This window comes from Mesorhizobium sp. B2-3-14 (assembly GCF_006442175.1).
Taxonomy (GTDB): Bacteria; Pseudomonadota; Alphaproteobacteria; order Rhizobiales; family Rhizobiaceae; genus Mesorhizobium; species Mesorhizobium australicum.
In genome coordinates this window covers 687,078-743,273 of sequence record NZ_VFVP01000001.1, presented here as the reverse complement: position 1 = coordinate 743,273, position 56,196 = coordinate 687,078, and the positions used below count along the sequence as shown (strand labels likewise).

Genomic DNA, 56,196 nt, shown 5'->3' with positions numbered 1-56,196 from the left:
TCATCCTCGCCGTCGCCGATCTTCCGGAAGCGGACGAAGGCGTGCATCTTGTGGCTGTCGCGCCGCACTGCCTTTTCCATGGTTTCAAGCCGTTTGGTGTCGGGATCCGATGCGATCGCCAGCAATTTGGGCTCGGTGCGCAGCCGCCACAGCAGCCTGTAGAGAAAGGCGAAACGTCCGGGATCGGAATGGCAGAAGGCGGTCTCGGCGTGGCCGATGAAATCGCGTGGCACAATGAGTTCAGCGCCCTGCGGCACGTCAGGCAAGTCGCTTGGCGGCCGGTCGAGACCGGCTACGACATGCCAGCTGATGTCCTCGGGGCTGACCTCATTCAACGCCAGCCGCCGAGCCGCGTCGCGCCAGCCGGCGAAATCGGTCTGGCTTTCAAGCCAAACGGTGTGGCGGGTGAGGTCGAGCTCGGCCGGCGGCATCGTCAAAACAGCGCCAGTTGTTCGCAGGATTGCACGATCTTGCCGCGCAGTCCGGCCTTGTCTGTGAGCGCGCCTGGCGACCAGCCTTCGGCGATGATGAAGGGCCTGAGCTTGGCGATCGAATGGCAGAGCCGGCCGACATCCTCGAGCCGCAGTCGCCGGTAGCGGCGGGTTTCGAGGATTTTCGCGACAACCTTGGTTCCCAGGCCAGGCACGCGCAGCAGCGCTTCGCGGTCGGCGCGGTTGACGTCGACGGGGAAGCGTCCCCGGTTGCGCAGCGCCCAGGCAAGTTTCGGATCGATGGCGAGATCGAGCATGCCATCGCTGCTGCCGGCCAGGATTTCAGGCTGCGAAAATCCGTAGAAGCGCATCAGCCAGTCGGCCTGGTAGAGCCGGTGTTCGCGCATCAGCGGCGGCTTCCGGAGCGGCAGCGATGACGAGGAATCGGGGATCGGACTGAAGGCCGAGTAATAGACGCGCCGCAAATGGTAGCTGCCATACAGCCGGGCGCTGGCGTGCAGGATTCCGTCGTCGGAGGTGTTGTCCGCGCCAATGATCATCTGCGTCGACTGGCCACCCGGGGCGAAGCGTTCTCGTTTTTTGGTCCGCAACGTCGGCTCGGCTTTTTCCTCCATCTTCCGGCGCAAATTGGCCATGGAAAGCCGGATTGTCTCCGGCCTCTTTTCCGGCGCCAGCTTCTTCACGCCCTCGTCGGTGGGCAATTCGACATTGATCGACAGGCGGTCGGCATAGAGCCCGGCCTTCTCGATCAGGTCCGCCGAACTCTCGGGGATGGTTTTGAGATGGATATAGCCGGAGAATTTTTCCTGCAGCCGCAGCCGCCGCGCCACCTCGACCATCTCGCCCATGGTCTCGTCAGGCGAACGGATGACGCCCGAGGACAGGAAAAGCCCTTCGACATAATTGCGCCGGTAGAAATCCATGGTCAGCTTCACCACCTCGTCGATGCCGAAGCGGGCGCGCCGGACATTCGAGGACGAGCGATTGATGCAATAGCTGCAGTCGTAGATGCAGAAATTGGTCAGCAGGATTTTCAGCAGCGAGATGCAGCGGCCGTCCGGTGCGTAGGAATGGCAGATGCCCATGCCTTCGGTGGAGCCGATGCCGCCGGATTTCAAAGAGTCCTTTTTCGCCGCGCCCGATGAGGCGCAGGAGGCGTCGTATTTGGCGGCGTCGGACAGGATTGCCAGTTTCTCACGAACAGGGAGTGCGCTCATTTGTTCATGATATGTTCTAATAGGCCAATGCGCCAGCTCATTTGATGGTGACGGCGAAAAAGTGATCGCCGCCGGTCTCCCGCATCAGACTTCGTGCAGATAGAGATGATAGTCCAGCTCGCTTACTGTGCGCGCCACGCGCAGGTACTCGGACTGCTTGATCGCCACAAAGGTGCGGTGCAGGTCCTCGCCGAGCGCGCCCTTCAGGAAGCTGGACGCCTTGGCCGCTTCGATGGCGGCCCGCCAATCGGCCGGCATCGTCGTGCGGGTGATTGCCGCCTCATAGCCATTGCCGGTCGTTTCGGGGCCGGGATCGAGCCCTTCGTCGAGGCCCTTGACGATGCCGGCAAGCACCGTCGCGGCAATCAGATACGGATTGGCGTCGACGCCTGATGGACGATGCTCGATGCGCCGGTTCTTTGCATCGCCGGCCGGCACGCGCAACGCTACCGAGCGGTTGTTGACGCCCCAGCTCGGTGCCACCGGCGCATAGGATTGCGAGACGAAGCGCCGCCAGGAATTGGCATGCGGCGCAAACACCAGCATTGATTCCGCCATGGTCTGGATCAGCCCGCCGAGGCCACGCAGCAGCGGCAGCGACCAGCTCTCGCCGGCGGCTTCCGCAAAGACGTTTCGGCCGTCCTTGTCCTGCAGCGAGACATGGAAATGCATACCGGAGCCGGCATATTTCTCGATCGGCTTGGCCATGAAGCAGGCGGTGACACCATGGCGGCGCGCCTGCGCCCGCACCAGCCGCTTCAGCATGACCAGATCGTCGGCCGCCCGCATCACGTCCTTGCGGTAATTCAGCGTCAGTTCGTACTGGCCGGGCGCATATTCGGAAATCACCGTCTCGGCCGGAATGCCTTGCGCTTTGGCGGCGGCGTAGATGTCGGAGAACAACGGCTCCATGCCGTGCAGATGGTCGACTGAATAAACTTCGGTCTTGCCCGAGACGCGGCCATCGAGCACCGCGCGCGCCGGCTGCACCTTGCCGTCGGCGTCGCGCTCATTGGCCAGCAGAAAAAACTCGAGCTCGAAGGCACCGGCGGGATAGAGTCCCTTGGCCGCCAATATGCCGACCTGCCGGGCAAGCGCCAGCCGCGGATCCGACGACATTGGCTGGCCGTCGAGATGATACATCGCCATCAGCAGTTGGCCGCGCGGTGGCTTCGTGCCGTAAAGCGGCACCAGCGTGCCCGGAATCGGCCAGGCCCTCAGATCGCCGTCGCCGCTGTCCCAGATCAGCCCGGTTTCGTGCACATCCTCGCCGGTGATGTCGAGGCCGAGAATGGAGATCGGCATATGCCGGCCGCCCTCGAAAATGCTTTTCAGCTCATGCCTGCGCACGATCTTGCCGCGCCCCACACCATTGGCGTCGGTCAGCACGATATCGAAGGCCTCGATCTCGGGATGGGCGTCGAGGAAGGCTTGCGCCTCGGTGGGCGTCGAGCCCGAAGGTGAGGTCATGATCGCACTCAAATTTGGCTTGGGCGCTTGTCTCACGCCGCAAGCTTTGCCGCAACCGCGCCGAACGCGGCGATCAGCCGGTTGACCTGGGTGCCTGACGTTGCCGGCGAGATCAGCATCATGTTGTGGAACGGTGCGATCAGCACGCCGCGATTGACCAACGCGACATGGAGGGCAGCCTCCAGTTCCGGCGCATGCGCAACTTCCGCCTCGGCACCATTGCGCAGCGGGCCGGGCGCGCAGATGAACTCGACGCGTGCCCCGACGCGGGAGACATGCCAGGGCAGATTGTAACGATCGATCACGCCGGTCAGCCCGGCATCGAGCCGCCGCGCCAGATGATCCATGCGGTCATAATTCTCCTGCGTCATCACCTCCTCGAGCGTGGCGCGCATGGCGGCGAACTGCAGCGGGTTGGCCGACAGCGTCGTGCCCATGCCGGAATATCCCGGCTCTTTCGTCCTGTTATAGTCGGCATAGCGCGAGGCGACCTCCTCGCTCATGCCCCAGACGCTCGCCGGAACGCCGCCGGCAATCGGCTTGCCCAGCACGAACAAGTCGGGCTCCAGCCCATATTTACTGGTGTAACCACCAGGACCGGTCGAGATCGTATGCGTCTCGTCGATCAAGAGCAGGGTGCCGGCTTCACGCGTCAATTTTCGCAGCGCATCATGGTAGCCAGGGTCGGCAAGGACCATGCAGGAATTGGTCAGCACCGGCTCGGCGATGACGCAGGCAACGTCCCTGTCCTTGAGCGCGGCTTCCAGTGCGGCAACGTCGTTGAACTCGATGACGTTGGCCGTGCGGGTCAGGTCGCGGAATTCGCCCGCCAGTCCCGGCCGGTTGACGGGCTTGCCGTCGATCAGCCGCACCATCGTCTCGTCCACCGAGCCGTGATAGCAGCCGTTGAAGACCAGGATCTTCTCCCTGGAGGTGACGGCGCGGGCGACGCGCAGCGCAAAGCGATTGGCGTCGGTCGCCGTGGTCGCGATCTGCCAGAACGGCAGGCCGAAGCGCTGCTGCAGCAGCGGCCCGATGGCCAGCGCATCCTCGGAAGGCAGCATATAGGTCAGGCCGCGCCCGGCCTGGCGGCGAATGGCGCGCGCCACCGGTGGAGGCGAGTGGCCAAACATCGAACCGGTGTCGCCGAGGCAGAAATCGTCGAGCTTGTTGCCGTCCATGTCGGTGATCGTGGCGCCTCGGGCGCTGTCGACCAGGATCGGAAACGGTGTCGGCCAATCGTTCATCCAGTGCATCGGCACGCCGCCGAAGAAGCCGGGCAGGCCGTTGCCGACCTTGGTTTGTGATCTCGGCCGCGCCTCGCGAAAGGCTGCCCCTTCCGTCTCGCGCAATTGCGCGATGCGGTCGCGGCTGATCCCGCCGATGGTCTTTGAACTATCGCTGCCGTGCATGAAAATCCCTCTGGCTCATTCCTACTTACCCAATCCACCTCCGCAACGGCAATTGGCCGTGCGTCCGTTCTGCATTGGCTCAGTCGCCTGCGGCGGGCGCTTGACCCCGCTTGCGAAGTCGGCGCCAATGCTGTCGGCAACGACAAGCGGGGGAAAGAATGCGGACGATCATCTGCGTGACCATGCTCTTCCTGTCGGCCGGTACGGCGTTCGCGACCGGCGGTATCTGGTGCACCGTCGATGATTCACAGGTCAAATTCCAGGTTGATGCCGGCGTCACCACGGGCATGGGCGGCCCGACTTTCAATTTCCGCGGCGACCTCGAAATCAAGGCAAGGCCCACGGGTGATCCATTGCGCAAGACGGTGTTAGAGGATGCGAACCTCACCCAGTATTGGCTCGACGACAAGGAACTGCGGCTAAACATCTACCACGAGCAGCAGGTCGCCAAGATCTACAGTTCGGTCGAATTGACGATCCTGACCAGGGCCAGCGACGAGGGCGTCTATGACGGGCATTACAAGCTCGCTGTCTATGACAGCACCGCCGACAAGGAAAGCGACGGCAAGCCCGTCGATCTGACCGGCAAGATCTCCTGCGGGGCCGAGTGATCGGCCATCCCGGCTAGGCCGTGATGTCGATGACGCCACAGTCGCCGGCGGCGCTGCCGAAGGCGACGCGGCGTTCTTCCCTGTCCCACATCATCGTGGTGATGGCGCCCTTGCCCGGTCGCCGCAAAAGCACTTCCTTGGCGTCGGAAAAGCGCACGGCCATCACCATGCCGTCGTCGTAACCGACTGCGACGACGTCCTGGCTCGGATGGCAGGCGACCGCCGTCACCATGGCATTGCCGCGCGTGCCGAGTTCCAGCGGCGCCTTGCCCATCGGGCCGTCCTTGCCCGAAAACGGCCAGACGATCGCCGCCGGCGCGCCGGAACTGGCCAGCCACTTGCCTTTCACGCTCCATGACAGGCTTTTGACCTTGCCGGGATAGCCGCTCATGCGCATGTGCTTGCCGTCGGCCAGCTTCCAGCCATGCAGGGCGTTTTCCTGCATGGTGGTGACCAGAAAGGCGCCGTCCGGCGAGAAGGTGATGCCGGTGTGTGCGCCCGCCCATTCCAGTTCCACCGGCTTGCCCTCGGCGGCGGGGAAATGCAGCGTCGCGCCATTGTAGCGGGCGACGCCGAAGCGCATGCCCTTGGGCGAGAAGGCCAGCCCCTCGACCGAGCGCGGATGGGCAAATTCCCGGGTCTTGCCATCGGCGAAGCGCACGAAGGCGGTCTTGCCCGTGGCATAGGCGATGGCTCCTTGCGGCCCGGCGGCAACGCTGGTGATCCATTTTTTTCCCGCGTTAGCCACCTCCTGGGTCTCGCCGCCGGCTTTCACGGCAAAAACCTTGCCGTCCTCGCCGCCGGTGATCAGCCGGTCGTTGGCCGCGTCATGGAAGGCGGCAAGCAGCCCGTCATTGGCCTGCACCGTCTTGTGGCCATTGTCGAGCCGATGGACAGCACCATCGGCCAGCGCGAAATGCGGCACGTCGCCGAGGAAGACGGCGGCGACGCAATGGCCTTCGAGATCAAGCGGGGCAACTGTGGGCATGGGTTATCTTTGTTCGACTGGATTAGAATTGTAGAGGCGGCTTACTCGACGTTTGCGGTTCCGACAACCATCGGGATTGGCAAGTGATGAAGGGGCAGGCGTCAAAGCAGCCCCTTGGCTCGTAGATCCGCAGCGAATGCTGCCAACGGCATCACCAGAGTCAAATCCGATCCTGTGAGACGCTCGGCGCCGTAGCTTGCATACCACTTTGCCGCCCGCTCGCTCTTGGCGTCGATGATGAGCAGAATGCCGCCCCCTTCTCCCGCAAGCCGCAGGCAGCGCAATGCCGCCGCGGCAAGCAACTGACCTCCGAGGCCTTGCCCGGCGACGGTGCGATCGGTGGCAAGACGGCCAAGCTTGAAGCCGGAAACTTCGTGTCGTGCCAAGCCTCTCGTCAGGGCTGCGGGAACGGCTTCATGAGCGACGGCGGACGGCGCGATCGTATAAAAACCGAGTACACGTTCCGAAGCTGTATCGCCGATCGCGCAGAAGGTCTTGGCCGCATTCTGATCATGACTCTGTCGCGCGAACCGCTGCAGAAATTCGTTCATCTGCAGGTCGCCACAATCGAAGGACGCTCGATCGTGGCGTTTTGCTATTGGCTCCTCGTGCCAGGACGGAAGAGTCACAAAGTGTCCGGCAAGGCCGCAATCGCCGCCTTGAGCCTGGCGTTGGGTTTTGGCGGGTGTTCCAGCAGGTCCAGGATGCGCTTAAAGTCGCGGTCGGACACCTTCGTCACTTCAGCCGCATCAATCACCGCCTGCGCCGCAGGCACGATCTTATCGAGGATGAAGTCTGCCATGTCTTTGTGCGAGAGCGCAGCGGCGCGCGCGATCATCGCCTTCTCCGAAGGGGGAATGCGGATTTGGTAGCGCTCGGTCTTGTTGTCCGCAGGTCTAGGCATGGTCATTCCTCATCGCGATACGTACACATGATATGTGTACGTATCGCACAATTCAAGCTTTGAATCGTGTGGCTGAACCTAGGCCTGGCAGGCGTCAAAGCTCTTCTTCAGCCGTTCAGCGTCGAGTTCGCGTCCGATGAACACCAGCCGGCTTTCGTGCTTTTCGCCGTCCTTCCAGGCGCGCTGGTGGTCGCCCTCGATGATCATGTGCACGCCTTGGATGACATAGCGCTCGTCATCGCCCTTGAGCGCGATGATGCCTTTCAGCCGCAGGATGTTGGGGCCTTCCATCTGGGTGACCTTCTCGATCCACGGGAAGAATTTCTTCGGGTCCATCTCGCCGCCGCGCAGCGACACCGACTGCACCGTCACATCATGGATGTCGGACGGATGAGCGTGATGGTGGTGGTCGTGCCCATCGTGGTCGTGGTGATCATGATCGTGGTGATCGTGTTCATCATGCGCTTCGAGGAAATGCGGATCGTTCTCCAGCGCCCTGGACAGGTCGAAGGCGCCACGGTCGAGCACTTCCGACAGGGCGACGCCGGCGCGCGTCGTGCGGTGAATTTTGGCGGCCGGGTTGATGGCGCGGATCGTCGCCTCGACCTTGGCGAGTTCTTCCGGGGTGACGAGGTCGGTCTTGTTGAGCACGACGACGTCGGCGAAGGCGATCTGGTCCTCGGCTTCCTTGGAATCCTTGAGCCTGAGCGGCAGGTGCTTGGCGTCGACCAGGGCCACCACGGCATCGAGCTTGGTCTTGGAGCGCACGTCGTCGTCCATGAAGAAGGTCTGCGCCACCGGCACAGGATCGGCGAGACCCGTGGTCTCGACAACGATGGCGTCGAAGCGGCCGGGCCGCCGCATCAGGCCCTCGACGACACGGATCAGGTCGCCGCGCACCGTGCAGCAGACGCAGCCATTATTCATCTCGTAGATCTCCTCGTCTGATTCCACGATCAGGTCGTTGTCGATGCCGATCTCGCCGAATTCGTTGACGATGACGGCGTAGCGCCTGCCGTGGTTTTCCGACAGGATGCGGTTGAGCAGCGTCGTCTTGCCGGCGCCGAGATAGCCGGTGAGGACGGTTACGGGAATCTGTGTCTGCGCTTCGCTCATGGCTTGCCTCGAAATGACTGGGCCCTGAAATTCAGGCCGCGAAAAGGGATTGTCGGTTCCATATAGGATGTGCGCCGGGCTTTTGCACGGGGCAAACCATGGGCCAAAGCTGCCGACCGGGATTGTCCCGGCATCATGGCCGCGGAAGCGGCCGCCGTCCCCGGCGACGGAATGATCAACGGGCCTCTTGCCAGGGCTGTCCGGTCGTCGGATCGCATTCACGCAGTGGTCGCTCCGAATTCCCTTCACCCGAAACTCGTTTGTCATCTAACTGAAATAAACATCTGGCATCACCACGGCGGACACCGCGAATGCTTGCCGGCAAAGCTGTTTCGGATGCCGGAATCTTTTTCGATCGTCGATTGCCAACCGGCCGGCTGCGTCTATGCTGTGCGCACCGGTACGGCCGAAGAGGGATGACCATGGCCAAGGCGGACAAGACTGCAACGATGAGCCGGCTGCATTCAGCGGCAAGGCTGGCAAGGACCGCGCTGGCCGCGCGGCTCCTGGCGCATGGCTTTTACGCCGGCCAGGACCAGATCATGCTGGCGCTGGACCGTGAGGACGGCCAGACGCCGGGCAATCTCGCCGGGCGTCTTGGCGTGCGTCCGCCGACCATCACCAAGACCATCAACCGGCTGCAGGCACAGGGTTTTCTGGAGAAACGCGCGTCGGACTCCGATGCCCGCCAGGCCCATATCTTCCTCACCGATACCGGCCGTGAAACCATCCGCGCCATTGAGAAGTCGGTGAAGAAGACCGAAAAGCAGGCGCTTAAGGGTCTCGATAAGAAGGACCAGAAGGCTCTGTTCAAGCTGCTCGCCCGCATCGAGGCCAACCTCTCCAACGAGGAGCTGGTGCTGATCGACGATGACGCCGAGTCGGACGACTGATCTCTCCGGCCGTCAGGCTGCCGCGGTATTTCCGTGGATCAAGGACGACCAACGGCCCGGCGTCATGCCGAACGCTTTCTTGAATTGCCTGTTGAAGTGGCTCTGGTCGCTGAAGCCGGCCTCGATCGCGATCTGTGCCAGGGGCACGCCGGCGGCGATCATCCTGCGCGCGCGCTGAAGCCGGCGCATTACCAGGAAACGATGCGGGCTGGTCGAGAAGGCCGCGCGGAAATGTCTCGATAGGGCATAGCGGTCGAGACCCGTGACGGCCTCCAACTCACCCGAACGCACGGGCCGGTCGAGGTTTTCCGTGAGATACTCACCCGCCAGCGTCGCCGCCCGCCACGCCGTCCCGGCTATTGGCTTTGCCGGCTTGCCGGCATGCCGGGTCAGACTTTGCATCAGCCGCGCCAGGAAGTCGTCGACGAACAGCTCGTCCAGTTCCTGCTCCAATGGCCCGAGCGCCGACAGCAGCGTCGCGCAGAAGGCCTCGTCCGTCACCACGCCGTCCCTGACGAAGGGCAGCGCCGTGCCGCCGAGACAGCCGAGCATCAGTGAGGGCTCCAGATAGAGCATCCTGTAGCGCAGGCCTTCTTCCGTGCCGGCGCCGCCATCGTGCAACTCGTCCGGATGCAGCACGATGACCTGGCCGGGCAGGCTCAGCCGTGCCGCGCCGCGATAGCGGAAGGTCTGCACGCCACGCAGCGTCACCCCGATCGCGTAGGTGTCGTGGCGATGCGGATCGAAGGCGCTGCCGTGAAACCGCGCCTCGATGCGCTCCATCCCCGCGGGGTCGCGAGCGGAGATGATGCAGTTTTCAGCGGCATCGGCGCACAAACGTCCAAGACCCTCGAAGGCCTGACGGTCTAGATCGAACGACATCGTCTCCTTCAGCCTCGCTACACGGGGCCCTACCTTGAATGGCTTGTTTTCTCATGTTCGATACGAAATTTGCAATCGTACTGCGGCAAGACCTGGCCGTCTGGCAGAAACTCAACGTCACCGCCTTCCTGACCAGCGGCATTGTCGCGCAATTCCCCGACATCATCGGCGAGCCCTATCGCGACCGCGCCGGCAATCTCTACAATCCCCTGTCGATCCAGCCGGTCATCGTGCTCTCGGCCGACCAGGCAACGATGAGTGCGATCCATCGGCGTGCGCTGGAACGCGGCGTCACCACCTCGCTCTATGTCGAGGAGATGTTCTCGACCGGCTTCGATGCCGCCAACCGCGCCGTCTTTGCCGAGTTCGCGCCCGAAGATGCCAAGGTGGTCGGCATAGCGCTGCGTGCCGAGAAGAAGGTGGTCGACAAGATAACCAAGGACGCCCGCATGCACGCGTAGCGCCCGAAGGCTAAGCCTGACGCCGACTGTTGTTGTACCAGCGAGCTTAGGCGCGGCTGCGGGCGACAATTGGCTTGCCGGCAAGCCGCAATTCCCGCAAAGGTGGGGTTCCAGCCCAGCTTTTCCCCGGCCTGCACGTGAATCCTTCCCAAAGACATGTCGAAAGCGCGACGCCGCCGGTGGCGATCCTGTGCATGCTGACCACCTATGTCTTCTTCACCTTCCTCGACACCAGCAGCAAATATCTCGTCCTGGCCGGCGTCTCCGTCCTGATCGTCGCCTGGGTGCGCTTTGCCGTGCATGTCGTGCTGGTTGGAGCGCTGCTGCGTGGCTGGCGCGAACCGAGGCGATTTCGGCCGGTCAACCTGCCGGCGCATGTGATGCGCGGCGCGTTCCTGTTCGGCTCGACCATGTTCAATGTCCTGGCGCTGCGCTCCCTGCAACTGGCCGAGACGACGTCGATCTATTTCTTCGGGCCGATGGTGATCACCGCCCTTGCCGGGCCGCTGCTCGGCGAATGGGCCGGATGGCGGCGCTGGCTGGCTATCCTGGCCGCTTTCGCCGGGGTCCTGATCATCACGCGGCCCGGTGTCGGCGTTTTCGGCATCGGACATCTCTTCGCGCTCGGCTCGATGCTGTCGAACTGCTTCTATGTCATCATGACGCGCCGCATGTCGGCGACCGAGACTCCGGAGAGCCTGATCTTGTTCTCGGCGTTGGCGCCGACGGTCCTGCTGCTGCCCTTGCTGCCGTTTTCATTTTCCCTGCCGCATGATGGCTGGCACTGGTCCGTGCTGCTCATGCTTGGCGTGTTCGGCGGTGTCGGCCACTGGTTGCTGGTCCAAGCCTATCGGCTGGCGACGACCACAGCGCTCGCGCCATATCCCTATTCGCAAATGGTGTGGATGATCATTTCGGGCTGGCTTGTCTTCAAGCAGTTCCCCGACCGCTGGACGCTGGTCGGCGCCGCCATCATCGTCGCCAGCGGCCTCTACATCGTCCATCGCGAACATCGGCTCAGGCTGCGCAGCCGTGCGGCCTCGGATGTCGAGGCCGAGGCGCTGGCAAAAAAACTTTGATTTGGCCCGGATCGATGGCATAAGGCCGCCCTTAAACAGTTTAAAAAACGACGGGGAGCGAAAGGCTGGCACAGAAGATCAAGCTGTCGACGATCGCGGATGCGCTCGGCGTGTCCACAGCCACCGTATCCTTGGCACTGCGCGACAGCCCGCTGGTTGCCGGCTCGACGCGCGACCGCATCAAGGAACATGCGCGCGCCATCGGCTATATCTACAACCGCCGCGCCGCCAGCCTGCGCACCTCGCGCTCGGGCATTGTCGGTGTCGTCGTCCACGACATCATGAACCCGTTCTTCGCCGAGATCCTGCGTTCGATCGAGAGTGAGCTCGACCGCAGCCGGCAGACCTTCATCCTGTCCAATCACTACGATCAGCTCGAAAAGCAGCGCACCTTCATCGATACATTGCTGCAGCTCGGCGCCGATGGCGTCATCATGTCGCCGGCTATCGGCACGCCGGCGTCCGATATCGTCATGGCCGAGGAGAATGGGCTGCCGGCGGTGCTGATCGCACGCACCGTCGAGGGCGCCGACGTACCGGTGTTTCGCGGCGACGATGCCTATGGCACGGGCCTCGCCACCAACCATCTGATCTCGCTCGGCCACAAGCGCATCGCCATGATCGGCGGCACCGACCAGACCTCGACCGGCCGCGATCGCTATCAGGGCTATGTGAACGCCATGGAGGCAGCCGGGCTTGAAGTCAGGCCGTCCTGGCGCATATCAGGCCCGCGCACCAAGCAGGCCGGTTTCGAGGCCGCTGGGCAGTTCCTGGCGCTGAAGGACAGGCCGACTGCGGCCTGCTGCTGGAACGACCTCGTCGCCATCGGCCTGATGAACGGCATTGCGCGTGCCGGCCTTGTGCCGGGCGTCGACATCTCCGTCACCGGCTATGACGACCTCGAAGAGGCGGCGATAGCCACGCCGGCGCTGACCACCGTCTGGAACGGCCAGCGCGAGGTTGGCCGCCGCGCCGCCAGCGCGCTGCTCGACAAGCTCAACGGACAGACGGTGCGGCCCTCGCAGGAATTGATCAAGCCGGAACTGCATGTGCGCCAGTCGACCGGCAAGCCGGTGGAGCGTGCATGACCAAGGCCGAACAATTGGGAGCCGTTGCCATTCTGGTGCCGGCCGATTTCAGCGACCACGCCGTCGCGCGTATCGACCGGACGTTCAATCGCATCGGCATCGAGCGCGCCGATCCCGCGCTGGTCACCGACGAGATGCGCCGCACGGTGCGCGGCATCGCATCCTTTGCCGGCATCAGTGCGGCGATGATGGACGCGTTGCCGAAGCTCGAACTCATCGCCTCGTTCGGCGTCGGCTATGATTCGGTCGATGTCGGCCATGCGGCGGCGAAAAACATCATGGTCACCAACACGCCCGACGTGCTGACCGAAGAGGTCGCCGACACCGCGATCGGGCTGCTGATCAACACGGTGCGCGACCTGCCGCGTGCCGAAACCTGGCTGCGTGACGGCAGCTGGGCGAAGAAGGGCAACTATCCGCTGAGCCGGCTGACCTTGCGCGCGCGCCGCGTCGGTATTTTCGGCATGGGCCGCATCGGACAAGCCATTGCACGGCGGCTGGAGGCCTTCGGCCTGCCGATCGCCTATCACAACCGACGCCGGGTCGAAGGCCTGTCCTATCAATACCACGACACGCTGAAGGGCTTGGCCGAGGCAGTCGACACGCTGATTTCGGTGGCGCCCGGCGGTGCTTCGACACAGAAAGCGGTCAATGCCGAGATCCTGTCGGCGCTCGGCGCGAACGGCGTCTTCGTCAACATCGGCCGCGGCAGCACCGTCGACGAGGCGGCGCTTGCGGCCGCTCTCGCCGACGGCACCATCGCCGCCGCCGGGCTCGATGTCTTCGCCGACGAGCCGAATGTCCCCAAGGCGTTGCTCGGCTTACCAAACGCCTCTCTGTTGCCGCATGTCGGCTCGGCCTCGGAGCACACACGCCGCGCCATGGCCGATCTATGCGTCGACAATCTGGTGTCGTGGTTCAGCGACCGCAGGCCGCTGACACCAGTGCCCGAGACGGCGCATGTGAAGGCTCGCCCTTGAGCGGTGGCACTGCCATATTTATTAACGTCGGCTTAACCCTTTGAAATCATTCTTCATCCTGTGTGCTGGATGAGGAATGATGAAAACGCTTTTTGCATTGATCGCCACCGCCGCGCTGTTTGGCGGCGTTCAGCTGTTTCATGACGGCAGCGGGGAAAGCGCTGCCAATGAGGCTACGCCTTCCAATGCCTACAGACTGGTTGCCAATGGCGACGAAGGCGCATGCGCGGTCACGCGCGGCGCCTCGGTCTCGGATGGCCTGTCGCTGCTGACGGTGGCGCCGAATTGCCGACGGCTCCTGCCGGGCCTCGAGCGGGCTAAATTCTGGCGCGAGCAAAACGACGGAACCGTTGCCTTCAGCGCCAACGGCATCGATCCGATCGTCACCTTTGCCGTGGCTGATGGCGATGGCTACGAATCCTACGCGCCGGCCCTGCCGTTGCTGTCGCTGGCATCAGACGGTGGCCTGAAACCTGGAAACTGACTACTCCGCCGCCGCCCGCGCGCCGGCTTTCGCGGCGGCATGCAGGCGCACCGCATCGCCGAAAGCGCGAAAAATCTTGGCGGAATTGCTGTCCGACTTGACCCAGTATTCGGGATGCCACTGGACGCCGACGGCGAAGGCGCGGGCACCCTTGACCGAAACCGCTTCGACCGTGCCGTCGGTGGCGACAGCCTCGATCTCGAGCTTCGATCCCAGCCGGTCAATCGCCTGGCGATGCAAGGAATTGACCTTGATGTCGCCGGCGCCGAACACGCCGGCCAGGCAACTGCCTGCCTTGATCGAAATGGTCTGGTGAATGGCGAAGCGCTCATCCTGTTTGTCGCTCACCGCCGCACGGTGGTCCAGCGACCCCTCGCGCTCCTGGATCTCGGTGCCCAGTGTGCCGCCGAGCGCCACGTTCAATTCCTGGATGCCGCGGCAGATGGCAAGCAGCGGCACGCCGCGCTCGATCGCCTTGCGGATCAGCGGCAGCGTCGTGGCGTCGCGCGCGGTGTCATAGGGGCCGTTCGCTTCGCTGGCATCGCCGCCATAGAGCGAGGGGTCGACGTTGGATTTCGAGCCCGTCAGCATGACGCCGTCGACCGACGACAGAAGTTCGTCGAAGTCCAGCCGGTCGCCGAACGATGGCACGAGCAGTGGGAAAACGCCGGCACCTACGATTGCTGCTTCCAGATATTGTTGAGGGGCGGCATGCCAGGTGTAGTTGTCGAACTGACGGACGTCGGTCGATATGGCGACGAGCGGCTGCTGCATTTTGGGTCTGTCTTCCATCTGGCAAGGGATATCCTGCCTTTAAAATAAGCGATCCCCGGCCATTTTTCCAGCCAAGTCTCAGCGTGTCGCATGGGCCACGAAACCGCCTGTTAGACTATAGTTGCAGGGTCGCATGGCTTCGCAATCAAATCCGGCCGCCGTGCTGGACTCGACTCCTTGCCCGTGTATTGTTTCGAGCGAACCGATGCGGGAGCCGAGGATTTCCCGAACGTCGGTTTGTTGGTCCAAAAGGGAGGAACTGCATGGATCGTCGTTCATTTATCCGCAAGGCCGGCGTCACCGGCGTCGGCGCAGCCGCGGCGGCGGCCACGCTCGCCGCACCGGCAATCGCCCAGTCCAACCCCAAGGTGACATGGCGATTGGCGTCGTCCTTCCCGAAGTCGCTCGACACCATCTATGGCGGGGCCGAAGTGTTCTCCAAGATGCTGTCGGAAGCCACCGACGGCAATTTCCAGATCCAGGTCTTTGCCGCGGGCGAGCTTGTTCCCGGCCTGCAGGCCGCCGATGCCACCACGGCCGGCACGGTCGAGGCCTGCCACACGGTGGCATATTATTACTGGGGCAAGGACCCGACATGGGCGCTGGGTGCGGCGGTGCCCTTTTCGCTCAACGCGCGCGGCATGAATGCATGGCACTACCATGGCGGCGGCATCGATCTGTTCAATGAGTTTCTCGCCACGCAAGGTCTGTTCGGCCTGCCGGGCGGCAACACCGGCGTGCAGATGGGCGGCTGGTTCCGCAAGGAGATCAACACCGTCGCCGACCTCTCCGGCCTCAAGATGCGCATTGGCGGCTTTGCCGGCAAAGTGGTGCAGAAGCTCGGCGTGGTGCCGCAGCAGATCGCCGGCGGCGACATCTACCCGGCGCTGGAAAAAGGCACCATCGACGCCGCCGAATGGGTCGGCCCCTATGACGACGAGAAGCTCGGCTTCTACAAGGTCGCGCCCTATTATTACTATCCCGGCTGGTGGGAAGGCGGCCCGACCGTCCACCTGATGTTCAACAAGGCGAAATACGACGAGCTTTCGCCGACCTACAAGTCGCTGCTGCGGACGTGCGCCCAGGCCGCGGACGCCAACATGCTGCAGAAATACGACTATGTGAACCCTCCGGCGGTGAAGCGACTGGTGGCCGGCGGCGCCAAACTGCGCCCATTCAGCCAGGAGATCATGGCCGCCTGCTTCGAGAAGGCCAACGAAGTCTACGCCGAAATGGAAGCCTCGAACGCGCCGTTCAAGAAGATCTGGGAATCGATCAAGGGCTTCCGCAAGGAGCACTATCTCTGGGCGCAGGTGGCCGAATACAATTACGACACCTTCATGATGGTCCAGCAGCGCAACGGCAAGCTGTAGGCGATCGCACTTTGCTTTTCGAAAGCCCCGGGGCATTTTTGTTCCCGGGGCTTTTCTTTGCTCGACGGCGACGGCAATTGCCAAATGCCGCGAAGCCTGAACCTCAGCCCATACCTGGCACCACCAGCACCTTCACTTCACCAGGAGCCGGCGGGTTGGCGATCACCCCTGGCGCCTCTTCGAGCGTGACTTGCCTGGAGATCAACCGATCGATCTCGATCACGCCCGACGCGATAAGCTCGGCGGCGCGGCGATGCGTGTAGGGATTGAGGAATGAGCCCACTACCTTGAGTTCGCGGAACAACAGGTCGAAGGGCTCGAATTCCACCTTCATGCCTTGCGGCGTCACGCCGACGATAACGACGGTGCCGCCCGCCCTTGCCAGCCGCATCGACTGCTCGACGGTCTCGCGCACACCGGCGCATTCGAACACCACGTCGGCGCCACCAGGCATCAGTCCGGCCGGACCGGCGATGGCCTCGATCACATCGGTGGCGGCGGGATCAACCGTCGCCGTCGCACCGAGTTCGCTGGCAAGCGCGCGCCGCGAGGCTTGCCGTGTCGACAGGATGATGGTGGTGGCCCCGGCCAGCCGCGCCAGTTGCACGGTGAGCAGGCCGATGACGCCGCCGCCGAGCACGACCACCGAGCTGCCTGGCTTGATCTCGGCAAGGTCGACGCCGTGCAGGCAGCAGCCGAGCGGTTCGCAGAAAGCACCATGTGTCGGCTTCAGATTCGCGGGAAGGACAAAGGCCTGTTTCTGCGGCATCACCACATAGTCGGCAAAGCCGCCGTCGCGGTGGATGCCGATGGCGGTGAGATTGCCGCACAAATTGACGCGGCCGGCATGGCAATGGCCGCAGCGCCCGCAGGCGATGTTGGGGTCGCCGGTGACGCGGTCGCCGACGGCAAAGCCGGAGACGGCGGTGCCGATTGCCTCGACGATGCCGGAGAATTCGTGCCCGGGTGTCACTGGCGGCCTGCAGGGGAACTCGCCGTGGAAAAGATGCCGGTCGGTGCCGCAGACACCGCAGGCTTCGATCCGCACCAGGAGGTCGTCCGGGCCCGGGACCGGTTTGGCGATCTCGCGCAACGAGATGCTGCCCACTGCCTCCAACCGCACGGCTTTCATGGCATCGTTTCCATCAATTGAAGCTCGGCGGTTGCGACAGGTCCGGCGCGGGTGCAGCCGGCTTGGCCGGCGGCGCATCGCCGAAATTCGGGGGCTGCGACAGATCGGGCGTGCCGGGCGCCGTCGGTGCGGCGCCGCCAGTGGCAGGCGCGCCGCCACCGTCCGGCGCGCCGAGCGGCGACAGGCTGGGCACCCCGGGCACCGTGTAGTCGATCGTGCCGGAATCGACGGCCGTGCCCTTGTAGCGCATCACCATTTGCGGGAAGGCGATGGTCAGGCCGATCATGATCACCTGGATGCAGACGAATGGCACCGCGCCCCAATAGATCTGGCCCGTTGTCACCGGCGCGATCTGCTTGCCGGTCAGGCGATCGAGATAGGGCACGCGGGCAGCGACCGAGCGCAGGTAGAATAGCGCGAAGCCGAATGGTGGATGCATGAAGCTGGTCTGCATGTTGACGCCCAGGAGCACGCCGAACCAGATCAGGTCGATGCCGAGCTTGTCGGCCGCCGGCGCCAGCAGCGGCACGATGATGAAGGCCAGTTCGAAGAAATCGAGGAAGAAGGCGAGGAAGAAGACGAGCATGTTGACGCCGATCAGGAAGCCGACTTCGCCGCCAGGCAGCGAGGTCAAGAGATGCTCGACCCAGATCTGGCCGTTGACGCCGTAGAAGGTCAGCGAGAACACCCGCGCGCCTATCAGGATGAACAGCACGAAGGACGACAGCCGCGTCGTCGAGGCCAGCGCCTGCTTGATCACGTCCATCGACAGCCGGCCCTTCATTGCCGCCATCGCCAGCGCACCGACCGCGCCCATAGCGCCGCCCTCGGTTGGGGTGGCGATGCCGAGGAAGATGGTGCCGAGCACCAGGAAGATCAGCGCCAGCGGCGGGATCAGCACGATAACGACCTGCTGCGCCAGCCGCGACATCATGTTGATGTTCAGGCTGCGGTCGAGGATCGCGACGATGTAGATGAAGACGACGCCGACCGTCGCGCCGAGAATATCGGCGTTGTCGCCATGAGCGGGCACCAGGTAACGGTAGGCGGCATAGGCGACCGCAATGGCCGCTATCAACGCGATCAGCAACGACACCACGCCATGGCCGAGCGTCCGCGCCTCAAGCGGCAGGGCAGGCATCGACTTTGGCCGGACGATCGATATGATCACGATGTAGAGCGTGTATAGGCCGGTCAGCACCAGGCCGGGGATCAGGGCGCCGGCATACATGTCGCCGACAGAGCGGCCGAGCTGGTCGGCGAGAACGATCAGCACCAGCGACGGCGGAATGATCTGGGCGAGCGTGCCCGAGGCAGCGATGACGCCGGATGCCACCCGGCGGTCATAACCATAGCGCAGCATGATCGGCAGCGAGATCAGCCCCATGGCGATAACGGACGCCGCCACCACGCCTGTGGTCGCCGCCAGCAATGCGCCGACGAAGATCACCGCGTAGGCGAGGCCTCCGCGGACGGGCCCGAACAACTGGCCGATCGTGTCGAGCAGGTCTTCCGCCATGCCCGATCGTTCGAGCACGATGCCCATGAAGGTGAAGAACGGGATCGCCAGCAGCGTGTCGTTCGACATCACCCGGCTGCCGTAGAAATTGTCCGGCAGCGCATAGAGCAGCGGCCAGGCGAGATTGATCGCGCCGCCCGAATAGGGTGTCAGAAGCACGCCGATGAAGAAGAACATCAAGCCGTTGGCGGCAAGCGAAAAGGCGACGGGATAGCCGATCAGCATGAACAGGATCAGCGAGGCGAACATGATCGGCGCCATGTTCTGGGCGATGAACTCCATCACGAACGCACCTCTTCGGCGAGCGCCTTGGCTTCGAGTTCAGCCTGTTCGTGCACGGAAATGAATGGGTTGGGATCCTCAATGACGCCGCGCATGATGGCGATCTTCTTGATGATCTCGGAAATGCCCTGCAGCGCGAGCAGGAAAAAGCCGACCAGCAGGATCGCCTTGGCCGGCCACACGATCAGGCCGCCGGCGTTGGTCGACATCTCGCCGCTGTGAAACGACAGCGACACGTAGGGCACGAAATAGAACACCATCAGCGTCACGAACGGCATCAGGAAAAAGACGTGGCCGAAGAGGTCGATCCAGTGCTGCACGCGGCGTGAAAACAGGCCGTAGACGATGTCGATGCGAATATGCTCGTTCTGTTTCAGCGTGTAGGCGGCGGCCAGCATGAAGGCGGCGCCGAACAGGTACCATTGCAGCTCCAGCCAGGCGTTGGACGAGGTGTCGAACACCTTGCGGATGACCGCGTTGGCCGCACTCACCAGGATCGCCAGCAGGATCAGCCAGGATACCGATTTGCCGATGAACTCGTTCATACGATCGATCGTTCTGGATAGAGCGAGAAGCCCTGCCATGCATTCCTCCCTGATGCGGTGACGCGCGATCGCCCCTTTCGTCGCGCCGCCTGGCCCAACCGTATGCAGTGCGTGGTCCGGTTGGTCAACAAGGGGAGGACGGATGCAGGCCATCGGCGCTCCCGGCACGGTGGAAAACCGCGCCCTGACGAAACGTCATGCAACCAAAGTCTGGCGGGATCAGACGACCTTGCCGGTGTCGCGACCGGCGCCGATCAGGATCAGCATGGCAACCAGGAACAGATACATCCAGGCATCTCGCCATTCGACCGGAAAATAGCCGGCCCACAGTGATTCGGCCATGCCGAAAGCGGCCGCGCCCAGCGCCGCCTTCGGCGGCGAGAGATAACCGCCGACCGCCGTCACGAACAGGATCTTCAGGCCGTAGACAAGGCCGGAACCGAAGCTGACATTGCCATAGTAGAGGCTGGCCATGACCCCGGCCAGCGCGGCGCAGAAGCCGCCGAACAGCACGGCACGCCGGAACACGCCACGCACGTCGACGCCGCACAGCGCGGCGGCCCTGGGGTCGTCGGAGACGGCGCGCCAGCACCGGCCGAAGCTTGAGCGGGCAAATACCCAGGTGGCGAGGGCGACCGCCGCCACGACCACGGCGCAGTCGAGCACCTGGATCAGCGTCAGCGTCGCCTTGAATCCGGAGGCTTCGGCGAAAACGACGGGCTCGGCCAGCATCGGCGGCAGCCACAGATCATGTGTGTCGGCGGCGATGCGGCTTGCTTCCGACAGGACGAGCAGGATGCCGAGCGTCGTCACCACGATGGCGTTGGGCGAGCGGTCGGCCAACGGCTCGAAGACGCTGCGCGACAGGACATGGCTGATGAGCGCCGCATAGAGGAACGCCGCGAGGACGCCGAACAGCACCGAAGCCAGCAGCGTCAGCCACAGCACTTGGTAGCCGAAGGCGACGCTCAGGATCATCGCCTGGCCGCAAAAGGCAAACAGCGCCCCATAGGCAAGGTTGGTGCGGTGCAGAATGCCGTTGGTCAGCACGTAGCCGAAGGCGAGCAACGCATAGAGCGCGCCCGAATGCAGCCCGTTCAGCACCTGCTGGAAGAAGTAAAGCATGCTCGACAACACCAGAAGCATCCCGCCCAAAAGGGAATAGGACAAGCGCGGAGCGGACAAAGGCGGCGATACCCTGCGCCGAGGTTTGCATCGTCAAATCTAACTTGTCAAACGCGATTTATCGGTTAGATTTCCGGAAATGACAGTTGCCTGGACTCCTCACCGCTTCACCGGCGGCCTGCTCGCGCTCGACACGGCGAACACCGTCGTGCTGCGCGGCGATCCGGAGCGCACATTCGACCGCTTCGACGATCCGGCCGAAATCGCCCGCTTCGCCGACGCGGCTAGCGGCTTTCGCGCCGCCGAGCTTGGCGACAGGCGGCTGGCGGTGTCCTCGCCGGCGGCAATCGCGCCTGTCGTGCTGTCGATCCGCGAGACGACCGATAGGCTGTTTCGAGGCGCTGTGTCGAAAGGCGCGGTCGCCACCGCCGATCTGCCCGAATTCCTGCGGTCCTGCGCCGACGGCCTGGCCGCCGGCGGGACCGAGATCGGGGCGCAGGGACGGCCGTTCGGCGATCCGGCGACGCCGATCGCCTTCGAGGCGGCACTGGCGGTTTCGGCGCTTTCCCTGCTGCGTGACGACACCGTCGCGAGGCTCAGGATCTGTCCCAATTGCACCTGGCTGTTCGTCGACAGAAGCCGCAATTCCAGCCGCCTTTGGTGCGACATGGCGGTGTGCGGCAACAGGCAGAAGGCAAGCCGTCACTATCGCCGCCGCATGGCGGCCAATGAGGTCAGGAATGCCTAGAATTCTTTCCCGCTCGACGGTTGCTGGCGCGGCGCTGATCGCGGCGATGACGCTTGGCGCTTGCCGGGATACCGGCGGTGAAGGCAAGCTGTTTGAAGTTTCCGGCAAGATATTCGTCTTCAACTACCGCCTCGCCAGGGCGACCTATGTCGTGACGCTGAGACCCTTGCGGCCGATGGGCGAGGGTCAGGTGGCGGTTGCCAGTTTCCAGAACCCCGCCGGTGGCGATCCCTTCGTGGTCGAGCAGAAGATCTGGCCGAAGCTCGACAAGGTGAGCCTGGAAAGCCCGGCGCTGACCTGCGTTGTCAGGAACAAGCCCTATGCCATCGCCATCAGCATCAAGGGCGCCGATGGCGCGGTCCTGCAGGAGATCGACACCACGCTGATGTCGACGGAAGACCAGTCCATCCTGCCCGATCGGCCGCTGGTCATCGACCAGCTCTACACGGCCAATCCCGACCTCGTCGGTCATCCCGACGGCAAGCTGCCGGGCGAGCCGAAGCCGGACTGCTCGAAAGCCGGCTGACACCTTCCGACGGCATCGATTTCGGCTGGAATTTTCGTATGCCATCGCGCTGTCGGCGCACCGTTTCATACGTGATCCAGCGCCCGCCGAACTGCTTGTCGCGCGTTGGCCGGTCCTTTCGATTTTGTTTGACCTGCCTTGCAAGGGGAGAAAGGATGCGTCATCCGATCCCGACGTTGGCTGCTGCCCCGCGCGGCCTTCGCAGAGGAAATGCCTGATGACGCTGCATGATGTCGCGCTCGACGACAAGTTCGATCTTGGAAAGGAGCGCATCTTCCTGTCCGGCGCGCAGGCGGTCATTCGCATGCTCCTGATGCAGCGCGAGCGCGACCGCCGCGTCGGCCTGAACACGGCAGGCTTCGTCTCTGGCTATCGCGGGTCGCCGCTCGGTGGCCTCGACATGCAGCTGTGGAAGGCGAAAAAGCAGCTCGCCGGGGCCGACATCGTTTTCCAGCCCGGCCTCAACGAAGAGTTGGCCGCCACCGCCTGCTGGGGCTCGCAGCAGACGGAACTGCTGGGCGAGGGCACCCATGATGGCGTTTTTTCGGTCTGGTACGGCAAGGGGCCGGGCGTCGATCGTTCGGGCGACGTGTTCCGCCACGCCAATCTCGCCGGCTCGTCCAGACATGGCGGCGTCCTTGCGCTCATGGGTGACGACCACATGGCCGAATCCTCGACCAATGCGCACGCCACGGAATTCCTCTTCGTCGACACCATGGTGCCGATCCTCAACCCGGCCGGTGTCCAGGAGATCATCGACTACGGCCTGTACGGCTTTGCCATGTCGCGCTTCGCCGGCACCTGGGCGGCGATCAAATGCGTCAAGGACAACATCGAATCGACGGCTTCGGTCGATGCCTCGCTCCAACGGTTGAACATCGTCGTCCCGGATTTCGACATGCCGCCGGGCGGCCTCAACATCCGCCACGAGATCGACATGCTCGGCCAGGAAGAACGGCTGCATGAGCACAAGCGTGCCGCTGCCTCCGCCTTCATCCATGCCAATGGGCTGAACAGGATCGTCTATTCGGGCGGCCACAATCCGAAACTCGGCATCATCACGCTGGGCAAGAGCTATCTCGATGTCCGCCAGGCGCTGGAGGATATCGGCATCGACGAGGCGGCCGCCAACCGCATCGGCGTGCGGCTGTTCAAGGTCGGCTGCCCCTGGCCGCTCGACCTGCAGCACATCGCCGACTTCGCGCGCGGTCTCGACACCATCGTCGTCGTCGAGGAGAAACGCTCGCTGATCGAGGTGCAACTGCGCGAAAGCCTTTATGGCACGGCCTCGCAGCCGGCCATCGTCGGCAAGAAGGACGAGCGCGGCGACTGGCTGTTTCCGGCCAAGGGGGCGCTCGACCCCAACGAGATCGCCATTGCGCTCGGCGAAAGAATCCTCAAGACCATCGGCCCATCCGAAGAGATTTCGGCCAGGGTAGCCAAGCTACGCCAGTTCCAGGCGATGCTGGCCGATGCCACCGACATCGGCTTGCGCACACCCTTCTTCTGTTCGGGCTGTCCGCACAATTCCTCGACCAAGGTGCCTGACGGCTCGATCGCCGCCGCCGGCATCGGCTGTCACTTCATGGCGCTGTGGATGGATCGCAACACCGTTGGCTTTACCGCCATGGGCGGCGAGGGGGCGCAATGGGTCGGCCAGGCGCCGTTCTCCAGGCGCGACCACATCTTCCAGAATCTCGGCGACGGCACCTACAACCATTCCGGCACGCTGGCGATCCGCTTCGCCCTCTCGAGCGAGGCCAACATCACCTACAAGATCCTCTACAACGACGCCGTCGCCATGACTGGGGGCCAGCCGCATGAGGGCGGGCTGACGGTGGACATGATTGCCAGGCAGGTGCGGGCAGAGGGCGTCGACCGCATCGCCATCGTCACCGACGAACCCGACAAATATGCGGGGAAGGCCGAATTCTCGGCCGGCGCCACTATCCACCACCGCGACGACCTCGACCTCGTCCAGCGCGAGCTGCGCGACGTCAAGGGCGTATCGATCCTGCTCTACGACCAGACCTGCGCCGCCGAAAAGCGCCGTCGTCGCAAGCGCGGCACCTTTCCCGATCCCGACAAGCGGGTATTTATCAACGAACTGGTCTGCGAAGGCTGCGGCGATTGCGGCGTGCAATCGAACTGCGTCTCGATCCAGCCGGTCGAGACCGAATTCGGCCGCAAGCGCAAGATCGACCAGTCGAGCTGCAACAAGGATTTCTCCTGCGTCAACGGCTTCTGCCCGTCCTTCGTCACCGTGCACGGTGCCAAGATCCGCAAGGCCGAGGGCCTGGCCGGCGGGACCGACCCGCTTGAAGGCGTGCCCATGCCAGCCGAATTCCCGCTCGGCGTCGAGGGCTGGGCGGCGATCATCGATGGCGTCGGCGGCACCGGCGTCGTCACCGTCGGCGCCGTGCTCGGCATGGCGGCGCATCTGGAGGACAAGGGCTGCGGCATGATCGACATGGCCGGCCTCGCCCAGAAGGGTGGCTCGGTGTTCACCCATGTCCGCATCGCCCGCACGCCGGAGGACATCAATGCCATTCGCGTTTCGGCGGGAAAGGCCGACCTCGTGCTCGGCTGCGATCTCGTCGTGTCGGGCGCCAAGAAAGTGCTGACGGCGGTGCGCGAGGGGCATACGATCTTCCTCGCCAACACCGCCGAGATCATGCCGGGCGAATTTGCTCGATCGGCCGATTTCTCGCTGCCGATCGAGCGCCTGAAGAAGGCGATCCGCTCAGCGGCCGGTGACGACAAGGCGCATTTCTTCGACGCCACCCGCACCGCCACAGCCCTGTTCGGCAATTCGCTGGGCGCCAACATGTTCATGCTCGGCTTTGCCTTCCAGTACGGCGGTCTGCCGCTCTCGGCCGAAGCCGTCGAAAAGGCCATCGAATTGAATGGTGAAGCGGTGGCGATGAACATCGCTGCTTTCCGCTGGGGCCGCCGCGCCGCGCATCAGCCGGATTTCGTGCGCGGCCTCATCGCCCAGCCCGGCCCGACGATCGCCGGGAAGGCTGCTCCGGCCGCCGAGACACTCGACGATATCATCGCCCGCCGTGCCGCCTTCCTCACGGCCTATCAGAACGCTGCTTACGCTAAGCGCTACGCCGACAGGATATCGACGCTGCGAGGGTCAGAAACGAAGGCCGTGCCGGGTTCGACCGCCGTGACCGAAGCCGCCGCCAAAAGCCTGTTCAAGCTGATGGCGATCAAGGACGAATACGAGGTTGCGCGGCTTTATACCGACGGCTCCTTCGCCGCCGCGCTTGGCAAGCAGTTCCAGAGCTACGAGAAACTTGAATTCCATCTCGCCCCGCCGATCATGGGACGTCGCGGCAATGACGGCAAACCTAGGAAATCGAGCTTCGGCCCTTGGATGATGAAAGGCTTTCGCCTGCTGGCCGCGATGAAGGGCCTGCGCGGCACGGCCTTCGACCTGTTCGGCTACACCGCCGAGCGGCGCATGGAGCGGCAATTGCTGGCGCAGTACGAGGCCGATCTACAGCTCGTGGCCAGCTCGCTGGCGCCGGGCAAGATCGAGGCCGCGGTAGCCCTGGTCTCGGTCCCGGCGCTGATCCGCGGCTATGGCCATGTCCGGCAGGCAAGCGCCGAAAAGGCGGCGGGCGAGCGCTCCAGACTGCTCCAGCGACTGACCCAAATCATGCCGGTACCGGTTCTCAGTGCCGCTGAGTGATTTCTCCACCCATGCCTGAAGCCTGCTGCAAGGTTCCTCTTGCCGAGGCGGGTCGGCCGAAGCTGTAGCTTAAGCCCTCTGTCTAAGCCTTTCTTAAGGCGGTTGTGGCATGACAAGGCTTAGCGTTGGGCCGATCATATGGGCAAAACAAAGACCGAAAGCATCCCCGCGGATGTCTATATCCAATTTGTGCGGTCGTTGTTCGACAACGCGCACATGTTGGTGATCGGTGGCGCGTGCTACTGGATCCTCGGATTCATGATTTATCTGCGCACGCAAAATCCGTTGTTTCTGGCCTTTTCTTTTATTCTACTGCCGATCAGCCTTCTGCGTTATTTCGGTATTCGCAGCTTCCTGAAGACGGGCGGCGTGATTGCCGACGTCGAACACGCACACCGATTGGAGCGCAGTTACATCCTCAAGGGCTGCTTGCAGGGCCTCGGATTGGGTGCGCTGTGCTTCGTGTCGATCTATGTGTATCCCGACCCATTCGCCGAACTGGCGGCAATGTCGCTGACCCTGGCGACCCTGGTCACGGTTGTCGCCCGCAATTACGGTTCTCCGCGCATGGTGCGGATTTTTTCTGTAACCTTCATCGGTCCGGCGGCGCTTGCGCTCCTGCTGCGTCTGGATGCCCCGTCCGTCGTCCTCGGTCTGATGATCTTCCCGATGACGTTCATTACCATCAACAGCGCCGACCATGTTCGCAATGTGCTGTTTTCGGCGGTCATCGGCCACAAGCAGGCGAAAAGCATAACGCGCAAGTTCGACCGCGCGCTCAACACCATGTCGCATGGCCTGGTCATGCTCGGCCCTGACGGACGCGTCGCGGTCGCCAATGCCGAGGCCGCCCACCTGATGTCGCTGAAATCGGCCGACGCGCTGCTCGGGCGATCCATCCACGGGCTTCTGATGCGCGGCGTCGCCGGCGGCATGCTGGCGCCGAAGGACTGCCGCTACGTCGAGGCGCAGCTGACGCGCGCGCTGCGCGAGGGCAGGGACCGCAAGGTGCTTGTTTCGCTCGCCAACGGCCAGCATTACGAATTCTCCGCGCGCGAAGGCAGCCAGGAACTCGGCGTGATCACCTTCGAGGATGTCACGGCGCGCGTCGAAGCGGAGGAAAAGATCCGCTTCATGGCGCGCTACGACAATCTCACCGGCCTTCCCAACCGCGCCTATTTCCACGAACTGGTCGGCGAGCTGATGGCCTCCGGCGACCGGGATCGCCTGTGCGGCCTCGCCGTGATCGACCTCGACGATTTCAAGAGCGTCAACGACACGCTCGGCCATCCCGTCGGCGACGGGCTGATCTACGCCGTGGCCGACCGGCTGGCGGCCATCGCCGGGCAAGGCCTTACCGTCAGCCGCTTCGGTGGCGACGAGTTCATGCTGTTCTTCGACCGCATCGATGACGAGAGCCATCTGGAGAGCCTGCTCGACCAGATTTTCGCCGAGCTGCAGGGCGAGGTCGACGTGGCGGGCCACGGGCTGCGGATCCAGGCCAGCGCCGGCGCGGTACTGTCCAAGGTCGGTGGAACCGATGTCGACGCCATGATCGTCAAGGCGGACCTGGCGCTCTACAAGGCCAAGGAACTCGGCAAGAACGGGTGGCGGCTGTTCGAGGCGGCAATGGATGCCGCATTCCGCAATCGCCAGCTGATGAAGGCGGATCTGCGCAGTGCCGTGGAAGGCAGGGAACTGCGGGTCGTCTACCAGCCCATCGTGGCGATGAACACCATGCGCATCGCCAGCTGCGAGGCGCTCTGCCGTTGGGACCATCCCGATCTCGGACCGATTTCGCCCGGCATCTTCATTCCGCTGGCCGAGGAGATGGGCATCATTTCCGAGATCAGCACCTTTGTGCTGCATGCAGCTTGCACCGAATGCGCCAAATGGCCTGACCAGACCAGCGTCTCGGTCAATCTCTCGGCGAGGGATTTCCGCAGCCGCGACGTCATCCAAAAGGTGCGCGATGCGTTGGCTAACTCCGGCCTCGATGCTAGCCGCCTGGAGATCGAAGTCACGGAAACCGCGCTGCTCGACGACAAATCCCTGACCCGCCAGTATATCGAGGAACTGAAGCAGCTTGGCGTCCGCATCGCCCTCGACGATTTCGGCACCGGCTATTCAAGCCTGAGCTATCTCCACAAGCTTCCGCTCGACAAGATCAAGATCGACCGGTCGTTCGTGATGGACGTCACCCACAATCCGCGCTCGCTCGAGCTGTTGAAGGGCGTCGTCGACCTGACCCGTGTCCTGGGGCTCACCGTCACCATCGAAGGCGTGGAAACATTCGAGCAGCTTAAGGTCCTCATGCATTCGGTGAAGCCGGATCTTGTCCAGGGCTTTCTGTTCGGAGCGGCGCTCAGCGCGTCGGGCATCGAGACGATGTCGAACGTCACCTGGCCGTTTGCTGCGGATCTGCGTCTCGCCGCCAAGCGCACAGTCGGCTAGCTTTCGTCCTCGCCGAGTTGATAATACGCGTTGCTTGGATCGTGCGGCAAGTACGAACCACAATATTCGGTTGATCGCGAAAAAACCCAAGCAATGCGTGCAGTAGCTTTGGCCGAATTTAAAGAAGCGAAAGCTTTGATCGGATCGACGCATCTTTCGAAGCGGAACGCTCCAGTGCTTTTCGCGCCCGAGTCTGCAGCCCGCCCTTCATAAGAATGAAGGCTTGGACTAGAACGTCCAAGCCGCCCTTTAGCAACCACTCCGGCAGCCAAGGATCTCCAGCTGTTAAGGTTAACAAGTGGTAAACCAGTGGGATCCAATTTTCGGCTTGTGTCTCATTTCAACCCGAATAGCCTGTTCACGGCGGATACGAGGACTTGAGAATGGATGCTGCGAGAAACGATGCGCGGGCTGGCGCCAGCTCCAATGCTGGGTCGGCGCTGAACCAGTCGATCATGCAATTGCTTGAGCATGTCGACTACCGTCTCATCACTGGAGGCGAGGATCTGGAGGCGATCTACCGCCTTCGCTATCAATCCTACCTGCAATCGGGCATGTGCGGCCCGATCGCCAGCGGGATGTTCGAGGATCGCTGGGACAATCTGCCGAATTCCTATCGGTTCGGCGTCTATTTCGATGGACAGCTGGTCAGCACGTTACGGCTTCACTACATTTCCAGAGAGCACCCTCATTCGCCGTCCGTTGATGCCTATCCCGAAATATTGGCCGAGCGGCTTGCCCGCGGAGAGACGTTCATCGACGGGACTCGTTTCGCAACCGATGCCGACAGTGCGCCCGCGCCCGGAGTTCTGCCTTTTCTGACGCTCAGGCTTGGCATGGTGGCCGCTTCTTACTTTGGGCTTACCGCAGTGCTAACGCCGGTCAAGATCGAGCACTCCGCTTACTATGCTCGTATCTTTCATGCCGTTCAGAGGACAGAGGGCAAGGTGTTCCCGGGAGTCCTCGCGCCGATCGCTCTGTTCGAAATCCCGTGCGGCGAAAACTTGCGCCAGACACTCGAACGGTTTCCGTTCTTTAAGTCGACAGCCGTGGAACAGCGGATGATGTTCGCCAATCCGGCCATCAACCGGCTGACGCCGCTGTCCATAGTGCCGACGGCGAAATACTACCGCGATGCTGCCTGAACGGGCGTCGTCCTTGCATCTGAACCTTCCCGCGGCTTCGCCGTTATAGGTAGCGGCATCGCCATCGAGGATCGCCGCGATCCTGCCCAACGGGCATTTCGCCCCGGGCTCCTGTCGCATTGTTCGTGGGAAGGAATACGGTCATGACCATCCACTCGCTCGCGCTCACACCGCTTATCTCGCTGATCGCCGGCGTGCTGATCCTGATCATGCCGCGGCTCCTGAACTACATCGTCGCGCTCTATCTGATTGTCGTTGGGCTGCTCGGGCTTTTTCCTCACCTTGCTGGCTGAGACGCTGGGCAGGGCTCGCGCAAAAGCCATCCCCGCGGGCATCGGCCGCCAGTTTCAATTTTCCCTTGAGGGAGTTGTCGGCTGCGATGCGGCAATAGCGCCATTGCCCTGCGCCCAGCTTTTCGGTATGTGCCTGAAAGATGTCTTCGAAGGGGTATTCCTATGGCTGAGCACACGCCGAGCGGTCCTGTAGAACTGGGCGCGAAGATGGACTATGCCGAGCATGACCGCACCTACGCGGGCTTCCTGGCGCTGGCCAAATATGGCTCGCTCTTCTGCGGCGCGCTTCTCCTGGCGATGGCTTTCGGCTTCTTCGCGGGCGGCTTCTTCTCTGCGCTGATCCTGTTCGTGCTTATTCTGGCAGTCGGCGCCTTCATTCTGCGATAGACCTTCCAAAACGCTCTTGCGGTTGACGTCGCCGGATATCCCGGTCGACACTTCGCGCAGACAGGTTCCGGCCGAAAGGATCATGCGGTGGGACAGACGGTTTTCATCCCTCGTGAGCTCGACGCGAACGAGCCGCGTGTCGCGGCTTCGCCCGATACGGTGAAGCGGCTGACGGCCCTGGGTTTCGACGTGATCGTCGAAGCCGGAGCCGGCACCCGCTCGCGTATCCCCGACGAAGAGTTTGCCAAGACGGGTGCTGTCATCGGCAAGGCCTCGGATGTCGCCAATGCCGATGTCGTGCTGAAGGTTCGCCGGCCAACGGATGCCGAGCTGAAGATTTACAAATCCGGCGCCGCGGTGATCGCCATCATGGATCCCTACGGCAACGATGCGGCTGTCGCGGCCTTGGCCAAAGCCGGCGTCACCGCCTTCTCGATGGAGTTCATGCCGCGCATCACCCGCGCGCAATCGATGGACGTCCTGTCCAGCCAGGCCAATCTTGCCGGCTACCAGGCGGTGATCGACGGAGCCGCCGAATACGACCGGGCGCTGCCGATGATGATGACGGCGGCTGGCACGGTGCCGGCGGCCAAGGTCTTCATCATGGGCGTCGGCGTTGCCGGCCTGCAGGCGATCGCCACCGCGCGCCGTCTCGGTGCCGTCGTCACCGCCACCGACGTTCGGCCCGCCGCCAAGGAACAAGTCGCCTCGCTCGGCGCGAAGTTCCTCGCAGTCGAGGACGAGGAGTTCAAGGCCGCCGAGACGGCCGGCGGCTACGCCAAGGAAATGTCGAAGGAGTACCAGGCCAAGCAGGCGGCGCTGACCGCCGAACACATCGCCAAGCAGGACATCGTCATCACCACGGCGCTGATCCCCGGCCGGCCTGCGCCGAAGCTGGTGTCGGCGGCGATGGTCGCCTCGATGAAGCCGGGCTCGGTGATCATCGACCTCGCCGTCGAGCGTGGCGGCAATGTCGAGGGCGCCGAGGCCGGCAAGATCGTCACCACGGTCAACAATGTAAAGATCGTCGGTCATCTCAACGTGCCGGGTCGCATCGCGGCATCCGCCTCGCTCCTTTATGCCAGGAACCTGTTCGCCTTCGTCGAGACGCTCGTCGACAAGACGACCAAGACGCTTGCCATCAATCGCGACGACGATCTGGTCAAGGCAACCATGCTGACCGACGGCGGCAAGGTCGTTCATCCGGCCTTCGCCAAGGCCGACCAGCAGCCTTATGTCGAGCCGGCCGCGATCCCGGCCACGACCATGGTCGCCGATGCCACGGCCGCGCCCAGGAAGGCGGCGTCAGGGAAGGCCGCATCCAAGTCACCCTCGCCGAAGCCGAAAGGGACCGCGTGATGGACCAGACCTTGCAGAAAGCCCTGGATCAGCTCGACCAGGCAAGCGCTGCCGTTCGGCTCGCGGTGCAGAACCTGGCCAATGCCCCAGGCGGTGCAGAGGCGGCCGGTGATGCCGCGCATGCGCTCTCGGGCGGGGCCATCGATCCCTTCGTCTTCCGTTTCGCCATCTTCATCCTGGCGATCTTCGTCGGCTATTACGTCGTCTGGTCGGTGACCCCGGCACTGCACACGCCGCTGATGGCCGTCACCAACGCCATCTCGTCCGTCATCGTCGTCGGTGCGCTGCTCGCCGTCGGCATCGCGGCCTCCGGCGTCGCCGCCGGCTTCGGTTTCGTCGCGCTGATGCTGGTCTCGGTCAACATCTTCGGCGGCTTTCTCGTCACCCAGCGCATGCTGGCCATGTACAAGAAGAAGGACAAGTGACGTGACCGTCAATCTCGCCTCCTTCCTCTATCTGGTATCCGGCGTCCTGTTCATCATGGCGTTGCGCGGCCTCTCGCATCCGACCACCAGCCGGCAGGGCAATCTCTACGGCATGATCGGCATGGGCATCGCCATTGCCACCACGCTGGCGCTGGCAACCCCGTCCGCCGGTCGCTTCGGCCTGATCGTGCTTGGCCTCGCCATTGGCGGTGGCGTCGGCGCCGTCACCGCGCGCCGCATCGCCATGACCTCGATGCCGCAACTGGTCGCCGCCTTCCACTCGCTCGTCGGCCTTGCCGCCGTCATGGTGGCGGCCGCGGCCATCTATGCGCCGGAAAGCTTCGGCATCGGCACGGATGGCGACATCCATGCCCAGGCGCTGGTCGAGATGAGCCTTGGCGTCGCCATCGGTGCCATCACCTTCACCGGCTCAGTCATTGCCTTCCTGAAGCTCGACGGCCGCATGTCGGGCAAGCCGATCATGATCGGCGGCCGTCACGTCATCAACGCTGCCCTTGGCGTGGCCCTGATCGTGCTGATCGTGCTGCTGGTCACCACGGAATCGAAACTGGTGTTCTGGCTGATCGTTGCCGCCTCGCTGGTGCTCGGCGTGCTCCTGATCATCCCGATCGGTGGCGCCGACATGCCGGTGGTCGTGTCGATGCTGAATTCCTATTCCGGCTGGGCGGCCGCCGCCCTTGGCTTCACGCTCGGCAATCTGGCGCTGATCATCACCGGCGCGCTGGTCGGCTCGTCGGGCGCGATCCTGTCCTACATCATGTGCAAGGGCATGAACCGAAGCTTCATCTCGGTCATCCTCGGCGGCTTCGGCGGCGAGACCGCCGCTGCGGCCGATGACGGCATCGAGCGCACCGTCAAGCAGGGTTCGGCCGACGATGCCGCCTACCTGATGATGAACGCGCAGAAGGTCATCATCGTGCCGGGTTACGGCATGGCGGTCGCCCAGGCGCAGCATGCCCTGCGTGAAATGGCCGACAAGCTCAAGGCCAATGGCGTCGACGTCAAATACGCCATCCACCCCGTCGCCGGCCGCATGCCCGGTCACATGAATGTGCTGCTCGCCGAAGCCAACGTGCCGTACGACGAAGTGTTCGAGCTCGAGGACATCAACTCGGAATTCGCGCAGGCCGACGTCGCCTATGTCATCGGCGCCAACGACGTCACCAACCCGTCCGCGCGCGACGACAAGTCGTCGCCGATCTACGGCATGCCGATCCTCGACGTCGACAAGGCCCGCACCTGCCTGTTCGTCAAGCGCTCGCTCGGCTCCGGCTATGCTGGCATCGACAACACGCTGTTCTACAAGGACGGCACCATGATGCTGCTCGGCGACGCCAAGAAGATGACCGAGGAAATCGTCAAGGCCATGGATCACTGACCGGCCGGTCTTGACCGTCGAATAGAAAGAGCCCGGTCGATGCCGGGCTCTGTAATTTTGGCGTGATGCTGCCTTCAGCCGTTGGTCAGGAACACCGCTTCCTCTTCATCGCGCTGCCTGCCGCCGAGCGCTGCGGCCGCACTGGCGATGAAGGCGCCGATGACCAGCGACAAGGCGCCGAGAAGCGCGAAAGTGGCGCTTGCTTTCCTTGCCGTGTCGGCCGCCTGCTTCGCCTTGACCTTTGCGTCCTGCGCCTTCGCCAGCACCGTATCGACACGCGTCTTGGCATCAGCCTCGGAAAGGCCGGTGCGCGCGGCGACCAATTGCGCAAGATAGGTCTTGTCTTCCGCCGAAACCTCGCCGGCGACGGCGCCGGCGATCAGGATCCGCGAGGCCTGCCCGGCCGCGGCGGCTTCGTCGGCAGGATTGGCGGTGGCCAGCTTGGCCGGATCGGCCGGGCGGAACAGGGAATCCACCAGATAGGAGGTCGCATTGTCGGTCGATGCACCGCTGGCATTCGCCGAGGCCCCGGCCGACGCACCCATGGCGGCTCCCGAGGCCACGGTGGACGCGGCCTGTACACCTGAACCAATCGCGGCGGAAAGTGCCGAGCCAAGCACGCCGGCGACCAGCAAGGTGGCCAGCGCCCAGGCGAGAAAGCCGTGCGCGGTGTCACGGAAATACACTTCGTCGGTGTGGATGCCGACCCATTTGGTCCGCAACCGGCCCGCAAGGTAGCCGCCTACACCGGCGGACAGCCACTGCACGATCACCAGCCAGACGGCGGTGGAAACCGCGAAGGTGGTGATCGACGCGCCAGAGCCCGACCATGGTGAAACCATGCTGAGCCCAAGGCCTGAGCCGAGCAACGTGAGGATGAACGTCAACGTCGAGGCCGCGAAAGCGCCGGCGATGATCGGTCCCCAGCTGACGGCGGTGGAGGACGATTCCGTGGAAGCGGATACGTCGACAGCCGATAGGGTGGACTGCATCGACGCCCCCTACCGTACGAACAGCATGATGAGAATGATGATCGGAATCGGAATGCCGAGCAACCAGAGTAGAATGCCGCGTCCCATGAAAAGCCTCCTGCAAGAAATTGTGATGGACTCTGTCACAATGTCTTCGAAGGCCTTCTGTTCCGGCGCATCCTCATTATTGGCGCGCGCACGGGCCATGCCAATCTGTCGAAAGGCTGGGCGAAACCTCAAATATCCAGGTTGGCGACCGACAGTGCGTTGTCCTGGATGAATTCGCGCCGCGGCTCCACCTCGTCACCCATCAGCCGCGAGAACAGGCTGTCGGCATCGGTCGCATCGTTGACCTTGACCTGCAGCAGCGAACGCACATTCGGATCGAGCGTGGTTTCCCAGAGCTGCTCGGCATTCATCTCGCCGAGACCCTTGTAGCGCTGCATGGTCAGCCCCTTGCGGCCGGTCGCAAAGACCGCGTTGAGCAGCGCCAGCGGTCCCGAGACTGTTTCGGACACCTCCTTGCGGCGCAGCACCGGCGGCGCCCCGTAGACTTCGCTGAGGCGCTGCGCGTAGCGATCGAGCTGGCGTGCGTCGGCGGAATTGATCAACGCCATGTCGAGATGGGCGTATTCCTTGACGCTGCGCACGGTGCGTTCGAAGACATAGCCGCCGATGCCCTCGTTCGAGGTCGACATGCGGCCGGTCCAACCGCGCTCGGTGTCCTCGGCAATGATGTCAAGGCGTTGCGCGATCCGCTCCGCCATCGCGTTGGCGCGGCCAAGATCGGCGAAGATTTCGGGATTGAGCCCGCCGGCGATCGCAGCCTGCTCGACGACGTCGCGGTTATAGCGCGTGTGCAAGCCGTTGATGAGCTGGCGCACGGCAAGCGCATCGGCGACGGCGCCGTGCAGATCCTGTCCGGTCCGCACTTCCCCTGAGCCGAGCGTAAGGGACGCTTCCTCCAACCCCGAATCGATCAGGAATTCTTCGAAGGCGCTCTCATTCTTGATGTATTGCGAGCTCTTGCCGCGCGTCACCTTGTAGAGCGGCGGCTGGGCGATGTAGAGGTGGCCGCGCTCGATCAGCTCCGGCATCTGCCGGAAGAAGAAAGTGAGCAGCAAGGTCCTGATATGGGCGCCGTCGACGTCCGCGTCGGTCATCAGGATGATCTTGTGGTAGCGCAGCTTGTCGGCGTTGAATTCGTCCTTACCGATCGAGGTGCCGAGCGCGGTGATCAGCGTGCCGATCATGTCGGACGAGAGCATGCGGTCGAAGCGGGCCCGCTCGACATTGAGGATCTTGCCGCGCAGGGGAAGGATTGCCTGGTTTTGGCGCGAACGGCCGCCCTTGGCGGAGCCGCCGGCCGAGTCACCCTCGACGATGAAGATTTCGGACTTCGCCGGGTCGCGTTCCTGGCAATCGGCCAGCTTGCCGGGCAGCGAGGTGACGCCGAGCGAGGTCTTGCGGGTGATGTCACGAGCCTTGCGCGCCGCTTCACGCGCCGCCGCGGCCTGGATCACCTTGTCGACGACCACCTTGCCCTCGGTCGGATGCTCTTCGAGCCACGTGCCGAGCGCTTCGTTGACCAGTCCCTCGACCACGGGACGAACCTCCGACGAGACCAGCTTGTCCTTGGTCTGCGACGAGAATTTCGGATCGGGAACCTTAACCGACAGCACCGCCGTCAGGCCCTCGCGGCAATCGTCGCCGATCAGCGAGACCTTTTCCTTCTTGGTCAGCCCCGAAGATTCGCCATAGCCGGTGATCTGGCGGGTCAGTGCGCCGCGAAAACCGGCCAGATGGGTGCCGCCATCGCGCTGCGGGATGTTGTTGGTGAAGGCCAGCACATTCTCGTGGTAACTGTCGTTCCACCACATCGCCACTTCCACGGTGATGCCGTCACGCTCGGCCCTGATGGAGATGGGCTTTCCGATCAGCGGTTTCTTGACCCGGTCGAGATATTTGACGAACTCTTCCAGGCCGCCATCATAGTGCAGTTCATGCTTCACGACGTCGGCATGACGGGCGTCTGTCAGAACGATGCGCACGCCGGAGTTCAGGAAGGCGAGTTCGCGCAGCCGGTGCTCCAGCGTGCCGAAATCGAATTCGACCATGGTAAAGGTCTCGGACGACGGAAAGAAGGTGACCTCGGTGCCGCTGCGGCCCTCATTGGTGCCTGGGCGCTTGTCCTGCTCGTAGCTGCCGATCGCCTTCAGCGGCGCATCGGCATTGCCGTGGGTAAAGCTCATCTCGAAGACCTGGCCGTTGCGGCGGATCTTGAGCTTCAGCCAGGCCGACAGCGCGTTGACCACCGAGACGCCGACGCCATGCAGACCGCCAGACACCTTGTAGGAGTTCTGGTCGAACTTTCCGCCGGCATGCAGCTGCGTCATGATCACTTCGGCCGCCGAAATGCCTTCGCTGGGGTGAATGTCGGTTGGAATGCCACGGCCATTGTCGATAACCGTCACCGAACCGTCGGGATTGAGCGTCACCGAAACCAGGTCGGCATGGCCGGCCAGCGCCTCGTCGATGGCGTTGTCGACCACCTCATAGACCATGTGATGCAGGCCCGAGCCGTCATCGGTATCGCCGATATACATGCCCGGCCGCTTGCGGACGGCGTCCAACCCCTTCAAAACCTTGATGGAATCGGCGCCGTATTCGGCTTCAGCGCCGTTTGTGTTCTCGGTCTGGTCGCTCATGAAAACCTGTTGTCTAGATGCCGCTTTTACAGCGCGAAAAATCGGCCCCGAATCGCGCTTCTGATATGGGGTAGATATAGGCGCTAAAGGCGGTTTTTCCAAGGTTTGCAGGTATTTCCGGCGCAAATGCCGAGCCGGCAGCCGGCTATTTTTTTCGGGCGTTGAATTTAGCCAGAAGGCCGCGCAAATATTTGACCGGGGATTTGTCCCTGGGCGCCAGCCGGCCCGTACGGTCGAGCTCCAGCGGAACCAAGTTTCTTCAGCGCCGCTTCCATCGCTTCGCCGCCATGGGCGGGGTTGGCAAGCGGCCGGACCAGCCGGTAGTCATCATTGGCCATCACCAATGCCACGCGCCGCTCGGCCGCCGCGATAGCGGTGGTCGCAAGCATCAGCAGCATGGCAAACAGCAAACGCAAGTCGAACCGCCCCCGGCTCAGTCGTTTGCCGACCATTCCACCTCTTTATGGCGCAAGCAAGCCGCGCTGAGGCGGCTCTCTCAGGCGGCGCGCATCGGTTTCAACGCCTCGCTCCAGCGCAACAGTTCGTCCAGCATGGTCCTGGTCCCGCCCCGCACTTGCTCGCTGGCATCGAAGGCGCCGTTCTCGTCGAGCAGTTTCTGGTACAGCGGCAGCGCGACACCTTCCGGGATAGGCATGATCCCGACCGAGGTCAGCAGCGGCTTCAGCGCCTGCGCCGCGCGCAGGCCGCCGGAGACACCGCCATAGCTGAAGATCGCAGCGGGCTTGTATTTCCATTCGCGGGCGAGATAGTCGATCGCGTTGATGATCGCGGGTGCGGCGAAGTAATTGTATTCCGGCGCCACGAACACGAAGGCGTCAGCGGCATCCATCGCCTTCGACCAGGCCTTGGTGTGGTCGTTCTGATAATTGCCGAGCCTTGGATGATGTGGTTCATCCAGGACCGGCAGGTTGAACGCGGCTATGTCGGTCAGCACTGGCTCGAATTTTCCGTATTCGCGCACGAACGTCTCCAGCCATTCGGCGAAAACCGGGCCAGCGCGGCCGGGCCGCGTGCTCCCGATGATGATGTTCAACTGGTGCTTCAAGGCAGGCTCCTTTGTCGGGGGGTATCCGTCGGTGACTGCCACTACGGCAGAGCGTTCCAACGGGCAAGGTTGGACCCGTGACGGAATGGTCACGATCGGATGAACAGACTGTCCGCCCTGGCGTTCCCGCCGTCATCGGTCCGGTTTGCCGTTCGGTCACATGGACGCCGGAGGTGCCAGCCACTACATTGATAGGAACAGCGGAGCACTTCATGGACACGCAGCCCGCCCCATTCGTTCCTCCCGCCCCGAAGCCGCGCACGTCGCCGCCTTCGACGCTGGAAATGATCCGCATCGTCTATCGCAACCCGCTCGAACTCTGGGGCGAGCCGACCTACAACGAACCCTGGATTTCTGCCAAGGGCGCTGGTGGGCCGCTGGTCATCGCCAATGATCCGGGCCTGATCCGCCATGTGCTGGTCGACAACGCCAAGAACTACAAGATGGCGACGGTGCGCCAGAAGATACTGAGGCCGATCCTGCGCGACGGCCTGCTGACGGCCGAGGGCGAGGTGTGGAAGCGGTCGCGCAAGGCAATGGCGCCGGTGTTCACGCCACGCCACATTTTCGGCTTCGCCCAGCCGATGCTGAAACGGACGCTGGAGTTTGTCACCCGTTACGAGGCCGGCGGCACGTCCGATATCGCCCATGACATGACGCTGCTCACCTATGACATCCTGGCCGAGACGCTGTTTTCCGGCGAGATCGCGGGCGAGCCCGGCAGTTTCGCCAACGAGATCGACCGCCTGTTCGAAACCATGGGCCGCGTGGATCCGCTCGACCTGCTGCGGGCACCCGACTGGCTGCCGCGGCTGACCCGTATCCGCGGCCGCAAGACCATGGCCTATTTCCGCAAGATCGTGACCGACACGGTCAAGATGCGCGAAGAGAAGTTCAGGCGCGACCCCGATGCCGTGCCGCAGGATTTCCTGACGCTGCTGCTCAAGGCCGAAGGCCCCGACGGACTGACGCGCCCGGAAGTCGAGGACAACATCATCACCTTCATCGGCGCCGGCCACGAGACCACGGCGCGCGCGCTCGGCTGGACGCTCTATTGCCTGGCCGAATCGCCCTGGGAGCGCGACCCGGTCGAACAGGAGATCGACCGGGTGCTGGCGCGCGAGCCCGATCCGGCGAAGTGGCTCGACGCCATGCCGCTGACACGCGCCGCTTTCGACGAGGCGCTTCGGCTCTACCCGCCGGCGCCATCGATCAATCGCGAGCCGATCGTTCCGGAAATGTGGAAGGATCTTTATATCCCCAAGCACGCCGCCGTGCTGGTGATGCCATGGGTCGTTCACCGCCACAGGAAGCTGTGGGACCGGCCCGACGCCTTCCTGCCCGAACGCTTCCATCCGGGAAACCGTGAAAAGATCGACCGCTTCCAATATCTGCCCTTCGGCGCCGGCCCGCGCGTCTGCATCGGCGCCAGCTTCGCCATGCAGGAGGCGATCATCGCGCTCGCCATCCTCTTGTCACGCTTCCGCTTCGACGCGACCGCTGAAACAAAACCCTGGCCGGTGCAGAAATTGACCACGCAGCCGCAAGGCGGTCTGCCGATGCGGGTCACGCCTCGCCCTCGCTGAGGGCCGACGCTTCTTATACCGCGGGCTTACGCTGCTGGAACTGGCCGGCGGCGCGGAAGCGCCAGAGGTAGCTCGGCAGGATCGTCGCGATCGATTGCGGCTGGATGCCGAGTCCCGCCAGTGTCCGGTTGGCCTTGGCGGCTTCGTCCGAAACGATGTTGTGCTCGCGCAACTGCATCACCTGGTCCTTGGTCAGCAGCGGATTGGGCAACAGGCCGAGGATCGAGGCCTGGATGTTTGCCATCCACCACGGCACCGGCACCAGCAGGCGCTTGCGCTCGATCACCGTGAGCAGTTCCTGCATGCACTCCTTGAAGGTTAGCACGTTGGGGCCGCCGAGCTCGTAAACCCGGCCGCCATCGATCTTGCCGTCGACCGAACGCGCGACAGCCTCCGCCACGTCACCGACATAGACCGGCTGGAACTTGGTCTGGCCGCCGCCGATCAGCGGCAGCACCGGCGAATAACGCGCCATATTCGCGAACCGGTTGAAGAAGCTGTCCTCCGGCCCGAAATTGATCGACGGCCGCAAGATCACGGCATCGGCGATCGTCTCCAGCACGGCCTTTTCACCGAGCGCCTTGGTACGTGCATAATCCGATTCGGAATCCGGATCGGCGCCGAGCGCCGAAATATGGGTGAGCCCGGCGCCGACGGAGCGCGCCGCCTCGGCGACGGCGCGAGCACCGAATTCGTGCACGGCGGAGAATTTCTGCCGGCCGCTCTCATGCAGGATGGCGACGAGATTGACGACATGGTCGGCACCTTGCACGGCGCGGTCGACCGACCAGCGCACGCGCACATTGGCCTGCACCGGCTGGATCTGGCCGACATTGCCGAGCGGCTGCAAATGGCCGGCAAGGTCGGGCCGCCGGCAGGCGACCCTGATGCGATAACCGCGCTTGGCCAGCGCCCGCACGACATGACGGCCGACAAAGCCTGACCCGCCAAAGACGACGACGAGCTTTGGGGTCTGCAGGATTTCGGTCATGGCGGGCTCCGGCGCGCGTTCCAGATGGCTTGGCTGAGCCGTTTCATAGTCCGTTTTGCGCCAAAGGCAAAGGGTGACGCGTCGTCGCGTCATCCTTGTTTTTTGCGCGATTCCAAGAAAAAGCAAGGCCCGGTATTCCTGCGACAAGCGCATCGATCATGTCTTGGCCCTGCGAGCGACAGAAGCAGGAAACCCCGCCGAAGCGGGGTTTCCCGGATGACATCCATGAGGTGTCAGGGGCCGACGAGCGGCCTGACCTGAGACGGTATCAGGAGGGCGTGAAGCAAGTACGCCCACCCCAGCCCTGAACATCCGACATGGTGCCACCAACCTTCTTGCATGCGGCGACGAAATCGGCGCTGCAGTTGGCGAATTTCGCATGGCCGTTCTTGCAGTAGTGGTCCTCGGTGGCGCCGCCACCCGGCGCGGTAATGACGCCCGGGTTGGCCGGCTTGACCGGTGCGGCCTTCAAATTGGCAGCCTGCGTGGCGCCCATGAAGGAACCGAGCAGGAGGACGGCGGTCAGCATGGTGGTCTTGGTGTTGGTCATGATGATTTCCTTTGATTTGAGGTTGGGTTTCCGGGACGCGAAGGGCGATGCCTTTCACGCGAAGCAGACTTTCGGTTTCGATTTTGCTGTTCCCCGGTCTGGATCGGGCAAGCTCACCTCGCCCTGGACAAACGTTGGTCGCCCGGGCGCTCAAAAAGGTTCAGGACGCGCGCGAAAAAAAACGCGCACAACCGCGCGTCAGGCGGGGGCGGCCAAGTAATCGTCTGCAAAGAAAGGAGAAGAAATCAGGCCGAGTAGCGTTCGGCGAATTCGGAGATGCGCTGGATCACTGCCTTGGGCGCGGTGATGCCGCGCGCCTGCGCCTTTTCGGCCGCTTCGGCGCGGGCGCGGCCTGGCACATGAACGCCGAAGCGCCGCCGCAGCCGGTCAAGCTGGTCTTTCATGCGCTGCTCGAAACCCGGGTCGAGCAGCTTGGGCTCGACGGCAAGCACGAACAGGCCGGTCCCGGGGCTGTCCGGGCCGCCGCTGAACCATGGCGCGTCGAGTGACCAGTTGGCGCCCGACAGGCCGGCCGCCAGCACTTCGACCATCAGCGCGATGTTGGCGCCGCGCTGGCCGCCGAAGGCGAGCATGGCGCCCTTCATGGCCGCCGCCGGATCGGTGGTCGGGTTGCCGCTGGCGTCCAGCGCCCAGCCTTCGGGGATCTTCTTGCCGTCCTCGGCGGCCTTGCGGATATTGACGAAGGCGGTGGCGCTCGACGACTGGTCGATGACCAGCGGCGCGCCGTCGGCGGCGGGGGCGGCGAAAGACATCGGGTTGGTGCAAAAGACCGGCTTGACCGAGCCTGAGCCGGCCAGGACGGCCGGACCGTTGGTTGCGGCGAAGGACACCAGCCCCTGCGCGGCCAGCCGGCCGGTGAAGTAGCCGAGCGCCCCGCAGGTGTAGGCGTTCTTCTGCGAGAAGATGGCGACGCCGAACAGTCTTGCCGCCTTGGCGAGGTCGTCGATGGTGCGGTCGAAGCCGGTATGCGCCAGCCCGCCGCGTGCGTCCGAGAGATAGATGGCCAGCGCCGGCCGGGTGATCACAGGATCGGCATTGCCGTCGATGCGTCCGGCCTCGAGCGCTTCGAGGTAGTCGATGAAATGTGTGAGCCCGACGGCTGCAAGTCCCTCTGCCTCGGCCGCGATGATCGAGGCGGTGAGCGATTGCGCTGCTTCCTCGTTGGCGCCGGCGCCAAGTGCCGCCATCCGGCACAGCCCTTTTGCCTGGTCGAGACTGAGTTGCATGGCGATTGCCCTTAGTGAGTAGTGAGTAGGGGTTGGTGAGTGGTGAGTTGTGGAGTGCGCGGCAGCCACTTCCTACTTACCAATCCCTACCCACCACTCACTTGAACCTAGCCGATCTTGACCGGGATTCGTGCCTCGATCCGGCTGAAGGCGAAGACCAGAATGCCGGTGATCGCCATATAGATCAACGCCAGGAGCAGCAAGGGCTCATAGGTGAGATAGGTGTCCTGCCGCACCTTGGACGAGACGGCGAAGATGTCGATCACGCTGATGGTTGCCACCAGCGGCGTCGATTTCAGCTGCAGCACGGTCTCGCCGGTCAGCGTCGGCAGCGCCCGGTAGAAGGCTTGCGGCAGCCAGACGCGGCGGAAGATCTTCCAGCGGCTCATGCCGAAGGCGCGGGCGGCTTCCAGCTGCCCCTTGGGCACGCCGGCAAAGGCGCCGCGCATCACTTCGCCCTCGTAGCCGGCGAAGGACAAGGTCAGCGCCAGCACGCCGTACGGCCAGGCCTGCCTGAGATAGGGCCACATCCAGGATTCGCGGATCCATGGATATTGCGGGAAAAGCGAGCCCAGCCCGTAATAGAGCAGCCATAGCTGCAGAAGCAGCGGCGTGCCGCGGATGATGGTGCAGAAGACTTTCGCGGGTGCCGCGACCCAGATCGAGCCGGCCGCCTGCGCCAGCCCCACGGGCACGGCGATCATGAAGCCGAGCGTACAGGTGACGGCCAGGATCCACAGGGCACGCCACATCCCCATCAGGCCCATTTCCCAATATTGCGGCAGCCAGTCCCAGCGCATGAAGAAGGCGGCTGACGCCACCAGCCCCAGCGCGATCAGGATCAGCACGATGCGATGCGGCTGCAGCCAGAGCGATGCGCGCGCCGCCGTGTCGATGATGACCGTTTCGCTGGTCATCAGCGTGCCTCCTTGATCGAAGGCATGCCGCGCCGCGCCCATTTCTCCGCGCGGCCAAGCAGGAGGTTCGAAACCAGTGTCACGCAGAGATAGAGCACGCCGGCGGCGAGGAAGAAAACCAGATATGCCTTGGTGACGCCCGCCGCCTGTCGTGTCGCCAGTGTCAGTTCGAAGAAGCCGACGACGGCCAGCAGCGCGGTGTCCTTGGTGGCGATCAACCACAGATTGGCGAGGCCCGGAATGGCGAAAGGCAGCATCGCCGGCAGCGTGATGCGCCGCAACAGAAGGCCGGGAGACATGCCGAAGGCGCGGGCGGCTTCGATCTGGCCCTGCGGGATGGCGAGGATCGCGCCGCGGATGACTTCCGTCGAATAGGCGCCCTGGACGAAGCCGAGCACGGCGATGCCGGCCACCAGCCCGCTGATGTCGACACGCTGGTAACCCATCGCCGTCAGCACCTGGTTTATCAGGTCGGTGCCGGCATAGTAGAGCAGCAGGATCAGCACCAGTTCCGGCACGGCGCGCACCACGGTGGTGTAGACCGCGAACAGGTCGCGCACCACGGGTCCGCCGTAAAGCTTGCCACAGGCACCGCAGGTTCCAATCAGCAGGCCGACGATGGTCGCGCCGACGGCGATCTCTAGCGAATGCAGGAGCCCGAGCAAGAGCGTCCCGCCCCAGCCGACGGGAGCCGGCGAGAGCAGTTCGACGATGCCGGCCGCGGAGGCCGGAAGAAAGGATTCGATCAGCTTCGCCCCCGGATTGCTGGCTCTGTCCGCCGGCACCAGCAGCCGGCGGCAAGCATGCGTGGACAGGCCGGCTGGAGGACAAGGGCGTCAGCGCCCTGTCCTCCAGCCGATTCGAGGGTCTCAGTTCGACTGCGTGGCGCCGCCGTAAATGTCGAAATCGAAATATTTCTTCGAGATCTCGTCATATTTGCCGTTGGCGCGGATCGCCTTGATGCCGGCGTTGATCTTCTCTTTCAGGGCGGTGTCTTCCTTGCGCACGCCGGCGCCGACGCCCGGTCCGAGCACCTCGTCGTCAGGGGCCACCATGCCCTTGAGATCGCAGCAGGCCTTGCCCTGGTCGGTCTTGAGGAACTCCTTGAGCGCGATGGAATCGGCCTGCACCGCGTCGAGGCGGCCCGCGGCGAGGTCGTTGTTGGCTTCGTCCTGCGTCTGGTATTCCTTGATCTCGGATGCGGTGGGGCCGAAATGCTTCTTGGCATAGACGGCATGCACCGTCGACACCTGGACGCCGAGGACCTTGCCCTTGAGATCGTCGGGCGTGGCGCCGAACTTCTGGTCCTTGGGGCCGATGATCGCGGTCGGGGTGTTATAGTACTTGTCGGAGAAGTCGATGGTCTTCTTGCGTTCGTCGGTGATCGACATCGACGAGACAATGAGGTCGATCTTCTTGGTGGTCAGTGCCGGGATGATGCCGTCCCAGGCGACAGGGGTGATGACGCAGTCGAGCTTCTCTTCGGCGCAGACGGCGTCGATGAAGTCGATCTCCCAGCCGACCCATTTGCCCGAAGCATCTGGCGAGGTGAAGGGCGCGTAGGGTTCGGCGGCGACGCCGATCTTGACCGGATCGGCCTTGGCCACGCCCATGGCGGCGACGCCGAGCAGCAGCGCCGCGGCGAATGTCTTCAGAACAGTCTTCATTTCAGAACTCCCAGTTTGTTGTTGGTTCCCGGTTTTCTTCCGTCCCGGCCTGTCCCTAGCCGATGTTGCGGATGAACTGCTTTAGCCTTTCGGACTTGGGCGCGCCGAAGATCTGCTCCGGCGGGCCTTCCTCCTCGACCAACCCGTTGTAGAGGTAGACGACGTGGGTCGCGACCTCGCGGGCGAATTTCATTTCGTGGGTAACCAGCACCATGGTGCGGCCTTCACGGGCCAGATCGCCAATCACCTTCAGCACTTCGCCGACCAGTTCGGGATCGAGCGCCGAGGTCGGTTCGTCGAACAGCATGACGCGCGGATTGATGGCCAAGGCGCGAGCGATCGCGGCGCGCTGCTGCTGGCCGCCGGAGAGATAGGCCGGATAGACGTCGCGCTTCTCGGCCAGACCGACGCGCACCAGCAGCTTTTCGGCCTGGGCGACAGCCTGGTCGCGCTTGACGCCCAGCACATGAACGGGAACCTCGATGACGTTTTCGATCAGCGTCATATGGCTCCACAGGTTGAAGTTCTGGAACACCATGCCGAGCTTGGAGCGGATGCGTTCGATCTGCCTGCGGTCGGCCGGAATGGTATGGCCATGGCTGTCCGCCTTGAGCTTGATCTCCTCGCCATTGACCCGGATGATGCCGCTGGTCGGGTTTTCCAGGCAGTTGATGCAGCGCAGCAGCGTCGATTTGCCTGAGCCCGAGCCGCCGATGATGGCGATGACCTCGCCGTCGCGCGCCGACAGCGATACGCCCTTCAGCACATGCAGTTGACCGAATTTCTTGTGCAGGTTCTCGACATGGATGGCTTCTGCGGCGCCGTCCTGCGCCTCGCCGGATGGGACTTTGGCAGCTGCCACAGCGCTCACCAAATGACCTCCATATCGCCGCCGGCGGTTCGTCGAACGTCTATCCGGCTAATCAACATACGCTGTACTGCCTCGCTACAGACCTCAAGCATGGACCCAACAGAGCGAGCCCGTCAATCCCGCTCATTACGGCACTTGCGGCCTTGTTGTGCAAGTGTATAAATAACCCCTCATGAAATTTTCTCGGTTTTTTTCAGCTTAAAAAAGGGCATCGATGAGCGCTTTCGGATCTCAGTCCATGGCGGCGCCGCTGCGGCGCGTGCTGATGCGGTCGGCGGCCAACGCCATGCGCGACGCCGACCGGGCTGCCTGGCACTATGGTCCGGGATTCAACCCGGCGAAAGCGGCCTCGCAGCACGCAGTCCTTGCTGAACTGGTGGCGGCGTCCGGCGCCGAGATCGAATGGATCGAGGACAAGGCCGACGGACTTTCGGATTCGGTGTTCACGCACGACCCTTCGCTGATGACCGACCGCGGTGCGCTAATCCTGTCCATGGGCAAGCCGCTGCGCGCCAGGGAGCCTTCGCTGCATGAAGAAACCTACAGAAGGCTGGGCATTCCGATCCTTGGTCGCGTCGAGGCTCCTGGCCAGGTCGAAGGTGGCGACTGTGTATGGGTTGATGCCCGCACGCTGGCGATCGGGCGCGGTGTCCGTTCCAACCAGGAAGGCATCCAGCAGGTTTCCAACCTGCTGTCGCCGCTGGGGATTTCCGTCTACGGCTTTGATCTGCCGCTGTGGCAGGGCGAAGAGGCGTGCCTGCACCTGATGTCGGTTATCAGCCCGCTGGCCGACGACCTGGCGCTGGTCTATTCACCGCTTTTACCGGCCCCTTTCTATCAGACGCTGAAGGCACGCGGCATCCGGCTGGTCGAAGGCGACGCCGAGGAGTTCGCGGCTTCCAACGGACTCAGCCTCAACGTACTGCCGACCAGCCCGCTCAAGGTCATTGCCGTTGCGGGCTTTCCCAGGACCAAGGCCGCCATGGAAGCCGCCGGATGCACGGTTGAAATCTTCGAGGCGGACGCGCTCTGCATCGCCTGCGAAGGCGGGCCGACATGCCTGACGCGCCCGATCCTGCGCCAATGAATGGGCGCCGTAAGTTCCGTCGCGAGGGCGAGGAGCGGCGGCGGCAGGATCTGATCGAGGCGACTCTGGACAGCGTGGCGGAATATGGCCTGCAAGGCGCCAGCCTGCGCACCATCGCATTGCGTGCCGGCGTCACCGCCGGGCTGATCCGGCATTATTTCCCGGGCAAGGAAGAATTGCTGCAGGAAGCCTATACGGCGCTGGTCGATCGCATGACCGAGCAGGCGAAGGCGGCATTGGTCATGGATGATGCCTCGCCGCGCCAGCGTCTTGCGGCTTTCATCACCGCCAATCTCAATGCGCCGATCATCGACGCGCGGGTGTTTTCGCTCTGGGCAACCTTCATCGGCCGCGCCAGTGCGGATTCCGCCCTGGCCCGTGCCCACCGCGAAGGCTACCTTGGCTTTCGCAACGAGGTGGAAGCAGTTGTGGCCGACGTGCTCGCCGCCGAACAGCACAAGCCGGACGCAACCCAGTTGCGCCACCATGCCATCGCGATCAATGCGATCATCGACGGGCTCTGGATCGAAGGCTGCCTGGCCGGCGAGATGTTCTCGCCCGGCGAATTGGCGGCGATTGGCATCAAGGCTGTCGAGTCCGAACTCGGCCTCGCGCCGCTGGAGCAATTCCTGGAAAAATGAGAAGCGGTTTTCCAGGAAAAGCGCGCAGCGCTTCCCCCTTGGGAATTGCGTAGAAACAAAGAGATAGGGGAGAAAACCAATGACCACTGTGGGCGAAGCGCTCATTTCGCTGCTCGAGGCGCATGGCGTCGACACCGTGTTCGGCATTCCCGGCGTCCACACGGTCGAACTCTATCGCGGTCTTGCGCGCTCGAAGATTCGCCACATCACGCCGCGCCACGAACAGGGCGCCGGCTTCATGGCCGACGGCTATGCGCGCGCCGGCGGCAGGCCGGGCGTCGCCTTCGTCATCACCGGGCCGGGGCTGACCAACACCATCACCGCCATGGGCCAGGCGCGCGCCGATTCGGTGCCGATGCTGGTGATCTCCGGCGTCAACGCCACCGACACGCTCGGCAAGGGGCTCGGCTTCCTGCACGAATTGCCCGATCAGCGCGGCATGATGGAGAAGGTAGCGCTGTTGTCGCTACACGTGACCGGGGCCAGCGAATTGCCCGGTGCGCTGGCGCGGGCTTTCGCCCTGTTTTCCTCGTCTCGGCCCGGCCCTGTGCATATAGAGATCCCGACCGATATCATGGTCAAGCCGGCGGACGGATTGTCGGCAGCCTTGAGCAATGCCGGGCCGCCGGCGCCAGAGCGTGCCGCCATTGCCAGGGCTGCCGAACTCGTCGCCACCGCACGCCGCCCGCTCATCCTTGCAGGCGGCGGCGCCAAGAAAGCCGATGCGGCGCTGCGGCGCCTTGCCGAAAGGCTGGGCGCGCCGGTTGTCGAGACCACCAACGCGCGCGGTCTCATGCATGGCCATCCGCTTTGCGTGCCGGCAAGCCCAAGCCTCAAGGCGGTTCGCGCGCTGATGGCCGGGGCTGATCTGGTGATCGCCGCCGGTACCGAATTCGGCCCGACCGACTATGACGGCTATGGCGACGGCGGCTTCGTACTGCCTTCGAACCTGATCCGTATCGACATCGGCGCCGACCAGCTTGCGCGGCGTCCGGTGACGGTCGCCATCCAGGCCGATTGCGCCGAGGCGATCGAGGCGCTGCTTGCGGCGATCGATCCCGCCCACAGCGCTGGCGAAGATGGCCATGGCCGCGCCGCGGCGGCGCGAAAGGCCGCTTTTGCCGAGTTGAGTCCGGCCTATGCGGCGCAGGTGCGTGCCGTGGAAATGATCCGCGACGCTTTGCCCGGTGCCATCATCGTTGGCGACTCGACCCAGCCGATTTACGCCGCCAACCTCTATTACGACCACGACCGGCCCGGCGGCTGGTTCAATGCCGCGACCGGCTTTGGCGCGCTTGGCTACGGTCCGCCGGCGGCGATCGGTGCGGCACTTGCCGTGCCCGATGCGCCGGTTGTCTGCCTGACCGGCGACGGGGGCTTCCAGTTCACCTTGCCGGAGATAGCGGTGGCGCTCGATTCTGGAGCGCCCGTCATCTTCGTGGTCTGGAACAACAGAGGCTATCGCGAGATCGAGACCTCGATGCTCGATGTCGGCGTGGAACCTGTCGGCGTGTCGCCGGCGCCGCCGGATTTCTGCAAGCTTGCCGAAGCCTATGGCATTGGTGCCGAAAGGCTGGCCGATATCGACGCCTTGCCACAGGCGCTCAGGCACGCCCGGGCAACGGGGCTGCCGCGCGTCATCGAAGTCACGGTCGTCTGAAACATCCGGGCCGTCCTTGCCGACAGGAAGCGGACCATTTGCCGGCTTGGTTTTTGCAAGACCTGATCCGCTTCCGGGCGGCTTCGTTATTCGGCGATGCCCTGACGCATGCAAAGACGTGACGGCTGCCATGTCGAGATATCGGTTGAGTGATCGACTGAAAGGGGCGACGCTTCGCGTCGGCGCGGCAAACCAACGACAAAAGTCATAAAAATGACAGGAGCGGTCCAGGATGACGGAAACACTTGAAGGCAGGCACATCGTTGTGACCGGGGGAACCGGCGCGCTCGGTGGGGCGGTGGTCGGCAGACTGCTGGAGCAGGGCGCGATCTGCCACGTGCCGAACGCGCATGCCGCGGCACCTCAGCACTTCCCCTTCACCACGCACGACAATGTCAAACTGGCGCACAATGTCGATCTCTCGGACCCCGCCAAGGTCGAGGCGTTCTACAGCCAGGTTCCTGCCTTGTGGGGATCGATCCATCTGGCCGGCGGCTTTGCCATGGCGCCGGTGGAGAAGATCGAATCGGCGTCGTTTGCCGAGATGATGGACACCAACGCCCGCACCGCCTTCCTGTGCAGCCGCGCCGCCATCCGCTCGATGCTGGCGTCGGATACCGCCGGTCGCATCGTCAATGTCACGGCACGCGCCGGGCTCGACCCGCGCCGCGGCGCCGGCATGGTCGCCTATACGGCCAGCAAGGCGGCGGTCGCTGCCATGACGGTGGCGATGGCGGAAGAATTGAAGGCCCAGGGCATCCTGGTCAACGCGGTGGCCCCATCGACGCTCGACACGCCGGCCAACCGCGCCGACATGCCGGATGCCGATTTCACCAAATGGGTCAGCCTCGAAGCAGCAGCCGAGGCAATCGCCTATCTCGCCTCGCCGGCCAACCAGGCAATGAGCGGAACGCTGGTGCCGCTCTACGGCAGGGCCTGAGCGGAGAGCGTCGAAGCCGGGCAGCCGGCGTCGGATCCATCGGCGTTGCGGTAGCTGTAGATACGCAGCGGCGATGAAGCGTCCGTGGGACACTCCCTCAACCAAGCCGGCGGCTTGCCTTCCATCAGGGCCGCCGCGAAAGGGTAGGCGGCTTCGAGACCTGGCGACGGCGCGCCTCGCCAGGCACAGATCGCGACATGTGTCGCCTTCGACGCGTCGAGAATCGCACGCGGGTCGGCGGTCATGGGGTCGAGAAAGCGGTAGCTCCGTTCGATGCCTTTGGCCGAAGGGTGGTTTGGGATCGTCACCACCTTGGGGCCGTCGGCCAGCGCGACGAAATGCGATCCGATGAGCGGTGGCGAAAAGACGATGGCGCCCGACGGCCAATCCCGTTGCGCTCCGAAATGATCGAGGTCGCAACTGTCGGCGAATTCAGCGGCGGGTATCGCCGCTTGGGAGGGTCTGACCGCCAGATGGTACAGCGCCATGGCCCCGGACAAAACCAGACCGGGCAGGATCAATGCGTATTTGCGCGATGGCGCCGGCACGGGAGATTTCAAGTAGCGCCGCAGCCCCGAACCTTGCGGCAGCAGGCTCTCCAGCACGAAGATCAGGCCGATGCCGGAGAAAATCGGGAGATAGCGGAAGTAGCGGAGATAGTCGATCGCCAGCACCAATCCGAGCAGCGAAAACAGGGCCAGTATGACCAGAGGCCGGCTGCGGCCATGCGACCCGGTGCAGATGACGACCGGCGCGAGCGCGCCGACGAACAGCAGCAACATGCTGGGAAAGCCTGACGACAGAACGAAATCGGGGCGCCGAAACAGGCTCAATTCCTGAAGAATTCTGTTGAGCATGTTGTCGCGGACATAGGCGTCCATCGACGCGTAAGGGCCGTCCAGGCATTGCGGAAACAGTTTCACCAGCGCCACCAGGCTGATGGCGGCGAACACCAGCAGAAGCGAGGCCCGAATTGCCCAGCCGCCACGCGTGCCGACAAGCCGAGGTACGACGGCGAATGAGAGCCCGGCGGCGGTCAGCGCCAGCACATGCGGCGCGGAATAGGTATCGCATTTGACCGCGGCATAGGCCGAGGGCGCGACGGTAGCGGCGAACAGGCCGATCGCGCCGATCGCCAGGGCCACTCCAAAGCCGGTGATCCCTGTCGCACTCTCGTCGCGGCCGGCGATCCAGTCGAAGGCGTAGACGGCCATCACCAGGGCGAAGAACGGTGCGAACTCGGCGCTGATCGCGATTGCCAGGGCTGTCAGCAAGCCGTTGACGAAGGGCGAAAGGCGATTCCGCGACAGCAACAGGACCAGGGCGGCAAGCAGAAGCAATATCTGCAGATTGTGATAGTCGATCCGCCCCGGCGCGTATTCGAAGAAGGTGCGCGCGGCGAAGATCAAGGCCAACGGCAATGCAATGGCCGGATAGGCAAAGCCCATCGCGACAATCAGCCGGTTGTAGAAGTAGAGCGCGGGTACAAACAGGAGCAGCGGCACGACAAAGCTTGCTGCCATCAGCGCCGGCTCGAAGCCGGCGAACGGCGCGAGCAGCCACGCAAAAGCGGCATAGGGCAGGTCCACGATCCATGGCCAGTGCGAGATGTAGGGCTCGGGCTGGGCAATGCCGGGCATTGTCCGGTCGAAGATATTCCCGGTCTCGAGCAAGGTGCGGATCTCGTGTATTTTGAGAAGGTCGTCCGCATCGGCATTGAGCCGGAAGCCCAGGGACCAGAGGACGATCATCACCGTCACCATGCCGCAGAAGCAGAAAAGGGCCGGTGCGCTCATATAAAGACGCGGCAGCCACGAAGATTGCGCTGCGGCCCTGTCGTCGTCATTGCTCATGGAAGGCTTCCCCGGGACGACTGGCAAATACGCGAGGAAGTTTATCTTGCCGTAAAGAAAGACCCCGCCGGATTGCTCCGGCGGGGTCTTTGTTCAAGCCGCACGAAAATCGTGCGGCAAGCGGTTAATCCTTAGTTGCCCTGCTTCTTCAGCGCGGCACCCAGGATGTCGCCCAGCGAAGCGCCGGAGTCGGTCGAGCCGTACTGCGCGACGGCTTCCTTCTCTTCGGCGATTTCCAGCGCCTTGATCGAGACCTGCAGCTTGCGGGTCTTCTTGTCGAAGGCGATGACGCGGGCGTCGACCTTCTGGCCGACCGTGAAGCGCTCGGGGCGCTGCTCGTCGCGATCGCGGCTGAGGTCGGAGCGCTTGATGAAGGTCTCGATGCCGCTGTCGACCAGCCGCACTTCCAGACCGCCATCCTTGACGCCGATGACTTCGCAGGTAACGACGGCGTTCTTGCGCAGTTCGCCTGACGTCGCGGCTTCGCCGACCGTGTCCTTGGCCAGCTGCTTGATGCCGAGCGAGATGCGCTCCTTGTCGATGTCGACGTCGAGCACCTGCGCCTTGACCATGTCGCCGCGATTGTACTCTTCGATGACCTGCTCGCCCGGACGGGTCCAGTCGAGGTCGGACAGGTGCACCATGCCGTCCACGTCGCCTTCGAGGCCGATGAACAGGCCGAACTCGGTCTTGTTCTTGACCTCGCCCTCGACCTGGCTGCCGACCGGATGGCTCGAGGCGAAAGCCTGCCACGGATTCTCGAGCGTCTGCTTGAGGCCGAGCGAGATGCGGCGCTTGGCCGGATCGACTTCGAGCACCACCACGTCGACTTCCTGCGTTGTCGACAGGATTTTGCCGGGATGCACGTTCTTCTTGGTCCACGACATTTCCGAAACGTGGATAAGGCCCTCGATGCCCGGCTCCAGCTCGACGAACGCGCCGTAGTCGGTGATGTTGGTGACGGTGCCCTTGATCTTCTTGCCGATCGGGAACTTGGTGCCGATCTCGGACCACGGATCGCTCTCGAGCTGCTTCATGCCGAGCGAGATGCGGTGGGTTTCCTGGTTGATGCGGATGATCTGCACCTTGACCGTCTGACCGATGTTGAGGATTTCGGTCGGATGGTTGACGCGGCGCCATGCCATGTCGGTGACATGCAGCAGGCCGTCGATGCCGCCGAGGTCGACGAACGCACCGTAATCGGTGATGTTCTTGACGACGCCTTCGACAACCTGGCCTTCCTCGAGGTTCTGCACGATTTCCGAACGCTGTTCGGCGCGGCTCTCCTCAAGCACGGTACGGCGCGACACGACGATGTTGCCGCGGCGGCGATCCATCTTGAGGATCTCGAAGGGCTGCGGGTTGTGCATCAGCGGGGAGACGTCGCGGATCGGGCGAATATCGACCTGGCTGCGCGGCAGGAAGGCCACGGCGCCGTCGAGGTCGACGGTGAAGCCGCCCTTGACCTGGTTGAAGATGACGCCTTCGACGCGCTCACCCTTGGTGAACTTCTCTTCGAGCTTGACCCAGCTCTCCTCGCGGCGCGCCTTGTCGCGCGACAGCACGGCCTCGCCCAGCGCATTTTCGATGCGCTCGACCATGACTTCGACCGTATCGCCGACCTTGAGCGTCGAGTCCTTGCCCTTGACGCCGAATTCCTTCAGCGGCACACGGCCTTCGACCTTGAGGCCGACATCGATGATGGCCATGTCTTTTTCGATCGCCAGAATCGTGCCCTTGACGACTTGGCCTTCGCCGGAATGACCGGTGGTAAATGATTCTTCGAGCAGGCTCGCGAAATCATCGCGAGTGGGATTTGCAGCAGACATTGTTTCTCCTGGAGTACCCCGCATTTTTCGCGGGGCGGGCGCCGTGGGTTAGCGTTGCGTTGGCCTGCCGGCGTTCCGGGCTGCAAAAGCCCTGGGCCGCTTTTCAAGCGGCAATTCCGGCGCATGAAGAATGCAGGCAGGCTGGTTCGTGCCCGATATGGGTATTTTCTTCGCCTCCGGCAACCGGAAGCAGCATGAAACCCGGATCAGGCCTTGTTTCTCTTGGCCAGCACGTCGTCGATGACGGACATGGCCGCGAGAAACGCGGCTTCTATAGCCATTTCGCTGGTATCAAGCAAGTGCGCGTCGGCCGCCGGCTTCAGCGGCGAGTCCGCCCGGCCCATGTCGCGCTCGTCGCGACGCTGGATATCGGCAAGGATTTCGGCGAAATCGGCGGTGCCGCCGATGCTTTCGATCTCAGCCAGCCGGCGCTTGGCGCGCACCTCGGCACTTGCCGTCACATAGAGTTTTATGTCGGCGTCGGGGCACACGACCGTGCCGATGTCGCGCCCGTCCAGCACCGCGCCCGGCGGCGTCCTTGCGAAGTCGCGCTGCTTTTCGACCAGGATGCGCCGCACCGTAGGGAAAACCGCGACCTTCGAGGCGGCCTCCCCAACCGCATGCGCCGAGAGAACCGCGCGGTCGAGCTTTGCCAGATCGACCTGGCGGGCGGCGGTTTCTGCCGCCGAGACATTGTCGAGCGGTAGGCCCAGCCGCAGCAGCGCATGGGCGACGGCGCGATAGGTCAGGCCGGTGTCGAGCAGGTTGAGGCGGTAGTGATCGGCGAGACGGCGGGCGAGCGTGCCTTTGCCCGCGCCGGCCGGTCCGTCGATGGCGATGGTGAAGGGGTGGGTCATTGGCGGGCAGACGCCTTACGCATGGAAATAGGCCCCCGCGACTTCGTCATCCTAGGGCGTAGCGAACGCGAAGCGGAGCGAAGACCCTGGGATCCATGCCGTGACGTCAGCCAAAGAACGCTGCGGATCAGAATTTTGCAACGTTGCGGGGCGTTGAGGTCATGGCATGGATCCTGGGGTCTGCGCCGCGTCGCTGCGCTCCTTGCTTCGCCCCAGGATGACGAAGCACGGGATGTCGCCAGCCAATCCCCAAGGTTTGCGATTGCCACTATCGCTCGATCTCCGCGCCCAGCCCCGTCATCAAATCCATGAACTCGGGGAAGCTCGTCGCGATCATGGCGGCGTCATCGATGGTGACAGGCTTTTCCGTTGCCAATCCCATCACCAGAAAGCTCATGGCGATGCGGTGGTCGAGATGGGTCTGCACCGTCGTATCCCGGCCGTTGGGGTGGCCGCCCAATCCCCTGCCGCCTGGTTTGCCGCGCACGGCAAGCGAAGCTTCGCCCTCGGTGCAGTCGACGCCGTTGAGCTTCAGCCCGTTGGCGACCGCCGACAGCCGGTCGGATTCCTTCACCCGAAGTTCCTCCAGCCCCTGCATCAGCGTCTCGCCCTCGGCGAAGCTGGCGGCAACGGCCAGCACCGGGTATTCGTCGATCATCGACGGCGCCCGCTCGGGCGGCACGGCGACGCCTTTCAGCTCGGAGTAACGAACGCGCAGGTCCGCGACATCCTCGCCGCCGGCATTGCGCGGGTTCAAGATGTCGATCTGGCCGCCCATTTCCTGCAGCGTGAGAAGCAACCCGGTGCGGGTCGGGTTCATCAGCACGTTTTCGATCGTGATGTCCGAACCCGGCACGATCAGCGCCGCCACCAGCGGGAAGCCGGCCGAGGACGGGTCGCCCGGCACGGCGATGGTCTGGCCGGTCAGCTTGCCCTGGCCTTCGATGAAGATGTGGCGCACGCCGCGCTCGTCGGTCTCGACCGACAGGTTGGCGCCAAATCCCTTGAGCATCTTTTCCGTGTGGTCGCGCGTCATGACAGGTTCGATGACGGTGGTGATGCCTGGCGTGTTCAACCCGGCCAGCAGCACCGCCGACTTCACCTGCGCCGAGGCCATCGGCACGCGGTAGGTGATCGGGGCGGCGTGCTTCGGCCCATGCAGCGTGATCGGCATGCGGTCGCCGGGCGTGGCTTTGAGCACCTGCACGCCCATCTGGCGCAGCGGTTCGAGCACGCGACCCATCGGCCGGCCCGACAGCGAGGCGTCACCGATGAAGGTCGTCTCCATGTCGTAGGTGCCGACGAGCCCCATGGTCAGCCGCGAGCCAGTGCCGGCATTGCCGAAATCGAGCGGACCTTCCGGCTGCAGCAGCGCGCCGTTGCCGGTGCCGCGGATCACCCACTCGGCACCGCGTTTCTCGATATGCGCGCCCATCGCCTTCATGGCCGCGCCCGTGCGCATCACATCCTCGCCCTCGAGCAGGCCGGTGATGCGAGTTTCGCCGGAGGCGAGCCCGCCGAACATGAAC

At 63.7% G+C, this 56,196-nt stretch carries 55 protein-coding genes (2 of these 55 running past the window's edge); 25 read left to right on the top strand and 30 right to left on the bottom strand.

Translation table 11 applies throughout. The annotated features are described in order from the left end of the window. The 4 genes from FJ950_RS03405 to FJ950_RS03390 form a co-directional block, all read right to left on the bottom strand. Positions 1-431 carry the 5' end (the start) of a UdgX family uracil-DNA binding protein gene (locus tag FJ950_RS03405; RefSeq protein WP_140615040.1) on the bottom strand. 1,039 nt of this gene lie to the left of the window's left edge, so 431 of the gene's 1,470 nt are visible here — the first part of the coding sequence; the start codon lies at positions 429-431; the stop codon falls past the left edge of the window. 2 nt (positions 432-433) lie between these two features. Further along, positions 434-1,669, bottom strand: coding sequence for a putative DNA modification/repair radical SAM protein (locus FJ950_RS03400; protein WP_140615038.1), 1,236 nt, complete (start codon positions 1,667-1,669; stop codon positions 434-436). A gap of 84 nt (positions 1,670-1,753) precedes the next feature. After that, a complete protein-coding gene (locus tag FJ950_RS03395; RefSeq protein ID WP_140615036.1) occupies positions 1,754-3,139 on the bottom strand; it encodes a glutamine synthetase family protein in 1,386 nt (461 codons plus the stop codon). Positions 3,140-3,171: 32 nt separating this feature from the next. Beyond that, positions 3,172-4,551, bottom strand: coding sequence for an aspartate aminotransferase family protein (locus tag FJ950_RS03390; protein ID WP_140615034.1), 1,380 nt, complete (start codon positions 4,549-4,551; stop codon positions 3,172-3,174). Between the two features lie 158 nt (positions 4,552-4,709). Here FJ950_RS03390 and FJ950_RS03385 point away from each other — a divergent pair, with 158 nt between their 5' ends. Further along, positions 4,710-5,162, top strand: coding sequence for a hypothetical protein (locus FJ950_RS03385; protein WP_140615032.1), 453 nt, complete (start codon positions 4,710-4,712; stop codon positions 5,160-5,162). A 13-nt stretch (positions 5,163-5,175) separates the two neighbouring features. On the opposite strand, the gene FJ950_RS03380 is transcribed toward FJ950_RS03385, so the two are convergent. The 4 genes from FJ950_RS03380 to FJ950_RS03365 form a co-directional block, all read right to left on the bottom strand. Next, entirely contained in the window at positions 5,176-6,150 is a 975-nt protein-coding gene (locus tag FJ950_RS03380) for a WD40 repeat domain-containing protein (protein WP_015314302.1), read from the bottom strand. 101 nt (positions 6,151-6,251) lie between these two features. After that, a complete protein-coding gene (locus FJ950_RS03375) occupies positions 6,252-6,779 on the bottom strand; it encodes a hypothetical protein (protein WP_015314301.1) in 528 nt (175 codons plus the stop codon). After that, on the bottom strand, positions 6,776-7,054 hold the full coding sequence (locus tag FJ950_RS03370) for a DUF1778 domain-containing protein (protein ID WP_015314300.1): 279 nt from the start codon (positions 7,052-7,054) through the stop codon (positions 6,776-6,778). Before FJ950_RS03370 ends, FJ950_RS03375 begins: the two co-directional genes overlap by 4 nt. Before the next feature lie 78 nt (positions 7,055-7,132). Then, positions 7,133-8,170: a GTP-binding protein gene (locus FJ950_RS03365; RefSeq protein WP_140615030.1), complete on the bottom strand. Its 1,038-nt coding sequence runs from the start codon at positions 8,168-8,170 to the stop codon at positions 7,133-7,135. Between the two features lie 135 nt (positions 8,171-8,305). Here FJ950_RS03365 and FJ950_RS03360 point away from each other — a divergent pair, with 135 nt between their 5' ends. Continuing rightward, the gene (locus FJ950_RS03360; protein ID WP_140615028.1) at positions 8,306-8,590 is read left to right on the top strand and encodes a hypothetical protein; all 285 of its coding nucleotides are present in this window, start codon (positions 8,306-8,308) and stop codon (positions 8,588-8,590) included. Between the two features lie 2 nt (positions 8,591-8,592). Continuing rightward, positions 8,593-9,063, top strand: coding sequence for a MarR family transcriptional regulator (locus FJ950_RS03355; protein ID WP_015314298.1), 471 nt, complete (start codon positions 8,593-8,595; stop codon positions 9,061-9,063). A gap of 12 nt (positions 9,064-9,075) precedes the next feature. Here the strand turns inward: FJ950_RS03355 and FJ950_RS03350 are convergent, their stop codons facing one another. Further along, positions 9,076-9,945 (bottom strand): AraC family transcriptional regulator, encoded by an 870-nt coding sequence (locus FJ950_RS03350; RefSeq protein WP_140615025.1) that lies wholly within the window; start codon positions 9,943-9,945, stop codon positions 9,076-9,078. 53 nt (positions 9,946-9,998) lie between these two features. Between FJ950_RS03350 and FJ950_RS03345 the strand changes: the two genes are divergently transcribed. The 5 genes from FJ950_RS03345 to FJ950_RS03325 all read left to right on the top strand — a co-directional run bounded on the left by FJ950_RS03345 (position 9,999) and on the right by FJ950_RS03325 (position 14,037). After that, positions 9,999-10,406: a DUF2000 family protein gene (locus FJ950_RS03345; protein WP_140615023.1), complete on the top strand. Its 408-nt coding sequence runs from the start codon at positions 9,999-10,001 to the stop codon at positions 10,404-10,406. A 194-nt stretch (positions 10,407-10,600) separates the two neighbouring features. Continuing rightward, on the top strand, positions 10,601-11,485 hold the full coding sequence (locus tag FJ950_RS03340) for a DMT family transporter (RefSeq protein ID WP_041163585.1): 885 nt from the start codon (positions 10,601-10,603) through the stop codon (positions 11,483-11,485). Between the two features lie 65 nt (positions 11,486-11,550). Further along, positions 11,551-12,573: a LacI family DNA-binding transcriptional regulator gene (locus tag FJ950_RS03335; RefSeq protein ID WP_023772401.1), complete on the top strand. Its 1,023-nt coding sequence runs from the start codon at positions 11,551-11,553 to the stop codon at positions 12,571-12,573. After that, complete coding sequence (locus tag FJ950_RS03330; protein WP_140615021.1) at positions 12,570-13,553, top strand: 2-hydroxyacid dehydrogenase; 984 nt, start codon at positions 12,570-12,572, stop codon at positions 13,551-13,553. The genes FJ950_RS03335 and FJ950_RS03330 overlap by 4 nt, the downstream gene beginning before the upstream one ends. 79 nt (positions 13,554-13,632) lie before the next feature. Further along, positions 13,633-14,037, top strand: coding sequence for a hypothetical protein (locus FJ950_RS03325; RefSeq protein WP_181171042.1), 405 nt, complete (start codon positions 13,633-13,635; stop codon positions 14,035-14,037). Here FJ950_RS03325 and FJ950_RS03320 read toward each other — a convergent pair whose 3' ends face one another. Further along, on the bottom strand, positions 14,038-14,829 hold the full coding sequence (locus tag FJ950_RS03320; protein ID WP_224622904.1) for a gamma-glutamyl-gamma-aminobutyrate hydrolase family protein: 792 nt from the start codon (positions 14,827-14,829) through the stop codon (positions 14,038-14,040). It abuts the gene before it with no gap. A gap of 245 nt (positions 14,830-15,074) precedes the next feature. Here FJ950_RS03320 and FJ950_RS03315 point away from each other — a divergent pair, with 245 nt between their 5' ends. Beyond that, positions 15,075-16,184: a TRAP transporter substrate-binding protein gene (locus tag FJ950_RS03315; RefSeq protein WP_027142806.1), complete on the top strand. Its 1,110-nt coding sequence runs from the start codon at positions 15,075-15,077 to the stop codon at positions 16,182-16,184. Between the two features lie 103 nt (positions 16,185-16,287). Here the strand turns inward: FJ950_RS03315 and FJ950_RS03310 are convergent, their stop codons facing one another. From FJ950_RS03310 to FJ950_RS03295, 4 genes are all read right to left on the bottom strand, one after another. Continuing rightward, positions 16,288-17,316, bottom strand: coding sequence for a zinc-dependent alcohol dehydrogenase family protein (locus FJ950_RS03310; protein WP_140615017.1), 1,029 nt, complete (start codon positions 17,314-17,316; stop codon positions 16,288-16,290). Positions 17,317-17,329: 13 nt separating this feature from the next. Then, positions 17,330-19,117 carry a TRAP transporter large permease subunit gene (locus tag FJ950_RS03305; protein ID WP_140615430.1) on the bottom strand — a complete coding sequence of 596 codons (1,788 nt, stop codon included), beginning with the start codon at positions 19,115-19,117 and terminating at the stop codon, positions 17,330-17,332. Next, the gene (locus FJ950_RS03300; RefSeq protein ID WP_015314287.1) at positions 19,117-19,701 is read right to left on the bottom strand and encodes a TRAP transporter small permease subunit; all 585 of its coding nucleotides are present in this window, start codon (positions 19,699-19,701) and stop codon (positions 19,117-19,119) included. Before FJ950_RS03300 ends, FJ950_RS03305 begins: the two co-directional genes overlap by 1 nt. A 180-nt stretch (positions 19,702-19,881) precedes the next feature. Next, entirely contained in the window at positions 19,882-20,787 is a 906-nt protein-coding gene (locus tag FJ950_RS03295) for a branched-chain amino acid ABC transporter permease (RefSeq protein ID WP_140615429.1), read from the bottom strand. Positions 20,788-20,926: 139 nt separating this feature from the next. On the opposite strand from FJ950_RS03295, the gene FJ950_RS03290 reads away from it, so the two are divergent. The 10 genes from FJ950_RS03290 (at position 20,927) to FJ950_RS03245 (ending at position 33,226) form a co-directional block, all read left to right on the top strand. Then, the gene (locus FJ950_RS03290; RefSeq protein WP_140615015.1) at positions 20,927-21,535 is read left to right on the top strand and encodes a CGNR zinc finger domain-containing protein; all 609 of its coding nucleotides are present in this window, start codon (positions 20,927-20,929) and stop codon (positions 21,533-21,535) included. Then, entirely contained in the window at positions 21,528-22,061 is a 534-nt protein-coding gene (locus FJ950_RS03285; RefSeq protein WP_224682979.1) for a hypothetical protein, read from the top strand. The genes FJ950_RS03290 and FJ950_RS03285 overlap by 8 nt, the downstream gene beginning before the upstream one ends. Positions 22,062-22,278: 217 nt before the next feature. Then, a complete protein-coding gene (locus FJ950_RS03280) occupies positions 22,279-25,764 on the top strand; it encodes an indolepyruvate ferredoxin oxidoreductase family protein (protein ID WP_140615011.1) in 3,486 nt (1,161 codons plus the stop codon). 138 nt (positions 25,765-25,902) lie between these two features. Further along, the gene (locus FJ950_RS03275; RefSeq protein WP_015314282.1) at positions 25,903-28,218 is read left to right on the top strand and encodes an EAL domain-containing protein; all 2,316 of its coding nucleotides are present in this window, start codon (positions 25,903-25,905) and stop codon (positions 28,216-28,218) included. Between the two features lie 383 nt (positions 28,219-28,601). Continuing rightward, entirely contained in the window at positions 28,602-29,363 is a 762-nt protein-coding gene (locus tag FJ950_RS03270; RefSeq protein WP_140615009.1) for an acyl-homoserine-lactone synthase, read from the top strand. A 143-nt stretch (positions 29,364-29,506) separates the two neighbouring features. Further along, a complete protein-coding gene (locus FJ950_RS03265; protein ID WP_015314280.1) occupies positions 29,507-29,656 on the top strand; it encodes a DUF3096 domain-containing protein in 150 nt (49 codons plus the stop codon). Positions 29,657-29,818: 162 nt separating this feature from the next. Next, on the top strand, positions 29,819-30,043 hold the full coding sequence (locus tag FJ950_RS03260) for an aa3-type cytochrome c oxidase subunit IV (protein WP_015314279.1): 225 nt from the start codon (positions 29,819-29,821) through the stop codon (positions 30,041-30,043). An 87-nt stretch (positions 30,044-30,130) separates the two neighbouring features. Beyond that, positions 30,131-31,402 carry a Re/Si-specific NAD(P)(+) transhydrogenase subunit alpha gene (locus FJ950_RS03255; protein WP_140615007.1) on the top strand — a complete coding sequence of 424 codons (1,272 nt, stop codon included), beginning with the start codon at positions 30,131-30,133 and terminating at the stop codon, positions 31,400-31,402. Continuing rightward, complete coding sequence (locus tag FJ950_RS03250) at positions 31,399-31,827, top strand: proton-translocating transhydrogenase family protein (protein WP_174361964.1); 429 nt, start codon at positions 31,399-31,401, stop codon at positions 31,825-31,827. The genes FJ950_RS03255 and FJ950_RS03250 overlap by 4 nt, the downstream gene beginning before the upstream one ends. Before the next feature lies 1 nt (position 31,828). Next, positions 31,829-33,226: an NAD(P)(+) transhydrogenase (Re/Si-specific) subunit beta gene (locus tag FJ950_RS03245; RefSeq protein ID WP_015314276.1), complete on the top strand. Its 1,398-nt coding sequence runs from the start codon at positions 31,829-31,831 to the stop codon at positions 33,224-33,226. Between the two features lie 74 nt (positions 33,227-33,300). Here FJ950_RS03245 and FJ950_RS03240 read toward each other — a convergent pair whose 3' ends face one another. The 5 genes from FJ950_RS03240 to FJ950_RS03225 all read right to left on the bottom strand — a co-directional run bounded on the left by FJ950_RS03240 (position 33,301) and on the right by FJ950_RS03225 (position 37,971). After that, positions 33,301-34,218 carry a hypothetical protein gene (locus FJ950_RS03240; protein ID WP_140615005.1) on the bottom strand — a complete coding sequence of 306 codons (918 nt, stop codon included), beginning with the start codon at positions 34,216-34,218 and terminating at the stop codon, positions 33,301-33,303. 9 nt (positions 34,219-34,227) lie between these two features. Beyond that, entirely contained in the window at positions 34,228-34,404 is a 177-nt protein-coding gene (locus tag FJ950_RS29440) for a hypothetical protein (RefSeq protein ID WP_181171077.1), read from the bottom strand. Between the two features lie 29 nt (positions 34,405-34,433). After that, a complete protein-coding gene (gene gyrB / locus FJ950_RS03235; protein WP_140615003.1) occupies positions 34,434-36,905 on the bottom strand; it encodes a DNA topoisomerase (ATP-hydrolyzing) subunit B in 2,472 nt (823 codons plus the stop codon). A 167-nt stretch (positions 36,906-37,072) separates the two neighbouring features. Next, on the bottom strand, positions 37,073-37,357 hold the full coding sequence (locus FJ950_RS29435) for a hypothetical protein (RefSeq protein WP_181171075.1): 285 nt from the start codon (positions 37,355-37,357) through the stop codon (positions 37,073-37,075). Positions 37,358-37,401: 44 nt separating this feature from the next. After that, positions 37,402-37,971: an NADPH-dependent FMN reductase gene (locus tag FJ950_RS03225; RefSeq protein WP_140615001.1), complete on the bottom strand. Its 570-nt coding sequence runs from the start codon at positions 37,969-37,971 to the stop codon at positions 37,402-37,404. Between the two features lie 212 nt (positions 37,972-38,183). Between FJ950_RS03225 and FJ950_RS03220 the strand changes: the two genes are divergently transcribed. Continuing rightward, positions 38,184-39,557 carry a cytochrome P450 gene (locus FJ950_RS03220; protein WP_140614999.1) on the top strand — a complete coding sequence of 458 codons (1,374 nt, stop codon included), beginning with the start codon at positions 38,184-38,186 and terminating at the stop codon, positions 39,555-39,557. A gap of 13 nt (positions 39,558-39,570) precedes the next feature. Here the strand turns inward: FJ950_RS03220 and FJ950_RS03215 are convergent, their stop codons facing one another. Both FJ950_RS03215 and FJ950_RS03210 read right to left on the bottom strand, forming a co-directional pair. Further along, positions 39,571-40,548: a complex I NDUFA9 subunit family protein gene (locus FJ950_RS03215; RefSeq protein ID WP_140614997.1), complete on the bottom strand. Its 978-nt coding sequence runs from the start codon at positions 40,546-40,548 to the stop codon at positions 39,571-39,573. Between the two features lie 268 nt (positions 40,549-40,816). Further along, positions 40,817-41,098 carry a hypothetical protein gene (locus FJ950_RS03210; protein ID WP_015314270.1) on the bottom strand — a complete coding sequence of 94 codons (282 nt, stop codon included), beginning with the start codon at positions 41,096-41,098 and terminating at the stop codon, positions 40,817-40,819. On the opposite strand from FJ950_RS03210, the gene FJ950_RS03205 reads away from it, so the two are divergent. Next, positions 41,097-41,318, top strand: a complete 222-nt coding sequence (locus tag FJ950_RS03205; protein ID WP_140614995.1) for a hypothetical protein — start codon at positions 41,097-41,099, stop codon at positions 41,316-41,318. The genes FJ950_RS03210 and FJ950_RS03205 overlap by 2 nt on opposite strands. Before the next feature lie 25 nt (positions 41,319-41,343). Here FJ950_RS03205 and FJ950_RS03200 read toward each other — a convergent pair whose 3' ends face one another. From FJ950_RS03200 to FJ950_RS03180, 5 genes are all read right to left on the bottom strand, one after another. Further along, the gene (locus FJ950_RS03200; RefSeq protein WP_015314269.1) at positions 41,344-42,345 is read right to left on the bottom strand and encodes an Ldh family oxidoreductase; all 1,002 of its coding nucleotides are present in this window, start codon (positions 42,343-42,345) and stop codon (positions 41,344-41,346) included. A 107-nt stretch (positions 42,346-42,452) separates the two neighbouring features. Beyond that, on the bottom strand, positions 42,453-43,262 hold the full coding sequence (locus FJ950_RS03195; protein WP_140614993.1) for an ABC transporter permease: 810 nt from the start codon (positions 43,260-43,262) through the stop codon (positions 42,453-42,455). Next, positions 43,262-43,927: an ABC transporter permease gene (locus tag FJ950_RS03190; protein ID WP_140615427.1), complete on the bottom strand. Its 666-nt coding sequence runs from the start codon at positions 43,925-43,927 to the stop codon at positions 43,262-43,264. Before FJ950_RS03190 ends, FJ950_RS03195 begins: the two co-directional genes overlap by 1 nt. Positions 43,928-44,131: 204 nt before the next feature. Next, positions 44,132-44,929, bottom strand: a complete 798-nt coding sequence (locus tag FJ950_RS03185; protein ID WP_140614991.1) for a transporter substrate-binding domain-containing protein — start codon at positions 44,927-44,929, stop codon at positions 44,132-44,134. 55 nt (positions 44,930-44,984) lie between these two features. Further along, positions 44,985-45,800, bottom strand: coding sequence for an ABC transporter ATP-binding protein (locus tag FJ950_RS03180; protein WP_015314265.1), 816 nt, complete (start codon positions 45,798-45,800; stop codon positions 44,985-44,987). Positions 45,801-46,014: 214 nt separating this feature from the next. On the opposite strand from FJ950_RS03180, the gene FJ950_RS03175 reads away from it, so the two are divergent. The 4 genes from FJ950_RS03175 (at position 46,015) to FJ950_RS03160 (ending at position 50,128) form a co-directional block, all read left to right on the top strand. After that, on the top strand, positions 46,015-46,887 hold the full coding sequence (locus FJ950_RS03175; protein WP_140614989.1) for a dimethylarginine dimethylaminohydrolase family protein: 873 nt from the start codon (positions 46,015-46,017) through the stop codon (positions 46,885-46,887). Continuing rightward, positions 46,857-47,528 (top strand): TetR family transcriptional regulator C-terminal domain-containing protein, encoded by a 672-nt coding sequence (locus FJ950_RS03170; RefSeq protein WP_140614987.1) that lies wholly within the window; start codon positions 46,857-46,859, stop codon positions 47,526-47,528. Before FJ950_RS03175 ends, FJ950_RS03170 begins: the two co-directional genes overlap by 31 nt. Positions 47,529-47,607: 79 nt before the next feature. Next, the gene (locus FJ950_RS03165) at positions 47,608-49,188 is read left to right on the top strand and encodes a 5-guanidino-2-oxopentanoate decarboxylase (RefSeq protein ID WP_140614985.1); all 1,581 of its coding nucleotides are present in this window, start codon (positions 47,608-47,610) and stop codon (positions 49,186-49,188) included. A 232-nt stretch (positions 49,189-49,420) separates the two neighbouring features. Then, entirely contained in the window at positions 49,421-50,128 is a 708-nt protein-coding gene (locus FJ950_RS03160) for an SDR family NAD(P)-dependent oxidoreductase (RefSeq protein WP_140614983.1), read from the top strand. Here FJ950_RS03160 and FJ950_RS03155 read toward each other — a convergent pair. From FJ950_RS03155 to aroA, 4 genes are all read right to left on the bottom strand, one after another. Continuing rightward, on the bottom strand, positions 50,113-51,981 hold the full coding sequence (locus FJ950_RS03155; RefSeq protein WP_140614981.1) for a hypothetical protein: 1,869 nt from the start codon (positions 51,979-51,981) through the stop codon (positions 50,113-50,115). The two genes, FJ950_RS03160 and FJ950_RS03155, sit on opposite strands and share 16 nt — an antisense overlap. Before the next feature lie 131 nt (positions 51,982-52,112). Further along, the gene (gene rpsA, locus FJ950_RS03150) at positions 52,113-53,810 is read right to left on the bottom strand and encodes a 30S ribosomal protein S1 (protein ID WP_015314259.1); all 1,698 of its coding nucleotides are present in this window, start codon (positions 53,808-53,810) and stop codon (positions 52,113-52,115) included. Between the two features lie 206 nt (positions 53,811-54,016). Then, positions 54,017-54,667, bottom strand: a complete 651-nt coding sequence (gene cmk / locus FJ950_RS03145; RefSeq protein ID WP_140614979.1) for a (d)CMP kinase — start codon at positions 54,665-54,667, stop codon at positions 54,017-54,019. Positions 54,668-54,935: 268 nt separating this feature from the next. Further along, positions 54,936-56,196 carry the 3' portion of a 3-phosphoshikimate 1-carboxyvinyltransferase gene (aroA, locus tag FJ950_RS03140; RefSeq protein ID WP_140614977.1) on the bottom strand. It continues 101 nt past the right edge of the window, so only the last 1,261 of its 1,362 coding nucleotides appear in the window; the start codon falls outside the window, past its right edge; its stop codon occupies positions 54,936-54,938.

Coding starts and splice junctions, on each gene's coding strand:
- FJ950_RS03295 (WP_140615429.1), bottom strand. CDS start 20,787: ATGCTTTACTTCTTCCAGCAGGTGCTGAACGGGCTGCATTCGGGCGCG.
- FJ950_RS03380 (WP_015314302.1), bottom strand. CDS start 6,150: ATGCCCACAGTTGCCCCGCTTGATCTCGAAGGCCATTGCGTCGCCGCC.
- FJ950_RS29435 (WP_181171075.1), bottom strand. CDS start 37,357: ATGGTCGGCAAACGACTGAGCCGGGGGCGGTTCGACTTGCGTTTGCTG.
- FJ950_RS03280 (WP_140615011.1), top strand. CDS start 22,279: ATGACGCTGCATGATGTCGCGCTCGACGACAAGTTCGATCTTGGAAAG.
- FJ950_RS03170 (WP_140614987.1), top strand. CDS start 46,857: ATGCCTGACGCGCCCGATCCTGCGCCAATGAATGGGCGCCGTAAGTTC.
- FJ950_RS03160 (WP_140614983.1), top strand. CDS start 49,421: ATGACGGAAACACTTGAAGGCAGGCACATCGTTGTGACCGGGGGAACC.
- FJ950_RS03175 (WP_140614989.1), top strand. CDS start 46,015: ATGAGCGCTTTCGGATCTCAGTCCATGGCGGCGCCGCTGCGGCGCGTG.
- FJ950_RS03370 (WP_015314300.1), bottom strand. CDS start 7,054: ATGCCTAGACCTGCGGACAACAAGACCGAGCGCTACCAAATCCGCATT.
- cmk (WP_140614979.1), bottom strand. CDS start 54,667: ATGACCCACCCCTTCACCATCGCCATCGACGGACCGGCCGGCGCGGGC.
- FJ950_RS03290 (WP_140615015.1), top strand. CDS start 20,927: ATGACAGTTGCCTGGACTCCTCACCGCTTCACCGGCGGCCTGCTCGCG.
- FJ950_RS03325 (WP_181171042.1), top strand. CDS start 13,633: ATGAAAACGCTTTTTGCATTGATCGCCACCGCCGCGCTGTTTGGCGGC.
- FJ950_RS03310 (WP_140615017.1), bottom strand. CDS start 17,316: ATGAAAGCCGTGCGGTTGGAGGCAGTGGGCAGCATCTCGTTGCGCGAG.
- FJ950_RS03265 (WP_015314280.1), top strand. CDS start 29,507: ATGACCATCCACTCGCTCGCGCTCACACCGCTTATCTCGCTGATCGCC.
- rpsA (WP_015314259.1), bottom strand. CDS start 53,810: ATGTCTGCTGCAAATCCCACTCGCGATGATTTCGCGAGCCTGCTCGAA.
- FJ950_RS03355 (WP_015314298.1), top strand. CDS start 8,593: ATGGCCAAGGCGGACAAGACTGCAACGATGAGCCGGCTGCATTCAGCG.
- FJ950_RS03400 (WP_140615038.1), bottom strand. CDS start 1,669: ATGAGCGCACTCCCTGTTCGTGAGAAACTGGCAATCCTGTCCGACGCC.
- FJ950_RS03240 (WP_140615005.1), bottom strand. CDS start 34,218: ATGCAGTCCACCCTATCGGCTGTCGACGTATCCGCTTCCACGGAATCG.
- FJ950_RS03270 (WP_140615009.1), top strand. CDS start 28,602: ATGGATGCTGCGAGAAACGATGCGCGGGCTGGCGCCAGCTCCAATGCT.
- FJ950_RS03330 (WP_140615021.1), top strand. CDS start 12,570: ATGACCAAGGCCGAACAATTGGGAGCCGTTGCCATTCTGGTGCCGGCC.
- FJ950_RS03195 (WP_140614993.1), bottom strand. CDS start 43,262: ATGACCAGCGAAACGGTCATCATCGACACGGCGGCGCGCGCATCGCTC.
- FJ950_RS03305 (WP_140615430.1), bottom strand. CDS start 19,117: ATGGAGTTCATCGCCCAGAACATGGCGCCGATCATGTTCGCCTCGCTG.
- FJ950_RS03350 (WP_140615025.1), bottom strand. CDS start 9,945: ATGTCGTTCGATCTAGACCGTCAGGCCTTCGAGGGTCTTGGACGTTTG.
- FJ950_RS03300 (WP_015314287.1), bottom strand. CDS start 19,701: ATGGCAGGGCTTCTCGCTCTATCCAGAACGATCGATCGTATGAACGAG.
- FJ950_RS03395 (WP_140615036.1), bottom strand. CDS start 3,139: ATGACCTCACCTTCGGGCTCGACGCCCACCGAGGCGCAAGCCTTCCTC.
- FJ950_RS03315 (WP_027142806.1), top strand. CDS start 15,075: ATGGATCGTCGTTCATTTATCCGCAAGGCCGGCGTCACCGGCGTCGGC.
- FJ950_RS03385 (WP_140615032.1), top strand. CDS start 4,710: ATGCGGACGATCATCTGCGTGACCATGCTCTTCCTGTCGGCCGGTACG.
- FJ950_RS03260 (WP_015314279.1), top strand. CDS start 29,819: ATGGCTGAGCACACGCCGAGCGGTCCTGTAGAACTGGGCGCGAAGATG.
- FJ950_RS29440 (WP_181171077.1), bottom strand. CDS start 34,404: ATGGCCCGTGCGCGCGCCAATAATGAGGATGCGCCGGAACAGAAGGCC.
- FJ950_RS03165 (WP_140614985.1), top strand. CDS start 47,608: ATGACCACTGTGGGCGAAGCGCTCATTTCGCTGCTCGAGGCGCATGGC.
- FJ950_RS03215 (WP_140614997.1), bottom strand. CDS start 40,548: ATGACCGAAATCCTGCAGACCCCAAAGCTCGTCGTCGTCTTTGGCGGG.
- gyrB (WP_140615003.1), bottom strand. CDS start 36,905: ATGAGCGACCAGACCGAGAACACAAACGGCGCTGAAGCCGAATACGGC.
- FJ950_RS03185 (WP_140614991.1), bottom strand. CDS start 44,929: ATGAAGACTGTTCTGAAGACATTCGCCGCGGCGCTGCTGCTCGGCGTC.
- FJ950_RS03155 (WP_140614981.1), bottom strand. CDS start 51,981: ATGAGCAATGACGACGACAGGGCCGCAGCGCAATCTTCGTGGCTGCCG.
- FJ950_RS03210 (WP_015314270.1), bottom strand. CDS start 41,098: ATGACCAACACCAAGACCACCATGCTGACCGCCGTCCTCCTGCTCGGT.
- FJ950_RS03275 (WP_015314282.1), top strand. CDS start 25,903: ATGGGCAAAACAAAGACCGAAAGCATCCCCGCGGATGTCTATATCCAA.
- FJ950_RS03205 (WP_140614995.1), top strand. CDS start 41,097: ATGATGATTTCCTTTGATTTGAGGTTGGGTTTCCGGGACGCGAAGGGC.
- FJ950_RS03365 (WP_140615030.1), bottom strand. CDS start 8,170: ATGAGCGAAGCGCAGACACAGATTCCCGTAACCGTCCTCACCGGCTAT.
- FJ950_RS03285 (WP_224682979.1), top strand. CDS start 21,528: ATGCCTAGAATTCTTTCCCGCTCGACGGTTGCTGGCGCGGCGCTGATC.
- FJ950_RS03390 (WP_140615034.1), bottom strand. CDS start 4,551: ATGCACGGCAGCGATAGTTCAAAGACCATCGGCGGGATCAGCCGCGAC.
- FJ950_RS03200 (WP_015314269.1), bottom strand. CDS start 42,345: ATGCAACTCAGTCTCGACCAGGCAAAAGGGCTGTGCCGGATGGCGGCA.
- FJ950_RS03340 (WP_041163585.1), top strand. CDS start 10,601: ATGCTGACCACCTATGTCTTCTTCACCTTCCTCGACACCAGCAGCAAA.
- FJ950_RS03320 (WP_224622904.1), bottom strand. CDS start 14,829: ATGGAAGACAGACCCAAAATGCAGCAGCCGCTCGTCGCCATATCGACC.
- FJ950_RS03360 (WP_140615028.1), top strand. CDS start 8,306: ATGGCCGCGGAAGCGGCCGCCGTCCCCGGCGACGGAATGATCAACGGG.
- FJ950_RS03345 (WP_140615023.1), top strand. CDS start 9,999: ATGTTCGATACGAAATTTGCAATCGTACTGCGGCAAGACCTGGCCGTC.
- FJ950_RS03220 (WP_140614999.1), top strand. CDS start 38,184: ATGGACACGCAGCCCGCCCCATTCGTTCCTCCCGCCCCGAAGCCGCGC.